This window comes from Streptococcus sp. 596553 (assembly GCF_900411395.1).
GTDB classification, from domain to species: Bacteria; Bacillota; Bacilli; order Lactobacillales; family Streptococcaceae; genus Streptococcus; species Streptococcus mitis_BA.
Map to the genome: position 1 here is coordinate 113385 of NZ_OXCQ01000002.1, position 57671 is coordinate 171055.

Consider the following 57671-nt stretch of genomic DNA (forward strand, 5'->3'; position numbering starts at 1 on the left):
TCAGGGGCAATATATCGCAACCTTTGACCAACAAGCGCCGACAATCGATGAAATCTTTAAACTAGAATCAGGGGTGGAAGTATGAGAAATATGTGGGTTGTAATCAAGGAAACCTATCTTCGACATGTCAAATCGTGGAGTTTCTTCTTTATGGTGATTTCGCCGTTCCTCTTTTTAGGAATCTTTGTAGGAATTGGGCATCTTCAAGGCTCTTCAATGGCTAAAAATAATAAAGTGGCAGTAGTGACAACAGTGCCATCTGTGGCAGAAGGACTGAAGAATGTAAATGGTATTAACTTTGACTATAAAGACGAAGCAAGTGCCAAAGAAGCGATTAAAGATGAAAAATTAAAAGGCTATTTGACTATTGATCAAGAAGATAGTGTTCTAAAGGCAGTTTATCATGGCGAAACATCGCTTGAAAATGGAATTAAATTTGCAGTTACAGGTACACTCAATGAGCTGCAAAATCAGCTTAATCGTTCAACGGCCTCCTTGTCTCAAGAGCAGGAAAAACGCTTAGCGCAGACAGTTCAATTCACAGAAAAGATTGATGAAGCCAAGGAAAATAAAAAGTTTATTCAAACAATTGCAGCAGGCGCCTTAGGATTCTTTCTTTATATGATTCTGATTACCTATGCGGGTGTGACGGCTCAGGAAGTTGCCAGTGAAAAAGGCACCAAAATTATGGAAGTCGTTTTTTCTAGCATAAGGGCAAGTCACTATTTCTATGCGCGGATGATGGCTCTATTTCTAGTGATTTTAACGCATATTGGGATTTATGTTGTAGGTGGTATCGCTGCCATTCTGTTATTTAAAGATTTGCCATTCTTGGCTCAGTCTGGTGTTTTAGATCACTTGGGAGATGCTTTCTCACTGAATACCTTGCTCTTTATTTTGGTTAGTCTCTTTATGTACGTCGTCTTGGCGGCCTTTCTAGGTTCTATGGTTTCTCGTCCGGAGGACGCAGGAAAAGCCTTGTCGCCTTTGATGATTTTGATTATGGGTGGTTTTTTTGGAGTGACAGCTCTGGGTGCAGCTGGTGACAATCTCATCTTGAAGATTGGTTCTTATATTCCCTTTATTTCGACCTTCTTCATGCCATTTAGAACCATTAATGGCTATGCAGGGGGAGCAGAAGCATGGATTTCGCTAGCTATTACAGTGATTTTTGCGGTGGTAGCAACAGGATTTATCGGACGCATGTATGCTAGTCTCGTTCTGCAAACAGATGATTTAGGAATCTGGAAAACCTTTAAACGTGCCTTAGCTTATAAATAGAAGAGCCTCGCGAAAGCGAGGTTTTTTAGAGATGAAAAGAGTGGAATCACGAACCTAATTACTTACACATTATGTAAATAGGTTACTTGAAAACTTGATTGTATAGTGAACTGAATCTGGAATAGGATAATATTGCTTCTAAAACATTCTTATAAATTGATTTGAATTCCAAAATCCCATCGTTTTCCGTTCTTATTTCATTTTGCGATATAGTGAAAGGAAATAAGTCAGCTCACAAAAAACGCATACTACCAGGATTTTTCAAGACCTGATAGTATGCGTTTTTTGATTGTGAAGACTTTTCATCCAGCCTCTTTATGTGATAAAGTATCTTTAATATTCAATGGAAATCAGACTGGGAAGTTAGCGGAAGGATCTTCGAAACTATGTTTTGAGGTTTAGGAACTGACCAAGTCAGTAACATATACACACTAAGGACAAGCTGACGTGGTTTGAAGAGTATAAAAATCTGTTTCGTAAGCATCTAATAATAGGGTATTTTGATAGTGTAATCATTTGGATAAGCATTATAGTATAGTGATATGAAGTGATATGAAATCAACTAAACTAAATAAGAAATATAGATTATCAAAACTCTTTTAAAAGATTGCATTAAATCTAAATAACATAGACGTCTTCAGCGTGTGCTGTCTCATCTTATGCGAAAATCTTATAAGGAGAGTATAGAAAATCTCGATTGTAATCAACTAACTGATTGGAGAAATGTATAAATATGAGAAGTTAGACCCCCATATCACTACCATAATGAGATTGCTCGAATTCCTTGCTTTTTATACTCAATGAAAATCAAAGAGAAAACTAGGAAACTAGCCGCAGGTTGCTCAAAACAGTGTTTTGAGGTTGTGGATAGAACTGACGAAGTCAGTAACCATACCTACGGCGAGGCGACGTTGACGCGGTTTGAAGAGATTTTCGAAGAGTATTAACTCAATATCAAACTGGCTACGATAGGGCTGACAAAGACATAGAGAATACCAGTGACACCGATAGCCAAACCACCCATAGCTCCTGCTACAGAGCCGTATCGGAAGGCTGTCCCTGTTCCGACTGCATGGCCTGTTCCTCCAAGGGAAAGACCAACAGCTACTGGATCGTCAATTTTCAACCACTTCAAAAGGGTTGGTCCGATGACACTGGTTAAAATCCCAGTCGCCACTACAACCACCAAGGTCACGGTCGTCAGACCTTGCAATTTTTCTGTAATTCCTACTGCCATGGCGGTTGTTACTGACTTAGGAAAGAGAGAAATGGCTAGGAAAAAGTCCATGCCAAAAATCTTAGCTACAAGAGCTGTGAAAGAGGTATTAACCACTACCGCTAGCAGACTACCTAAGAGAATACTTCGTGCATGGTGCTTCATCAAATGAAAACTTTTATAAAGGGGAATCCCTAGAGCCACGGTCGATGGAACAATCAAGTTGTTCAGATAAACCCCACCTTGGTAGTAATCTTGGTAAGAAATACCTGTCACCTTAAGAAAAATAATGATAAAAATAGCCGACAAAAGCAGGGGAGTTGTCAATGGATGGGGAAAACGTCTGTAAATCAGCATTCCCACTAGATAAGCTAGGATAGATAGGGCAAGCCCGAACAGGGGATTGGAAACAAATTCACTCATTTGGCATCTCCTTTCTCATAATCTCCCTCAAATCGTCTCTTGATAAACTGAACCACCAAGGCAATAAGGATAATATTGATGACTGCTGCAAAAAAGACAATCAAAACAATGGGCAAAAGATAGGGAGCAATCACATCAAACTTCTCCATGATTCCCACTGCTGGCGGTAAAAAGAGAATGGTCATATTGGCCAGCAAGAAATTCCCAACCATGTTGACATGTCTGGTTCTCAGCCACTTGAACTGCAGGGCTAGAAAGAGAATAATCAAACCGATAATACTGCCTGGTATGGGCAAATGAAAGAAACTAGAGATCCCCTCTCCGATTAGAGAAATCACAAAGAGAATCATTAATTGAACATATAATTTCATCCTAAACTCCACGAAATAGACTTCTTGAATACCAGTTTACTCTTTTTTCAGAAAATTTCAAGGAAATGCACAAGGGATAATGAAAATTAAAGAACAAACTAGAAAGTCAGCTGCATGTTGCTCAAAGCAAAGTGTTGGGTTTGTAGGTCAAACTGACATAGTTTGAAGCGATTTTCGAAGAATACTACTTTTCTTTGCTTAAGTGAATGACTTGGTCATAGTGCTTTAAGTCCTCTTCTGTGTAGTGGTGAATGACTTCAATGACTGTTTGAGGTAGGGAGAAGAGCAAGTCGCTAATTTTTCTGCTATTTTCCGAGTCAAGATTGGCCTTGATTTCATCTGCTAAGATGAGTTGGCTATCATGGTAGAGGGCGCGGGCGATTTCAAGGCGTTGTTTCTCGCCACCAGATAGACTGTCATTGCTAAGTGTTCGATTTTTCAAATGTTCTAATCCTGTTTTTTTGAGGATGTGAGTTAAAATTTCTTCTTTTTTATCCAGTCCTAGAAGGATATTGTCGTCCAGAGATAGCGTGTCAAAGTAATGGCTATCTTGGAGGATATAGGAACTAAAGCTTGTGATTTCTTTACGTGACAGGTTTTGACCAGCAAAGCTAATCTGTCCACTTGTTGGTGTCTCTTCTCTATGAATGATATTGAGCAGGGTTGTTTTACCAGAGCCACTTTCCCCGATAATGGCGATTTTTTCTCCTTGCTTGATGTGCATGGAAATCGGAGACAGGAGGATATTCCCATCTTTTTCTAGGGAGATGGTGTTAAGCTGGATAGGGAAAATATTTTCTATGCTTCTAGGCGAGATGAAGTTAGACTGGCCCAAAAGTTTTTGGTATTTGTTGAGAAGAGTTCGATTCGCTTTTCGGGTGTTGGTAAAGTAGGCTAGCTCTTGAAATTGATAGCCGATATTATGGGAAACTAGATAGATGGCCACAAAACTCGCCGCATCTAAATAATTATAGTAGGTCATAAATCCACCGATGACGATTGGTGTGACAGAACAAAAGGCATCGATGCTATTGATCAAGAGACTGTTTAAAGTGCGTTGTTTTTCATAGTTGATTTCGGCATCTAGACTGGTTTGTAATTGCTTTTGATAGCGAGCAAAAAAGTAGTCTTGCCCATGATAATGGCGAATTTGTTGGCTACCGCCAATAAAATTTGTCAAGCTTGCTAAGTAGCTCTGGTTAACAGTGGACCGCTTTTCAGAAAGTGAATCCAAACGCTTTGATCCGATCGCACTGCAGAGTACAGGAAAGGAGTAGAAGAGGATGAAAATCAAGCCCAAGTAAAAATTGGTCCATAGGGCATAGAGAATGGACACAGTTGTGAAGCCAAGAGAAGAAATGATGATAACCGTTGGCTCAATATAGCTTTCTTCTAGTTGCTTGACGTCGTTTTCTAGGTTGGACAAAATATCCTTTTCATCAATCTCATAACTGTTTAAAAATCGCTTGAAAATAGCACTCTTGATTCCATATTTGAAATCAGTAATCAAACGAGCGTAGTAATAGCGTTTCCCAGCTAAACCCAGTAAGAGGATGAGATTACCAAGGATTCCTAAAATCAAAACTTTCCAAAGAAGGCCTAGTTCTTGATTGGTAAAACTAGCAACAATATTTTGAACAAGGGCTGGTGTGATAATTGCTTCCAGCCAAGTAATGGCAATAGAAAAGAAGTAAAGTAAGAGGTGTTTCTTAGTAACAAATCTTCTCAGCATAAAGACTTAACCTCCTTATCAATATACATGTAATCAGTTTTAAAGTCATTATACTCCTTTTTGTTAAATACTTCATATAAAAATGTAAGTCCTGAGAACGAAAAAAGTCTAGCGAGTTATTGTCGCTAGACTTTAAAACTATTGCAAATTAACCTTGTTTCTCAAGATATAGTAGGTTCCGAGGTAAAAGATAGCTATGAAAATGAGTTCTTCAACAATACTTATACTTGCTCCCATATAGAAATGGTCATTGAGTCCTACAAGTGAATTGACATAGAAATTAGAACTAAGATTGAAGGAAAGTTCAATAAATCCAATGACGATTTGGATACCAATGTAGGCTGCAACAGCGAGTGCTGTACGGTATTCATTGAAAAGCTGTCCAATGGAAATAGCCAAGTAGATGCAGAGTATACTGGAAATGGTATTTAGTAGGAAGGATATACCTGTAAGAAAGATCTGAGGGAGATGTGTTTCTACAAATGTAATCACATAAGAAAGAGGGATCCATTCTGAAGCCGTTATGGTCACAATAATAACAGCACTTAGAGCTAGGACAGCAGTGCTAATCAACGACCAGATAAAGGCACCGATTAGTTTGGTTGTGATGATATGGTGTTCAGAAACTGGCAAGGTCAAAGTCAGATAGCCTTGTCGGTCATAGACACTGCCTTTAAAGCGTTTAATGATTAAGAAAAGAGTTGAAATCCCAAGTGTAATCATCAAGCCACCAAAGACGAGGGCTAGAAAAAGTAGCATAGTAGGTTGACTTTCTTTGACAGGCAGATTGTTATAGGTCTGTGCTTGTATCCCGATAAGGGCAGAAAGGACTAGCACGGCTGCGTAGAGGGCTAAATACCACTTGTTAACATTTTTAAATTCGTAGCGAACTAAATTCCAAAACATAAATAATCTCCTTTGCTTAGGCCTTAAATTCCTGACGGAAGAGTTGGTCAATGGATTCACCCGACTCATAGCGAATATCGTCTACATTGCCTTGACGAACGACTTTTCCGTCTTTGAGGAAGACAATTTCATCCAAGATTGGCTCGATATCTGAAATCAAGTGGGTAGAAATCAAAACGGTAGAAGTTGGTGAGTAGTTGTTGATGATGGTATTGAGGATATAATCACGGGCTGCTGGGTCCACCCCACCAATGGGTTCGTCCAGAACATAGAGGCGAGCATCACGGCTCATAACCAAAATCAGTTGTACCTTTTCCTTGTTTCCTTTTGATAGTTTCTTGAGACGACTATTTTCATCAATGCCTAGGTCTGCAAGCAGATGATGGGCGCGTTCAAGATTAAAATCTTTATAGAAGGTCTTGAAGTAGGTTAGGGCTTCTTTGACCTTCATTTGCTCATTGAGATAGGTTGTATCTGGCAAATAAGCTACGATGGCCTTGGTTGCTGGACTTGGGTCCATGTCGTTGATAAGGACGCGTCCTTGATCTGGTTGCAAGAGGGCATTGATTAGTTTAATCAGGGTTGTTTTTCCTGAGCCGTTTGGGCCAAGGAGACCAACAATTTTTCCAGCTGGGATCTCAAGGGAAACATTTTCAAGGGCTGGTGTTGCTCCATAAGATTTGGATACATTTTCAAATGCTAATAATGACATAGGCTTAAACTCCTTTAATATAATCGCCGACTACGCCTGGTAGTTCTTCTTTTTCATAGCCAAAATGGGTCATGGAGGAAACGAAGTGTTCCAATTCTTCTTCCGATAATTGTTTGCGCGATTGGGCGATTAGCTCCTTATCCTCAGTTACGAATCGTCCAGTTGTGCGCTTGCTGTAGACAAATCCTTCTCGTTCGAGGTCTGACAAGGCTCTTTGGATGGTGTTTGGATTGACCCCTGCCTCGCTAGCTAGCTCTCTCACGGTCGGAAGTTGTTGATTGGGTTCCAGTGTATGGGAAACAATCTGAAGCTTGATTTTCTCCATAATCTGTAAATAGATGGGTTTTTTGTTGTCAAATGTCCAGGACATCTTGGTCTCCTTTCTTTTTATCTATTTGTCTTAATTAAATAATACAACAAAACAAAAAACTTGTCAAGCAAAAAGAAGAATTGTTTTGGGAATCGTTTAAAAAATGGTATAATGAAAAGAAAACGATAAGGAGGGAAAGGATGCGTTGTCCAAAATGTGGGGCTACCAAGTCAAGTGTTATCGATAGTCGCCAAGCAGAAGAAGGGAACACTATTCGTAGAAGACGTGAGTGCGATGAATGCCAGCACCGTTTTACAACCTACGAACGAGTAGAAGAAAGAACCTTAGTGGTTGTTAAAAAAGATGGCACACGGGAACAATTCTCCAGAGATAAAATCTTTAATGGGATTATCCGCTCAGCCCAGAAACGTCCTGTGTCAAGTGATGAAATCAACATGGTAGTCAATCGTATCGAACAGAAACTCCGTGGTCGAAATGAAAACGAAATTCAAAGTGAGGACATTGGTTCACTCGTCATGGAGGAGTTGGCTGAATTGGATGAGATTACCTATGTACGTTTTGCCAGTGTCTATCGTAGTTTTAAGGATGTCAGTGAGTTAGAGAGCTTACTCCAACAAATCACCCAGTCCTCTAAAAAGAAAAAGGAAAGATAAATGAAGCCAATTGACCGTTTTTCTTATCTAAAGAATAATCGGGTGTCGCAAGATACCTCATCTCTGGTACAGTGCTACCTCCCGATTATCGGTCAGGAGGCACTGAGCCTTTATCTTTATACAATCAGTTTTTGGGATAATGGCAGAAAGGAATACCTCTTTTCAAGTATTCTCAACCATCTCAATTTTGGAATGGATAGATTGATAAAAGCCCTGAAAATCCTATCTGCTTTCAATCTCTTGACCCTCTATCAAAAGGGGGAAGTTTATCAGCTAGCCCTCCATGCTCCTCTTTCGAGTCAGGATTTTTTGGAACACCCTGTTTATCGTAGACTCTTGGAAAAAAAGATTGGCGATGCAGCTGTGGAGGATTTGAAAGTTGAGAGTGCTGAGGGAGAAGAAATACCTATCTCGCTCAATCAAGTCTTTCCAGATTTGGAAGAACTGGGAAGTCAAGAAGACCTTAGTCTCAAGAAGAAAGTGGCCAACGATTTTGACTTGGACCATTTTCGTCAGCTTATGGCTAGAGATGGCCTTCGCTTTGCGGATGAGCAGTCCGATGTCTTAAACCTCTTTGCCATTGCCGAGGAGAAGAAATGGACTTGGTTTGAGACCTATCAATTGGCTAAGTCAACAGCTGTTTCCCAGGTCATTTCAACCAAACGCATGCGGGAAAAAATCGCTCAAAAACCGATTTCTTCTGATTTTAGTCCTAAGGAAGCAACCATTATCAAGGAAGCAAAAAGTAAAACTGCCCTGCAGTTCTTGGCAGAAATCAAGCAAACACGTAAGGGAACCATTACCCAAACAGAAAGAGAACTCTTGCAACAGATGGCTGGCTTGGGCTTGCTGGACGAAGTCATCAATATCATTCTCTTATTGACCTTTAATAAGGTGGATTCAGCAAACATCAATGAGAAATATGCCATGAAAGTGGCCAATGACTATGCCTATCAAAAGATACATTCGGCAGAAGAGGCAGTCTTGCGCATCCGTGAGAGAGGGCAGAAGAATCAGGCTCAAAAGGCTAGTAAACCGAGTCCTACCAAGTCCAATGTACCCAAGTGGAGCAATCCAGATTATAAGAATGAAACCAGCGAGGAAACTCGTCTGGAACTAGAACGTAAGAAACAAGAACTATTAGCTCGATTAGAAAAAGGAGGAGATTAGATGGAAAGTGTCGGAGACGTGCTCAAACGTCAACCTAGCCGTTTTCATTATCAAGATTTGGTTCAGAAAATCATGAAGGACCCTGATGTTGCGGCCTTTATCCAGCAAGAATCCTTGACTCCAGAGGAATTGAAACGCAGTATCTCCAAGTTTAATCAGTACATCACCGAGCGTGATAAGTTTCTTCGTGGTGATACGGATTATATTGCCAAAGGCTACAAGCCTATACTAGTCATGAATCATGGCTATGCGGACGTTTCTTATGAAGAAACTCCTGAACTAATTGCGGCGGAAAAAGAAGCGGCTATTAAGAACCGTCTCAAGTTAATCAATCTGCCAGCCAGTCTCAGGAAAGCTAGTTTGGCTCAAGTAGACTTGGATGATTTGGGGCGCTTACCAGTTTTTGAAAAGTTATTAGCATTCGTGGAGCAATATCCAGCTATTCGAAAAGGTCTTTACTTGTATGGAGACTTTGGTGTGGGTAAAAGTTTCATGGTGGCTGCCTTAGCTCATGATTTATCAGAAAAACGTGGTGTTTCCTCCACTCTTCTCCACTATCCTAGCTTTGTCATTGATGTCAAAAATGCTATTAGTGATGGTAATGTCAAGACCTTGGTAGATGAGATTAAACTGTCTGAAGTCCTGATTTTAGATGATATTGGTGCCGAGCAATCAACAGCTTGGGTGCGTGACGAAATCCTGCAGGTCATTCTCCAATATCGGATGCAGGAAAATTTACCGACCTTTTTCACATCCAACTTCAACTTTGAAGATTTGGAGAAGCATTTTGCTAAAGGGAAGAATGGAAATGACGAAACCTGGGAAGCCAGACGGGTCATGGAACGCATCCGTTATTTGGCTGAGGAGACTCGTTTAGAAGGAGTAAACCGTCGATGACAGAAACGATTAAACTGATGAAAGCTCATAAGTCTGTTCGAAGATTTAAGGAGCAAATCCTTCCTCAGGAAGACTTGACTGAAATCCTGACAGCGGCCCAAATGGCCTCGTCTTGGAAGAATTTCCAATCCTACTCTGTGATTGTGGTACGAAGTCAAGAGAAGAAAGATGCCTTGTATGAATTGGTACCTCAAGAAGCCATTCGTCAGTCAGCTGTTTTCCTCCTCTTTGTCGGAGACTTGAACCGAGCAGAAAAGGGAGCCCAACTTCATACTGATACCTTCCAACCTCAAGGTGTAGAAAGTCTCTTGATTAGTTCGGTCGATGCAGCTCTTGCTGGTCAAAATGCCCTGCTGGCAGCTGAAAGCTTGGGCTATGGTGGTGTCATTATTGGCTTGGTGCGTTACAAGTCAGAAGAAGTTGCAGAACTTTTTAACCTGCCTGACTACACCTATCCTGTCTTTGGGATGGCACTAGGTGTGCCAAATCAACATCATGATGTGAAGCCAAGACTACCACTGGAGAATGTTGTCTTTGAGGAAGAATATCAGGAACAAACAGTTGATGTGATTGAGGCTTATGACCGTGTACAGGCTGACTATGCTGGGGCGCGTGCGACCACAAGCTGGAGTCAGCGCCTAGCAGAACAGTTTGGTCAAGCTGAACCAAGCTCAACTAGAAAAAATCTTGAACAGAAGAAGTTATTGTAGAAAGTGAGAAATTATGGCCCTACCAACTATTGCCATTGTAGGACGTCCCAATGTTGGGAAATCAACCCTATTTAATCGGATCGCTGGTGAGCGAATCTCCATTGTAGAAGATGTCGAAGGAGTGACACGTGACCGTATTTATGCAACGGGTGAGTGGCTCAATCGTTCTTTTAGCATGATTGATACAGGAGGAATTGATGATGTCGATGCTCCTTTTATGGAACAAATCAAGCACCAGGCAGAAATTGCCATGGAAGAAGCTGATGTTATCGTCTTTGTGGTGTCTGGTAAGGAAGGAATTACCGATGCGGACGAATACGTAGCCCGTAAGCTTTATAAGACCCACAAACCAGTTATCCTCGCGGTTAACAAGGTGGACAACCCTGAGATGCGAAATGATATCTATGATTTCTATGCCCTCGGTTTGGGTGAACCATTGCCTATCTCATCTGTCCATGGTATCGGTACAGGGGATGTGCTAGATGCTATTGTAGAAAATCTTCCAAATGAATATGAAGAAGAAAACCCAGATGTCATTAAGTTTAGTTTGATTGGTCGTCCTAACGTCGGAAAATCAAGCTTGATCAATGCTATCTTGGGAGAAGACCGTGTTATTGCTAGTCCTGTTGCTGGAACAACACGTGATGCCATTGATACCCACTTTACAGATACAGATGGCCAAGAATTTACTATGATTGATACGGCTGGTATGCGTAAGTCTGGTAAGGTTTATGAAAATACTGAGAAATACTCTGTCATGCGTGCCATGCGAGCTATTGACCGCTCTGATGTGGTCTTGATGGTCATCAATGCGGAAGAAGGCATCCGTGAATACGATAAGCGTATCGCAGGTTTTGCCCATGAAGCTGGTAAAGGGATGATTATCGTGGTCAACAAGTGGGATACACTTGAAAAAGACAACCACACCATGAAAAACTGGGAAGAAGATATCCGTGAGCAGTTCCAATACTTGCCTTACGCCCCGATTATCTTTGTATCCGCTTTGACCAAGCAACGCCTCCACAAACTTCCTGAGATGATCAAGCAAATCAGTGAAAGTCAAAACACACGTATTCCATCAGCTGTCTTGAACGATGTCATCATGGATGCCATTGCCATCAACCCAACACCGACAGACAAAGGAAAACGTCTTAAGATTTTCTACGCGACCCAAGTGGCAACCAAACCACCAACCTTTGTTATCTTTGTCAACGAAGAAGAGCTTATGCACTTTTCTTACCTGCGTTTCTTGGAAAATCAAATCCGCAAGGCCTTTGTCTTTGAGGGAACTCCAATCCATCTCATCGCAAGAAAGCGTAAATAAAAAAGTAGAATCTGGAATGACATTTCCAGATTTTTTTGATATAATAAAATAATAGAAAACGCTATCAAAAAGGAGGTGTCGATGAAACATTTGTTTAAATTTATAATCTTATTTCCCTGGTTTTACTTTTTCAGCTGGATTGAAAAGGATAATAGAGAAAGTAAATTTTTCCCAATTTTTTACTATTTTTACTGGTTTTACATTCCCCTCTATGCTCTTTTTAGCCTTGCTTGGGCAGTTGTTTCAGTTCTGTTTTTCAATATCGTCTTGAGAAATTTGACAGATATCAAGTTATGGGGCATTTGGTTTCTTTTTATTCTGCTAGCTATTGGTCTGAATAGGTTAACTTATTTCTGTTTCAAAAAAATGCTTCGCTTGAGACGAGAACTAGGGAAGTCTAAAGGCGTGAATAAAGGAAGGTGTAGGAACTAAAAAATGACTGTATCTATGATTTGTTTATGGAGCTATAGATACAGTCGTTTTTATTTTAATCGTGAAACCTGAGAGAAGTGTTCGTCTTGTATAGTGGATTGAATATGGAATAATACAATACAACTTATAAAACATTGGTATAAAATGCTTTAGATCCCCTGATTGATTCGTTCACATTCTATTCCAATCTACTACAATAAAACGATAAGAATTATTATAAATTATAGGTTTGAAAAATCATTAATTTCTTTTTCGAGTATTTTAACTAATGACTCTTCTTTGGTTAGTCGTAATAAGGTTATTCCTTTATCAATCAAATCGGAGTTATGTTGTAGTATTCCCAAGCGTACTTGAGAAAATCCAAGAATATCGTATATTTTTAATTCTTCTGCTAATACCAAAAGTTGTAGGGTGATTGTTTCACATTCTTTGAATAAATGATGTTGAAAATATACAGTGGAGAGATTGGCTAAAAAAGATGATAAAAATACTTTTGTTTCTCGGAAGTATTTATATTTCTCGATGGTTTTCATAATTCTATCAATAAGAAGGGGAAGATTTTCAGAAGGAAAGAAAAAGAGAATGGTTCCAAGTAATTTCAAATCACTAATGTACCATGTATCCATAGGTTCAAGATAGTCCCAAATTTCTTCATACAAATCTTTCAAGACGTGGTTGTTTTTGAATCCTTTAGTTCGTAACTCTGTGACAATTTTTGTATGACGATAGATATTTTGAATAGGAACATCGTGATGTGTCTTAAGATATTTTTGACACTTCTCAGTGAGTTCAACCATTTTTCTAGTATCTTGAAAAGTAGACGGATTTTGGCTCTCTACAATAATATCTCGCCTTTCACTAGGATGGTATTCGTTGCATATATACTTGAATTCTGCTAAGCTCATATCAATTTGTTCAAGAAGAAATACCATGTTTTCAAAACTGGGAATAACTTTACCGTGTTCAATATTTGTTAGAGTTGTTCGATGTATGACTTGTCCACATACATCTTGTTGGGTCAATCCTTTTGACTTTCGAATTTCTTTAAAAATTTGTCCATAATCCCATCTCATATTGTTCCTCCTAGGTAAATGTGAATATTTTCTACATTTATAAAAAACGTAGAAAAAGGTGGTATTATTATATCAAAAAGGAGGGAAAAAGTCATGGGCTTTAAAAAATATTTGAAGAATTTACCGAAAAACTCTGGATTTATTATATCTTTGATTTGGAGTTGGATTCAACTTATCTGGTTTGAAACGTGGTTTTGGGGATAAAGAAATTAGAGTCCATACATAATTAAGTAAAGTAGGTATAATTTATGAAGATTCCTCTCTTAACTTTGGCAAGGCATAAATTTGTTTATGTCTTGCTTACTTTGCTTTTTCTTGCTTTAGTCTATCGTGATGTTTTGATGACTTATTTCTTTTTTGATATTCATGCGCCCGATCTAGCTAAATTCGATGGACAAGCAATTAAAAATGACTTATTAAAATCAGCATTAGATTTTCGTATTCTCCAGTTCAATCTAGGTTTTTATCAATCATTTATTATTCCAATCATCATTGTTTTGCTAGGTTTTCAATATATTGAGCTGAAAAATAAAGTTTTACGATTGAGTATTGGAAGAGAAGTGAGTTATCAAGGGTTAAAAAGAAAGTTGACTTTTCAACTTGCAAGTATCCCTTGTGTGATATATTTAGTGACTGTGCTGATAATTGCAATTTTAACTTATTTCTTTGGGACTTTTTCTCCTCTTGAATGGAATTCTCTATTTTCTGATGGGAGTAGTTTACAAAGACTCCTAGATGGAGAGATAACAAGCTATTTGTTCTTTACTTGTGTCCTACTAATCGGTATTTTCATCAATGCAGTCTATTTTTTTAAAATAGTTGATTATTTAGGGAATGTGACTCGTTCGGCAATTGCCTATTTGATGTTTCTTTGGCTTGGTTCTATGATGCTCTATAGTATCTTGCCATACTATATGGTTCCTATGACGAGTTTGATGCAAGCTAGCTATGGGGATGTAAGTTTGATGAGACTCTTTACTCCTTATATCCTTTATATTGTCCCCTATATGGTACTTAAAAAATATGAAGATAATGTTTAAGAACTTTAACAATATTTGGCTAAAGAGAAAGATCGTTTTACTACTTCGTATAGTTCTGATGATGATTTTGATTAACTATCTATTGTCAATAGCGGTTCAAAAGCAGGATGTTTTTCTCTTTTTCAAGAGGGAATTGATTTCAATCTTTTCCTATAATGACTATTCTGAAGCGAATTTAGAAATCCCCAAACTCTTGTTAAATCTTTCGCTTTTCATGGTAGGATGGCTCTCTGTCATTTTACTTGAAACTGATTTGGCAGACCATTACCATCACTTGATCCGCTATCAATCAACCTCCTTTTTCGATTATACAAGGAAACGATTGGTTGTCATTTCTAAATTTTTTACTCAAGATTTATTTGTCTGGTTCCTTGGTTTACTTCCTCTAGGAATTCATTTCAAAACAGTCGCACTTTTCTTTTTACTTGCTCAGTTAATGATCTTGTACTTACTACTGTCTTATCTGATAGCACTTATTAGTGCGGGCGCTGGTTTTTCCTTTTTTCTCTATTTTTTAGCATTTGTGGGACAAGAATGGATGATGGATCATATTGTAACAGTGTATTTAGTACTCTTAAGTTTATTAGTTATCTTGATTGTTAGTCGCTTGGAAGAGAAATTTAAGAAAGGATAAACGATGAGACTTGAAATTATAAATGGACAGAAAATTTATGGGAAAAGACCTATTTTAAATGAGTTAAATCTGGTCTTTCAATCAGGAAATATTTATGGTCTTAAAGGTGATAATGGATCTGGTAAGACAGTTCTTTTAAAGATACTTGCTGGTTATATTAAGCTTGATAAAGGAAAAGTTCTTCAAGACGGGAAAGTCTACGGGATAAAAAATCATTATATTCAGGATGCAGGGATTTTAATTGAAAAGGTAGAGTTTCTATCTCATTTATCCCTTAGAGAAAATTTGGAACTGTTAAGGTATTTTTCATCTAAAGTTACGGAAAAAAGAATTGCCGATTGGATCCAATATTATGATTTACAGGAATTTGAAGACGTTGAGTACCGTCATTTATCCTTAGGAACAAAGCAAAAAATAGCTTTGATTCAAGCCTTTATTGCCGAACCATCTATACTCTTTCTCGATGAACCCATGAATGCTTTGGATGAGAAGAGTGTGAGGTTAACCAAACAGGTCATTTTATCTTACCTGAAAAAAGAAAATGGTCTGGTTATCCTGACGTCACACATATCGGAAGATATTTCAGACCTTTGTACAGATGTATTAGTTGTCGAAAATGGACACATACAATATTTAAAGGATATACAATCCTAGGAGGTGGCTTATGGCACATCTAAAATCATTTATTACACGCTATTCTAAGGTCTATATTGGTTTAGTTCTGTTGATCTGGATTGCTTTCTTCTTTCTTCCTTGGGGCAGTCCGATTCTGGGGGGAAAGATTGACCTCTTCAGCATACAGAAAGTCTTGCTAGTTTTTGGTATTCTGTCTATTTTGATGGCCTTGCTGTCCAAGAAAGTCAGTCTCTTTGTTTTTGGACTCATCTGCTGTTTTTCTCTTTGGATAAATCTATTTATCCTATTTGCGATTTTGCCGATTTTTGTTGGCAATTAAAGCATCATAAAAGTCAGAGAGGTTAGCTTGGAAACTAGCCTCTTTTTCCTTTTCAAAATGGGGATTCTTCCTTGAAAATAATCAGTAATTGTGCTAAAATTAAAAGAACATTCTAAAATATTCGGAATTTAAAGTAAGGAAAAACATGGCTAATATTTTAAAAACAATTATCGAAAATGATAAAGGAGAAATCCGTCGTCTGGAAAAGATGGCTGACAAGGTTTTCAAATACGAAGACCAAATGGCTGCTTTGACTGACGACCAACTAAAAGCAAAAACAGTTGAATTTAAAGAACGTTATCAAAATGGAGAATCACTGGATTCATTACTTTATGAAGCATTTGCGGTTGTCCGTGAAGGTGCCAAACGTGTCCTAGGTCTCTTCCCATATAAGGTTCAGGTTATGGGGGGGATCGTTCTTCACCATGGTGACGTGCCAGAGATGCGTACAGGGGAAGGGAAAACCTTGACTGCGACTATGCCCGTATACCTCAATGCCCTTTCAGGTAAAGGGGTTCACGTAGTTACGGTCAATGAGTACTTGTCAGAACGTGATGCGACTGAGATGGGTGAATTGTACTCATGGCTTGGTTTGTCAGTAGGGATTAACTTGGCTGCCAAATCTCCAATGGAGAAAAAAGAAGCCTATGAGTGTGATATTACCTACTCAACCAACTCAGAAATCGGATTTGACTACCTTCGTGATAACATGGTCGTTCGTGCTGAAAACATGGTACAACGTCCGCTCAACTATGCCTTGGTCGATGAGGTTGACTCTATCTTGATTGACGAGGCCCGTACACCTTTAATCGTATCAGGTGCTAACGCAGTTGAAACCAGTCAGCTCTACCACATGGCAGACCACTATGTAAAATCTTTGGACAAAGACGACTACATCATCGATGTGCAGTCTAAGACTATTGGTTTGTCTGATTCAGGGATTGACAAGGCTGAAAGCTACTTCAAGCTTGAAAACCTCTATGACATCGAAAATGTAGCTCTGACTCACTTTATCGATAACGCCCTTCGTGCTAACTACATCATGCTTCTCGATATTGACTATGTGGTGAGCGAAGAGCAAGAAATTTTGATTGTCGACCAATTTACAGGTCGTACCATGGAAGGTCGTCGTTATTCTGATGGCTTGCACCAAGCTATTGAAGCCAAAGAAGGTGTGCCAATCCAGGATGAAACCAAGACATCTGCCTCAATCACTTACCAAAACCTTTTCCGTATGTACAAGAAATTGTCTGGTATGACGGGTACAGGTAAGACTGAGGAAGAAGAATTCCGTGAAATCTACAACATTCGTGTTATTCCAATCCCAACCAACCGTCCTGTTCAACGTATTGACCACTCAGACCTTCTTTATGCAAGTATCGAGGCTAAGTTTAAGGCGGTTGTCGAAGACGTTAAGGCTCGTTACCAAAAAGGTCAGCCTGTCTTGGTTGGTACAGTAGCGGTTGAAACCAGTGATTACATTTCTAAGAAATTGGTTGCAGCTGGCGTTCCTCACGAAGTCTTGAATGCCAAAAATCACTATAGAGAAGCCCAAATCATCATGAATGCTGGTCAACGTGGTGCTGTTACTATCGCAACCAACATGGCCGGTCGTGGTACCGACATCAAGCTTGGTGAAGGGGTTCGTGAATTGGGTGGACTTTGTGTGATTGGTACAGAACGTCATGAAAGTCGTCGTATCGATAACCAGCTTCGTGGACGTTCAGGTCGTCAAGGAGACCCAGGTGAGTCACAATTCTACCTCTCTCTTGAAGATGACTTGATGAAACGTTTTGGTTCTGAACGCTTGAAGGGAATCTTTGAACGTCTCAACATGTCTGAAGAGGCGATTGAGTCTCGTATGTTGACGCGTCAGGTTGAAGCAGCGCAAAAACGTGTTGAAGGAAATAACTACGATACCCGTAAACAAGTCCTTCAATACGATGACGTCATGCGTGAACAACGTGAGATTATCTATGCTCAACGTTACGATGTCATTACTGCAGACCGTGACTTGGCACCTGAAATTCAGTCTATGATCAAACGCACGATTGAACGTGTCGTTGATGGTCATGCGCGTGCCAAACAAGATGAAAAACTAGAAGCGATTTTGAACTTTGCTAAGTACAACTTGCTTCCAGAAGATTCTATTACGATGGAAGACTTGTCAGGTTTGTCTGATAAGGCTATTAAGGAAGAGCTTTTCCAACGTGCCTTGAAGGTTTACGATAGTCAGGTTTCAAAACTACGCGATGAAGAAGCAGTTAAAGAATTCCAAAAAGTTTTGATTCTACGAGTGGTGGATAACAAGTGGACAGATCATATCGATGCCCTTGATCAATTGCGTAACGCGGTTGGACTTCGTGGCTATGCTCAGAACAACCCTGTTGTTGAGTATCAGGCAGAAGGTTTCCGTATGTTTAATGACATGATTGGTTCGATTGAGTTTGATGTGACACGTTTGATGATGAAAGCACAAATTCATGAGCAAGAAAGACCACAGTCAGAACGCCATATCAGTACAACAGCGACTCGCAATATCGCTGCTCACCAAGCAAGTATGCCAGAAGATTTGGATTTGAGCCAGATTGGACGCAATGAACTTTGCCCATGTGGTTCTGGTAAGAAGTTTAAAAACTGTCACGGTAAAAGACAATAAAATGAGATAGTTTAGAGGCGGATACCTTGTGAAAAGTAAATTTTTACTTGGTATCCGTTTGCTTTATAAGGAGATGAGTTATGGTATTTACAGCAAAAAGTCCCAAAATAAACATTGAAGAAGTTCGTGCCTTATCAAAATTAGAAGGCCAAGCTTTGGAGAGAAAATCACAGCGCGATCAAGAGCTAGAAGCCATTATACGTGGAGAAGACCAACGGATTCTCTTGGTAATCGGGCCATGCTCATCTGACAATGAAGAAGCTGTTCTTGAGTACGCTAAGCGTTTGGCAGCTTTGCAAGAAGAAGTAGCAGACCGTATCTTTATGGTTATGCGTGTTTATACAGCCAAACCCCGTACCAACGGAGATGGCTACAAGGGCTTGATTCACCAGCCTAACGCGACAGAAGCACCAAGCCTCATCAACGGAATCAAAGCTGTTCGCCATCTTCATTATCGTGTTATCACAGAAACAGGTATGACGACTGCTGATGAAATGCTTTATCCTGAAAATCTTCCGCTTGTGGATGATTTGATTTCTTACATGGCAGTTGGTGCTCGTTCGGTTGAAGACCAGCAACATCGCTTTGTGGCAAGTGGAGCAGATTTCGCGACTGGGTTTAAAAATCCAACTTCTGGAAATCTCAATGTTATGTTTAATGGGATTTATGCTGCTCAAAACAAACAGAGTTTCCTTTTCCTAGGAAAAGAAGTGGAAACAACTGGGAACCCGCTTTCACACGCCATTCTTCGTGGTGCTCTTAATGAGTATGGAAAAAATATTCCCAACTACTATTATGACAATTTAATTGACACCATTGCCCAGTATGAGAAAATGGGCTTGGAAAATCCTTTTATCATCATTGATACCAATCATGACAATTCTGGCAAACAGTATATGGAACAAATCCGAATTGTCCGCCAGACCTTGATTAACCGTGCTTGGAATGAAAAAATTAAGCAGTTCGTTCGTGGTTTTATGATTGAGTCTTATCTGGAAGATGGTCGACAAAATGAGCCAGAAGTATTTGGCAAGTCTATCACAGACCCTTGCCTAGGTTGGGATAACACAGAAGCTCTTGTCAGAGAAATTTACAAAACGTTAGGAGAATAAGATGGCATTTATTGAAAAAGGTCAAGAAATCGATATGGAAGTCATCAAGGCTGAAACCCAATTGTCTGCGGAAGCCTTGAGACTCAAGGAAAGCCGTGACAGGGAATTGGCAGACATTATTTCAGGGGAAGATGACCGTATCCTCTTGGTGATTGGTCCTTGCTCTTCTGATAATGAAGAGGCGGTCTTGGAATATGCTCGCCGTTTATCCGCCTTGCAAAAGAAGGTAGCGGACAAGATTTTCATGGTTATGCGCGTGTATACTGCTAAGCCTCGTACCAATGGAGACGGCTATAAGGGCTTGGTGCACCAGCCAGATACTTCTAAGGCTCCAAGCCTGATTAACGGTTTGCAGGCTGTGCGCCAGTTGCACTACCGCGTGATTACAGAGACTGGTTTGACGACGGCAGATGAGATGCTTTATCCGTCAAATCTAATCTTGGTGGATGACTTGGTCAGCTATCATGCCGTTGGAGCTCGTTCTGTGGAAGACCAAGAGCACCGCTTTGTGGCTTCTGGGATTGATGCACCAGTGGGGATGAAAAATCCAACTTCTGGAAATTTGGGTGTTATGTTTAACGCCATCTATGCTGCTCAAAACAAGCAAACCTTCCTTTATCATGGGCAGGAAGTTGAGACTTCAGGAAATCCTTTGTCCCATGTTATCCTCCGTGGAGCAGTCAACGAATATGGCAATTATATGCCGAATTACTACTATGAAAACCTACTCCAAGCCATTGAACGCTATGAAACCATGGGACTTGAAAATCCTTTTATCCTCATTGATACCAACCATGATAACTCAGGCAAGCAATATATGGAGCAGATTCGAATTGTTCGCCAGACCTTGCAAAATCGTGATTGGAATGAGAAAATCAAAAAGACGGTTCGAGGCTTTATGATTGAATCTTACCTAGCAGATGGTCGCCAAAACCAACCAGAGGTCTTTGGTTGCTCTATTACTGACCCTTGCCTAGGTTGGGAAAATACAGAGGCCTTGGTAGAAGAGATTTATGCTACCTTGACAAAATAAGTGAAAAGGATGGAGTTGGGGAATCTCAACTCCTTTTGATGAGAATGATAGTTGGACACGGAATTGACATCGAAGAATTGGCTTCGATAGAAAGCGCAGTTACACGACATGAAGGATTTGCCAAGCGCGTGCTGACAGCTAAGGAAATGGAGCGATTTAACAGTCTTAAAGGGCGCAGACAAATCGAATATTTGGCAGGTCGCTGGTCGGCTAAGGAGGCCTTTTCCAAGGCTATGGGAACGGGTATTGGCAAGCTCGGTTTTCAGGATTTGGAAGTCTTAAACAATGAACGCGGGGCGCCTTATTTTAGTCAGTCACCATTTTCAGGAAAGATTTGGCTGTCTATCAGCCATACAGATCAGTTTGTGACAGCCAGTGTCATTTTGGAGGAAAATCATGAAAACTAGTCCACATAGACCAACCAAGGCTCTGATTCATCTGGGAGCTATTCGACAAAATATTCAGCAAATGGGGGCTCATATCCCTGAAGGAACGCTCAAATTTGCAGTAGTCAAGGCTAATGCCTATGGTCATGGGGCTGTTGCCGTTGCCAAGGCAATTCAAGATGATGTTGATGGCTTTTGCGTTTCCAATATTGATGAGGCCATTGAACTCAGACAGTCTGGACTCAGCAAGCCAATCCTTATTTTAGGAGTGTCTGAAATCGAAGCTGTTACTCTTGCTAAAGAATATGACATCACCTTGACAGTGGCTGGACTGGAGTGGATTCAAGCACTCTTAGATAAGGAAGTAGATTTATCTGGTTTGACAGTTCACCTCAAGATTGATTCAGGAATGGGACGGATTGGTTTTAGAGAGGGTCGTGAGGCTGAGCAGGCTCAAGACTTACTCCAACAACACGGCGCTCGTGTTGAAGGGATCTTTACCCACTTTGCTACTGCAGACGAGAAATCAGATGACTACTTTAATGCCCAGTTAGAACGGTTTAAAGATATTTTGGCCAGTATGAAAGGTCTTCCAGACTTGGTTCATGCTAGCAATTCTGCAACGACTCTATGGCATGCAGATACCATTTTCAATGCCGTCCGTATGGGAGATGCTATGTATGGTTTAAACCCAAGCGGAGAGGTCTTGGACTTGCCTTATGACTTGACTCCAGCCTTGGCCTTGGAGTCTGCTCTGGTTCATGTTAAGACAGTTCCAGCTGGAGCTTGCATGGGCTATGGAGCAACTTATCAAGCGAATAGCGAGCAAGTCATCGCGACGGTGCCAATCGGCTATGCAGATGGTTGGACACGAGATATGCAAAATTTCGCTGTCTTGGTAGATGGCCAAGCTTGCCCAATTGTTGGACGAGTTTCTATGGACCAAATCACTATTCGTCTGCCTAAGGTTTACCCGCTAGGAACAAAAGTTACCCTGATTGGCACCAACGGGGACAAGGAAATCACAGCTACTCAGGTAGCGACCTACCGCGGCACTATTAACTACGAGGTGGTTTGTCTTCTCAGCGACCGCATTCCGAGAGAATATTATTAGAAAAGAAAGGAGTGGAGCATGAATCTACATCAACCCTTGCATGTCTTACCTGGTGTGGGACCAAAGTCAGCAGAAAAATACGCCAAACTAGGAATTGAAAATTTGCAAGACCTCTTGCTCTACTTTCCTTTCCGTTATGAAGACTTCAAAACCAAGCAGGTGCTGGAGCTAGAAGACGGGGAGAAGGCTGTCCTATCTGGTCAAGTCGTGACTCCTGCTAGTGTCCAGTATTATGGTTTCAAGCGTAATCGCCTGCGTTTTAGCCTCAAGCAGGGAGAAGTTGTTTTTGCGGTGAATTTCTTTAACCAGCCCTATCTAGCAGATAAGATAGAGTTGGGAGCAACCCTTGCTGTCTTTGGAAAATGGGACCGAGCCAAGGCTAGTCTGACTGGGATGAAGGTTCTGGCTCAGGTAGAAGATGACCTCCAGCCTGTCTATCGTTTGGCTCAGGGAATCAGTCAGGCCAGTCTGGTCAAGGTTATCAAGACAGCTTTTGATCAGGGACTGGACCTCTTGATAGAAGAAAATCTTCCCCAGTCCTTGCTGGACAAATACAAACTCATGTCCCGTTGTCAGGCCGTTCGTGCCATGCATTTCCCCAAGGATTTGGCAGAATACAAGCAGGCTCTTCGCCGTATCAAGTTTGAGGAACTTTTTTATTTCCAAATGCAGTTGCAGACGCTCAAGTCTGAAAATAGAGTTCAGGGAAGCGGTCTGGTTCTGAATTGGTCTCAGGAAAAGGTGACAGCAGTTAAAGAAAATCTACCTTTTGCCCTGACCCCAGCTCAAGAAAAAAGTTTGCTGGAAATTTTAACCGATATGAAGTCGGACCACCACATGAATCGTCTCCTGCAAGGAGATGTGGGGAGCGGGAAAACAGTAGTTGCTGGCTTGGCTATGTTTGCAGCAGTGACAGCTGGTTATCAGGCTGCCCTCATGGTACCAACAGAAATCCTTGCAGAGCAACACTTTGATAGTTTGAAGAGTCTCTTCCCAGACCTAAAACTCGCTCTTTTGATAGGTTCCTTGAAAGCTGCAGAAAAGAGAGAAGTCTTGGAGACTATTGCCAAGGGTGAGGCTGATTTGATTATCGGAACCCACGCTCTGATACAGGATGGGGTGGATTATGCTCGTCTGGGCTTGATTATCATCGATGAGCAGCACCGCTTTGGTGTGGGGCAAAGGCGTATTTTACGAGAAAAAGGCGACAATCCTGATGTCCTCATGATGACGGCGACTCCCATTCCACGGACCTTGGCTATCACAGCCTTTGGCGATATGGATGTTTCCATTATCGACCAGATGCCTGCGGGTCGGAAGCCTATTGTGACGCGCTGGATCAAACATGAGCAACTACCTCAGGTCTTGACTTGGTTAGAGGGGGAAATTCAAAAAGGTTCACAAGCCTATGTCATCTCTCCCTTGATTGAAGAATCTGAAGCTCTGGATTTGAAAAATGCTATCGCTTTGTCAGAGGAGTTGACAGCTCACTTTGCAGGCAAGGCAGAGGTGGCTCTTCTACATGGTAAGATGAAGAGTGATGAAAAAGATCAAATCATGCAGGATTTCAAAGAGAGAAAGACGGATATTCTGGTTTCGACGACAGTTATCGAGGTCGGGGTTAACGTTCCAAATGCGACAGTTATGATCATCATGGATGCCGATCGCTTCGGGCTCAGCCAGCTTCACCAGCTTAGAGGTCGAGTTGGTCGGGGGGACAAGCAGTCCTATGCTGTTCTTGTTGCCAATCCTAAGACGGATTCTGGGAAAGACCGCATGCGCATCATGACAGAAACTACCAATGGTTTTGTTCTTGCGGAGGAAGATTTGAAAATGCGTGGTTCTGGTGAGATTTTTGGAACCAGACAATCAGGACTTCCAGAATTCCAAGTGGCTGATATTATCGAAGATTTTCCGATTTTAGAAGAAGCCAGGAAGGTTGCTAGCTACATTAGTTCGATAGAAGGTTGGCAAGAGGATCCAGAGTGGCGCATGATTGCCCTTCATATGGAAAAGAAAGAACATTTAGATTAAGCTTTCTCTAAGGAAATCTTAAGCTAGCTTTCAGGTTAGCCCCTTATACTAGAGTCATCAAAAAGAAACGAGGACTCTCATATGACAGTAACGATTAAAGTAAATTACCAAACCACTTTCCAAAAGAAGGAAGCAAAAAACTAGTATAAACAGAAGAGAGAGCGAAATGCTCTTTTTTCGTTAGCCATACTATGTACATAGAAGCTTGGCAAGAAGATCCAGAGTGGCGCATGATTGCCCTTCATCTGGAAAAGAAAGAACATCTGGATTAAGCTTTCTCTAAGGAAAACTTAAGCTAGCTTTCAGGTTTGGCCTTTATACTAGAGTCATCAAAAAGAAACGAGGACTCTCACATGACAGTAACGATTAAAGTAAATTACCAAACCACTTTCCAAAAGAAAGAAGCAAAAAACTAGTATAAACAGAAGAGAGAGCGAAGTGCTCTTTTTTCGTTTCTAAAACTACTTTCAGCCCATCATCCTAAAAGTAAAGAATCTAAATTCATTTTCTATTTACCCTTCTTTCTTGCATTGATTACATAGATATGCTACAGTTGTGGTAACGATTACAAAATAAAAGGAGCATGCTATGAAAAATCCAGCTTTGTTAGAAGAAATGAAGACCTATCTAGGAAGGGATGAGGTTCCAGAAGACTTTGATGCTTTCTGGGATGGGGAAGTGAAAAAAGTTTCAACTCTACCAGCCTACCAGTTGGAGGAAAGAAATTTCCACATTCCTCAAGTCAAGTGCTATGAGTTAACCTTTGAAGGAAGCAAGGAAGGCAAGGTCTATGCACGCGTCGTTCTTCCAAAGAGTGAGAAGAAGGTTCCGATAATCTTCCATTTCCATGGTTATATGGGACGTGGTTGGGACTGGGCCGACATGCTGGCCTTCACCGTGGCTGGTTACGGTGTTGTCTCAATGGATGTGCGGGGTCAGTCAGGTTACTCACAAGACGGCTTGCGTTCTCCTCTAGGAAATACGGTTAAGGGGCATATCATCCGTGGGGCTGTGGAAGGTCGGGATCACCTCTTTTATAAGGATGTTTATCTGGATATTTACCAGTTGATTGAAATGGTTGCTAGTCTGCCTGAGGTTGATGAGAAGCGTCTTTCTAGCTATGGTGCCTCTCAAGGTGGGGCTCTAGCCTTGGTTGCGGCAGCGCTCAATCCTCGGATTCAGAAAACAGTTGCCATCTATCCCTTCTTGTCAGACTTTAGACGAGTGCTTGAGATTGGGAACACTAGCGAGGCTTACGACGAACTTTTCCGTTATTTCAAGTTTCACGATCCTTTTCATGAAACAGAGGAGGAAATCATGGCTACCCTTGCCTATATCGATGTGAAAAATCTTGCCCATCGTATCAAGGGTGAGGTTAAGATGATTACGGGCTTGGACGACGATGTTTGCTATCCTATTACCCAGTTTGCGATTTACAATCGTTTGACCTGTGATAAGGCTTATCGCATCATGCCCGAGTATGCTCATGAAGCCATGAATGTTTTTGTCAACGACCAAGTCTACAACTGGCTCTGTGGGAGTGAGATTTCTTTTAAATATCTAAAATAAGGAGTCGACTCTAAGCACAAAATCTTAAAAAATACAAACACGCATAGTATCAGGGGATTAAGAAAACTTGATACTATGCGTTTTATAGTGCATTGATACTCTTCGAAAATCTTTTCAAACTACGTCAGCTTCGCCTTGCCGCACTCAAGTACAGTATGCGGCTAGCTTCCTAGCTTGGTCTTTGATTTTCATTGAGTATAAAAACAGATGAATCTCTGTTTTCTTTTTATGGACTATAAATGTTCAGCTGAAACTACTTTCAAGGAGATTATTATATAAAAGAGTTTCTTGAAACTAAAATCTATTATATCACACTGTATTGAAAGCGTTTTAGAAATGAGGTATAATAAATTTGCTAACACTTATAAAAAGTGATAGAATCTTATCTTTATGTATATTTAAAGATAGATTGCTGTAAAAATAGTAGCAGCTATGCGAAATGACAGATAGAGAGAAGGGATTGAAGCTTAGAAAAGGGGAATAATATGATATTTAAGGCATTCAAGACAAAAAAGCAGAGAAAAAGACAAATTGAACTACTTTTGACAGTTTTTTTCGACAGTTTTCTGATTGATTTATTTCTTCACTTATTTGGGATTGTCCCCTTTAAGCTGGATAAGATTCTGATTGTGAGCTTGATTATATTTCCCATTATTTCTACAAGTATTTATGCTTATGAAAAGCTATTTGAAAAAGTGTTCGATAAGGATTGAGCAGGAAGTATGGTGTAAATAGCATAAGCTGATGTCCAATAATTTGCTTATAAAGAGATATTTTAGTTTAATTGCAGCGGTGTCCTGGTAGATAAACTAGATTGGTAGGAGTCTGATTGGAGAAAGGAGAGGGGAAATTTGGCACCAATTTGAGATAGTTTGTTTAGTTCATTTTTGTCATTTAAATGAACTGTAGTAAAAGAAAGTTAAGAAAAGACAAACTAAGTGCATTTTCTGGAGTAAATGTCTTATTTCAGAAATCGGGATATAGATATAGAGAGGAACAGTATGAATCGGAATGTTCAAGAACGTAAGTGTCGTTATAGCATTAGGAAACTATCGGTAGGAGCGGTTTCTATGATTGTGGGAGCAGTGGTGTTTGGAACGTCTCCTGTTTTAGCTCAAGAAGGGGCGAGTGAGCAACCTCTGGCAAATGAAACTCAACTTTCGGGGGGGGGGGGAGCTCAACCCTAACTGATACAGAAAAGAGCCAGCCTTCTGAGGAAGGAGAAAATATAACTCTTCCTGCAGAGCATGTAGAGTCTGTTTCAGAGACTGAACTTTCTGGCAATGAGCAAGAACAAGAAAGGGAAGATAAGCAAGAAGAAAAAATTCCAAGAGATTACTATGCACGAGATTTGGAAAATGTCGAAACAGTGATAGAAAAAGATGACTTAGAGACGAATGATTCAAACGAAAAAAGAGTAGACTTGTCTGATGAATTAGAGAAAGTAAAGGGACTCCAAAATGCAACTGTTCATGTGGAGTTCAAACCGGCTGCTGATGGTCCTAGTTTTTACAATCTCTTTTCTGCTTCCAGTACAACTAAAGTAAATGAGTACTTTACAATGGCAATCAATAATGGGACAGCTTTGATAGAGGGACGTGGAGCTGATGGTAGCCAATTTTATGGAAGTTATACAGATGCGCCTTTGAAGATTAGACCAGGCAAGTATAATTCGGTTACTTTTACTGTTGAAAGACCAAGAAAGGATAGTCCAAATGGTCAGGTTCGTCTTTATGTGAATGGTGTATTATCTCGTACGAATAAAAAGTCAGGGAAATTCCTGGCAGACATGCCAGATGTGGATAAACTTCAGTTAGGTGCAACTAATAGAGCAGGAGAACTGAAGTGGGGCTCAAATCTCTCTATTCGTAATCTGACTGTATACAATCGTGCTCTAACTCCAGAGGAAGTCAAAAAACGTAGCCAGTTATTTGATGTGACAGATATTGAGCCGTCACTTCCTGAAGGGGCAGTCTTGACAGAGAAGCAAGAGTTGTTTATGAGCGGTGTCAATGGTAAGCCAAATAGTGAAGGAATTAAGAGTTATCGGATTCCAGCTTTGCTACGTACGGATAAAGGAACATTACTGGCAGGGGCAGATCAGCGTCGTCTCCACCATTCTGATTGGGGAGATATTGCTATGGTCGTTAGGAGAAGTGAGGATGGGGGAACTACTTGGCAGCCAACCTTAACCTTGACCAACTTGCGAGACAATCCAGAAGCAAAAGATCCGCAGGCACCATCTCCACTTAATATCGATATGGTCTTGGTTCAAGATCCTACCACAAAGAGAATTTTTTCAATCTACGATATGTTTCCAGAAGGTCGAGCTGTCTTTGGAATGCCAAACAAACCTCAAAAAGCTTATCAACAAGTTGGAGATAAGCACTATCAATTACTATATAAACAAGGGGAAAATCAAGCATATACTGTCCGAGAAAACGGAGAAGTATATGATGCAAATAATCAAAAAACAGATTATCGCGTTGTAGTGGATCCAAAAGAAGAAGCCTACAGAGATAAGGGTGACCTCTATAAAGGAGAAGAGCTTCTTGGGAATATCTACTTTGCTCCATCTGCTAAAAATCCATTTCGTGTAGCCTATACGAGCTATTTGTGGCTTTCTTATAGTGATGATGATGGGAAAACATGGTCGCAACCAAGAGATATTACACCATCAATTCGCCAAGATTGGATGAAATTTTTAGGAACAGGTCCAGGTACAGGAATTGTGCTTAGAACAGGAGAGCACAAGGGTCGTATCTTAGTTCCTACTTATACCACCAATGCTATCTCCCATCTAAGCGGATCCCAGTCTTCTCGTTTGATTTATTCAGATGATCATGGAGAAACATGGCAGGCTGGAGCTGCTGTCAATGATGATAGGACAGTAGGCGGAAGGAAAATTCATTCCTCAACTATGAATAATAGGAATGCCCAAAATACTGAGTCAGTTGCTGTGCAGTTAAATAATGGTGATGTGAAACTCTTTATGAGAGGGTTAACGGGTGATTTACAGGTTGCCACAAGTAAAGATGGTGGGCAAACTTGGGACAAGGAAATCAAGAGATATAATCAGGTTAAAGATGTTTATGTCCAAATGGCTGCTATTCACACCATGCACGAAGGAAAAGAATATATCATTTTAACCAATTCAGGAGGACCTAAACGGACGAATGGAATGGCTCATTTGGCTCGTGTAGAGGACAACGGAGACTTGACTTGGTTACATCATAGACCAATTCAAAAAGGAGAGTTTGCCTATAATTCGCTCCAAGAATTAGGAAATGGGGAGTATGGTATCTTGTATGAACACACTGAAAAAGGACAAAATGACTATATCCTATCATTTAGAAAATTTAATTGGGAATTTTTAACAAAAGATCCGGTATATCCAACAAGTGTAACTATCAGGGAAGTTCGTAAATTGGAAACAGAAGAAGAGGATGCAGAACAAGGCATCTTAGCTATGCAATTTGATTCTGAGGTACTAGTGAATTCTATTCCGACTTTGACTTTAGCGAATGGACACAAAGCTACCTTCTTGACACAAGCAGATCAAAAAACTCTACTTTTCACCTTTAATAAAGAAGATGCAGGTCAAGAAATTACAGGTCTACTGGCCGGTAGAATTGACAGTATGCATGATTTACCAGTTACACTAGCTGGTAGTAGAATTCCTGAAGATGCGAAAGAAAATCCTGTCGAGACCATGAATACAGTAAGAGAAAATGTATCTGAGGAGATGACAGAAAGGAAGTCAGAGAAGAATCAAGTGTCTATGGAGCCTTCAGGCAGAATGGTAGCAAACTCTCCTCTTACTTCTCTTGCTTCTCGTTATCTCCAATCTTATGTAGGAGATGTTACTTTAACTCCTCTTAAAACTGAGACCAAAGTTCCAGTAACGACTGGTTGGAAGCAAGAAAATGGTGCATGGTATTTTTATACATCTGCTGGTGAAGTGGTGAAAGGATGGCATCAGGAAGCGGGTAAATGGTACTACTTGAGTTCTACTGGTGCGATGGCAACTGGTTGGGTGAAAGATGGTAACCAATGGTATTATTTGAGTGAGAGTGGAGCAATGTCTACTGGCTGGGTTGAATCCAGCGGTGTGTGGTACTATCTCAATGCTAACGGTTCAATGGCAACTGGTTGGATAAAAGATGGAGACCATTGGTACTATCAGGAATCATCTGGTGCAATGAAGGTAAATCAATGGTTCCAAGTTGGAGACAAATGGTACTATGTTAATGAAAACGGAAGGTTAGCGGTTAATACTATAGTAGATGGTTATAAAGTTAACTCCAATGGGGAATGGGTCAACTACTAGAACCTTGGATGTTGATGAATAACTGAGACACGTTTTGTCCGTCATAGAGATTAAAAGTTTATTTAGATAGTTTTCGTAGAAATTTCTACTCTAAGAAAAAATCAATTTAGATGAGCTCCTATTGCCGAGTCAATGACTTGCTAGTCGTAAATAAACTGTATATTTCTGACTTACTTAGGACTGGATACTGCTAGTCGCAACGTAACAGTTCGCTTTAAGTGTTAAAATGCATATAGCTAGTTATTGGTTATATGCGTTTTTGTTTTTAATTATTTTATTTCTTGTCTTGGAATATAGGTAAAGTTATAGTAAAATAAAATTCTGTAAATCATATTGGTAGATATACAAGAAGAGTGTATTGTTGACAGTACAGCACATAGAATCCAACATGTCCTTATACTCAAAAAATCAAAGAGCAAATTAGGAAGCTAGCCGTAGCCTGCCCAAAACACTGTTTTGAGGTTGTAGATGAAACTGACGAAGTCAGCCCAAAACACTGTTTTGAGGTTGTAGATGAAACTGACGAAGTCAGCTCAAGACACCGTTTTGAGGTTGCAGATAGAACTGACGAAGTCAGCTCAAAATACCGTTTTGAGGTTGCAGATAGAACTGACGAAGTCAGCTCAAAATACCGTTTTGAGGTTGTAGATGAAACTGACGAAGTCAGCTCAAGACACCGTTTTGAGGTTGCAGATAGAACTGACGAAGTCAGTAACATATACATACGGCAAGACGAAGATGACATGGTTTGAAGAGTATGGAACAATCATAACTTATTTGAAGATTTTAAAAGATTGTAAGCTATTATATCTGGATAAATAAGTATTAGAAACTAAAGTGAGGAAAAAGATGTTTTTATATTTAAAAGGTTTAGGAAAATTTCGTATCGCTAACACCAGACGGCTATAGAGTGAACGAGTACGGGGAATGGATCAACTGAACTTGCTTTATGGCATATTGACGAGAAAGCTAGGAGTATAAAAACACTAGAATTCATAGTCTAGAAAGTGGTAAGGATTTTCTAAAATGGTTGATTTTGTAATCTTTTTTGTAAAATATAGCTTTTAATAAATAATGTGAGCAATATATATATCTTTGCAAGTGATTAGGGTCAATAGTTTTTAACTTTCTCACTTCTTTTCCGAATAAATAGATAGAACCATAGAATCTAGCAAAATTAGATTTAAAACTATGGTATAATAGAAGGAGGAAAAGGATGATTCTAAGACATCTGGGCATTAGCCCGACCAATGACTTGGTTGCTAAGAAAATTTTCAGCAACCCAGAAATCACTTGTCAATTTATTCGCGATATGCTGGACTTGCCAGCCAAAAATGTAACCATTTTAGAGGGAAGCAATATTCATGTACTACCTTCTCTGCCTTATTCAGCCCAAGATTTCTATACTAGCATAGATGTCTTGGCTGAACTAGATAATGGAACCCAGGTTATTATTGAAATCCAAGTCCACCATCAGAATTTTTTCATCAATCGCCTGTGGGCATATCTGTGTAGTCAGGTCAATCAAAATCTTGAAAAAATCCGCCAGCAAGAAGGAAATACTCACCAGAGTTACAAACATATCGCACCAGTATACGCTATCGCAATCGTGGATAGTAACTACTTCTCAGATGACTTGGCTTTTCATAGTTTTAGCATGCGAGAGGATACGACGGGAGAGGCTTTAACAATTACAAACAATGGACAAGAAAATCATCTGGTTAAGATGGCGTTCTTGGAATTAAAAAAATATAGAGAAACCAGCAAAGATAGTATTCGCAAACCATGGTTAGAGTTTTTCGGTAATAAACCCTTTACTCAACAACCCGAGCGAGCCATCAGCCAAGCAGATCAACTGCTGGACTACAAGAGCTGGTCCGAGGAGGACAGGAAAATGTTTAGTCAACTACGTATGCGAGAAGAACAAGCTTTGTTAGCACAGGACTATGCCTTGGAACAAGCTGAAGAAAAAGGGTTGGAGAGAGGTCGGGCAGAAGGACTTGAACGTGGAAAACTTTTTGCCTTTCTGGATATGGTTCGCCAAGGACTTCTGACTTCCGAGGTTGCCAGTCAGCAGTTGGGTATGTCAGTATCTGAGTTTGAGGCGTTGTTGTAAGATCAGCAATAATAGACAAGAAAACCATCTGGTTAAGATGGCATTCTTGGAATTAAAAAACTCTAGGCACAAAATCTTAAAAAACACAAACACGCATAGTATCAGGTATTGAACAACCTTGATACTATGCGTTTTATAGTGCATTGAATCTACATTAGTACACTATAGTTGATTGAAAACAGAATAGTATACCGCAGCTTCTAAATCCTTGTTATAAATTTGATTTTACTTTCCCAATCGATTTATTCTCATCTTATTTCAATCTGCTATATTTCCTTCATTTTCTCCTAAAATTGACTTTCTTGTTTTTTATCTTGTCCACTCAAAACAAGTCTTGCAAGAAACCTACTTATTTTTGAAAGTACTTTTAATGTAGTTGCTATAGTTAAAAAGATTTGAAACTAAATTCCAAATTAGAAAAAGACTTGAAATGCTAAAAAAAAAAAGTATACTCTAATTGAAAACGGTAACAAAACTAATTTAGAGTATTTCTCTCTTAAAAGTTCTTGGTGAAACGAGATGTAGAAAGGAGATTTAGCCAAAGAGTCTATTAGTGCTAGAATAATAGATTAGAATTATTTTAGAAAAACTAATACTCAATGAAAATCAAAGAGCAAACTAGGAAACTAGCCGCAGGCTGTACTTGAGTACGGCAAGGCGACGTTGACGCAGTTTGAATTTGATTTTCGAAGAGTATAAGTGAGCAGCTTATAAATTCAATTTCCCAAATAGATTCATACTAGTATCTTTTGCAAAAAATAAAGGGCGACTTCCTTCATGAATATCAATTTCATCTATAAGGAAGGTAGCTAATTGAACTAACTCATTTATTCTGTTTGTCGCTAGAAAAATCAGATCTCCTTGTGAAGGTTGAGGAGATACTGAATGAAAATCAAAGAAGAAACTAGCAAGCTAGTAGCAGATTGCCCAAAACACCGCTTTGAGATTGTAGATAAGACTGACCTATATAATCCAAGGTGAAGCGACTGTGGTTTGAGGAGATTTTCAAAGAGTATAGGCTAGAGAGTGTTGTGTTTTTATGTCCTTCTAGTAGAAAATGCTAGACAGAAGAATGGGGAACTTGGATAGGAAAAAGAGATTGAGAAAGGAGGTTAGAAGAGATGATTATTACAAAAATTAGCCGTTTAGGAACTTATGTGGGAGTAAATCCACATTTTGCAACATTGATAGATTTTCTAGAAAAAACAGGACTAGAAAATTTAACAGAAGGTCCGATTGCTATCGATGGAGATCGATTGTTTGGGAATTGCTTTACTTATCTAGCAGATGGTCAAGCAGGGGCTTTCTTTGAAACACACCAAAAATATTTGGATATTCATTTAGTTTTGGAAAACGAAGAAGCCATGGCTGTTACGTCGCCGGAAAATGTAAGCGTTACCCAAGAGTATGATGAAGAGAAGGATATTGAATTATACACAGGGAAAGTGGAACAGTTGGTTCATTTGAGAGCTGGCGAATGTCTCATCACTTTTCCAGAAGATTTACATCAACCCAAGGTTCGTATAAATGATGAACCTGTGAAAAAAGTTGTCTTTAAAGTTGCGATTTCTTAATGTAGAAAGGGAAGAACGATGAAAAAAATGAGAAAGTTTTTATGTCTAGCTGGAGTTGCGCTAGCAGCCGTTGCCTTGGTAGCTTGTTCAGGAAAAAAAGAAGCTACAACTAGTACTGAACCACCGACAGAATTATCTGGTGAGATTACAATGTGGCACTCCTTTACTCAAGGACCCCGTTTAGAAAGTATTCAAAAATCAGCAGATGCCTTCATGCAAAAGCATCCGAAAACGAAAATTAAGATTGAAACATTCTCTTGGAATGACTTCTATACTAAATGGACTACAGGTTTAGCAAATGGGAATGTGCCAGATATCAGTACGGCTCTTCCTAACCAAGTAATGGAAATGGTCAACTCAGATGCTTTGGTTCCGTTAAACGATTCTATCAAGCGTATTGGACAGGATAAATTTAACGAAACTGCCTTAAATGAGGCAAAAATCGGAGATGATTACTATTCTGTTCCTCTTTATTCACATGCACAAGTCATGTGGGTTAGAACAGATTTGTTAAAAGAACATAATATTGAGGTTCCTAAAACTTGGGATCAACTCTATGAAGCTTCTAAAAAATTGAAAGAAGCTGGAGTTTATGGCTTGTCTGTTCCGTTCGGAACAAATGACTTAATGGCAACACGCTTCTTGAACTTCTACGTACGTAGTGGTGGAGGAAGCCTCTTAACAAAAGATCTTAAAGCAGATTTGACAAGTCAACTTGCTCAAGATGGTATTAAATACTGGGTTAAAATGTATAAAGAAATTTCACCTCAAGATTCTTTGAACTTTAATGTCCTTCAACAAGCTACCTTGTTCTATCAAGGAAAAACAGCATTTGACTTTAACTCTGGCTTCCATATTGGAGGCATCAATGCCAACAGTCCTCAACTGATTGATTCGATTGATGCTTATCCTATTCCAAAAATCAAAGAATCTGATAAAGACCAAGGAATTGAGACCTCAAACATTCCAATGGTTGTTTGGAAAAATTCAAAACATCCAGAAGTTGCTAAAGCATTCTTAGAATCACTTTATAATGAAGAAGACTATGTTAAATTCCTTGATTCAACTCCAGTAGGTATGTTGCCAACTATTAAGGGGATTAGCGATTCTGCAGCCTATAAAGAAAATGAAACTCGTAAGAAATTTAAACATGCTGAAGAAGTAATTACTGAAGCTGTTAAAAAAGGTACTGCTATTGGTTATGAAAATGGACCAAGTGTACAAGCTGGTATGTTGACTAACCAACACATTATTGAACAAATGTTCCAAGATATCATTACAAATGGAACAGATCCTATGAAAGCAGCAAAAGAAGCAGAAAAACAATTAAACGATTTATTTGAGGCTGTTCAGTAGATGTAAAAGACTAGAAAATAGGTGGGCTAGTGAGCTGAAAAGCCCTAGCCCAATCTTGTAAAAGAAGGGAGAAGGAGAATGGTTAAAGAACGTAATTTAACTCGCTGGATATTTGTTTTGCCAGCTATGATTATCGTAGGATTACTCTTTGTTTATCCGTTTTTCTCGAGTATTTTTTATAGCTTTACCAATAAGCATTTGATTATGCCCAATTACAAATTTGTTGGTTTAGCTAACTATAAAGCTGTGCTATCAGATCCCAACTTCTTTAATGCGTTCTTTAATTCAATTAAGTGGACCATTTTCTCATTAGTTGGTCAAGTTTTAGTAGGGTTTGTATTGGCTTTAGCTCTTCACAGAGTACGCCACTTCAAGAAATTATATAGGACCTTATTGATTGTTCCTTGGGCATTTCCTACAATCGTTATTGCCTTCTCTTGGCAATGGATTCTAAACGGGGTTTATGGCTACTTACCGAATCTAATCGTAAAATTAGGTTTAATGGAACATACACCTGCATTTTTGACAGATAGTACATGGGCATTCCTATGTTTGGTGTTTATCAACATTTGGTTTGGAGCGCCGATGATTATGGTCAATGTGCTTTCAGCTTTGCAAACAGTACCCGAAGAACAATTTGAGGCTGCTAAGATAGATGGTGCTTCAAGTTGGCAAGTCTTCAAGTTTATCGTCTTTCCACATATTAAAGTGGTTGTAGGACTTCTAGTTGTTTTGAGAACTGTATGGATCTTTAATAACTTTGACATTATCTACCTAATTACTGGTGGTGGACCAGCCAATGCTACAACGACGCTTCCAATTTTTGCATATAACCTGGGTTGGGGAACTAAATTGTTGGGTCGTGCTTCAGCAGTTACAGTATTGCTCTTCATCTTCTTGGTGGCGATTTGCTTTATCTACTTTGCTATCATCAGTAAGTGGGAAAAGGAGGGTAGAAAATAATGAAGAAGAAATCCAGTATTTATTTAGATATTCTCTCACATGTACTCTTGATTGGTGCGACCATCGTTGCAATTTTCCCATTGGTATGGATTATCATATCTTCTGTCAAGGGTAAAGGGGAATTAACTCAGTATCCAACACGATTTTGGCCTGAACAATTTACATTAGATTATTTCACTCATGTTATCAATGATTTGCACTTTATTGATAACATTCGAAACAGTTTAATCATTGCCTTAGCTACAACTGTTATTGCGATTATTATTTCTGCTATGGCAGCCTATGGTATTGTTCGATTCTTCCCTAAATTGGGAGCAATCATGTCGAGACTACTCGTCATTACCTACATTTTCCCACCAATTTTGTTAGCAATTCCCTATTCAATTGCCATTGCTAAAGTTGGGTTAACAAATAGTTTATTTGGCTTGATGATGGTTTATCTATCTTTTAGTGTTCCATATGCAGTTTGGCTCTTAGTTGGATTTTTCCAAACAGTTCCAATTGGAATTGAAGAAGCAGCTCGAATTGATGGTGCAAATAAATTTGTGACGTTTTATAAAGTTGTGCTACCGATTGTAGCACCAGGTATTGTAGCAACAGCTATTTATACATTTATCAATGCTTGGAATGAATTCCTGTATGCTTTGATTTTGATTAACAATACAGGAAAGATGACAGTAGCAGTAGCCCTTCGTTCACTTAACGGTTCAGAAATCCTAGACTGGGGAGATATGATGGCAGCATCTGTTATTGTAGTTCTTCCATCAATCATTTTCTTCTCTATCATCCAAAATAAGATTGCCAGTGGATTATCAGAAGGATCTGTGAAGTAATACTCAATGAAAATCAAAGAGCAAACTAGAAAACTAGCCGCAGGTTGCTCAAAGTACAGCTTTGAGGTTGCAGATAAAACTGACGAAGTCAGCTCAAAACACGTTTTTGAGGCTGTAGATGAAGCGACGTTGACGCGGTTTGAAGAGATTTTCGAAGAGTATAAGTTAAAATTAGAAAGTTTATTCAATAATAAAGGAGAAAAAACATGGTTAAATACGGTGTTGTTGGAACAGGATATTTTGGGGCTGAGTTAGCTCGTTATATGCAAAAGAATGATGGAGCAGAGATTACTCTTCTCTATGATCCAGATAATGCAGAGGCAATTGCAGAAGAATTGGGAGCGAAAGTAGCAAGCTCCTTAGATGAGTTGGTTTCTAGCGATGAAGTAGATTGTGTTATCGTTGCAACTCCAAATAATCTTCATAAGGAACCGGTTATTAAGGCTGCACAATATGGTAAAAATGTTTTCTGTGAAAAACCAATTGCGCTTTCTTATCAAGATTGTCGCGAGATGGTAGATGCATGCAAAGAAAACAATGTAACCTTTATGGCAGGACATATTATGAATTTCTTTAATGGTGTTCATCATGCAAAAGAACTCATTAATCAAGGAGTCATCGGAGACGTTCTATATTGTCACACAGCTCGTAATGGTTGGGAAGAACAACAACCGTCAGTATCATGGAAAAAAATTCGTGAAAAATCAGGTGGTCACTTGTATCACCACATCCATGAGTTGGATTGTGTTCAATTCCTTATGGGTGGCATGCCTGAAACTGTAACCATGACAGGTGGAAATGTAGCCCATGAAGGTGAACATTTCGGTGATGAAGATGATATGATTTTTGTCAATATGGAATTTTCTAATAAGCGTTTTGCCTTGTTAGAATGGGGGTCAGCTTATCGTTGGGGTGAACATTATGTCTTAATCCAAGGAACCAAAGGTGCCATCCGCTTAGACTTATTCAACTGTAAAGGAACTCTTAAGCTAGATGGACAAGAAAGCTATTTCTTGATTCACGAATCGCAAGAAGAAGATGATGATCGGACTCGTATCTATCATAGTACAGAAATGGACGGAGCAATTGCTTATGGTAAACCAGGTAAACGTACTCCATTATGGTTATCATCAGTCATTGATAAAGAAATGCGCTATCTGCATGAGATTATGCAAGGAGCACCAGTATCAGAAGAATTCGCAAAACTATTGACAGGTGAAGCTGCCCTAGAAGCAATTGCTACTGCAGATGCTTGTACCCAGTCTATGTTTGAAGATCGCAAAGTAAAATTGTCAGAAATTGTAAACTAAATTTTGGTATTCTCCTATTATAGGTCGACTTGCTCCTCTGAAAGTACTTTTAGAGGAGCTGTTTGACTTGGCTAGTTTTTGAAACTGAAATCTATTATACTACAAACTCTTGAAAGCGTTTTATTTTTAAGGTATAATAATCTCATAGAAACAAAGAAAAAGGAAAAGGAGGAAAGAGGATGCCACAGATTAGCAAAGAAGCCTTGATTGAGCAAATCAAAGATGGAATCATCGTTTCTTGTCAGGCTCTTCCTCATGAACCGCTTTATACAGAAGCGGGAGGGGTGATTCCCTTGCTGGTCAAAGCGGCTGAGCAAGGTGGAGCAGTCGGTATCCGAGCAAATAGTGTTCGCGATATCAAGGAAATCAAGGAGGTTACAAACCTTCCAATCATTGGGATAATAAAACGAGATTATCCACCGCAAGAACCCTTCATCACTGCTACTATGAAAGAAGTTGATGAACTGGCAGAACTGGACATCGAGGTCATTGCTCTGGATTGTACCAAGCGTGAACGCTATGATGGTTTGGAGATTCAAGAGTTCATTCGTCAGGTTAAGGAGAAATATCCTAACCAGCTTTTGATGGCAGATACTAGTATCTTCGAAGAAGGACTAGCAGCTGTAGAAGCAGGAATTGACTTTGTCGGAACAACCTTGTCAGGATACACATCCTACAGTCCAAAAGTAGACGGTCCAGATTTTGAACTCATCAAAAAACTCTGCGATGCCGGTGTAGATGTCATTGCAGAAGGGAAAATTCATACACCAGAACAAGCCAAACAAATCCTTGAATATGGAGTGCGAGGCATCGTTGTTGGTGGCGCTATTACTAGACCAAAAGAGATTACAGAACGCTTTGTTGCTGGTCTCAAATAACACAATCTTAAAAAAGAGGAGAGTGGTGGATGAGTAGGATGAAATGAAATCGCATACAAGAAATAAAGAACTCATTATCCAAGTTGGATACGCTTATAAAATAGGAGAATACAAATGAAATTTAGAAAATTAGCTTGTACAGTACTTGCGAGTGCTGCGGTTCTTGGTCTTGCTGCTTGTGGCAATTCTGGCGGAAGTAAAGATGCTGGCAAATCAGGTGGTGACAGTGCCAAAACAGAAATCACTTGGTGGGCATTCCCAGTATTTACTCAAGAAAAAACTGGTGACGGTGTTGGAACTTATGAAAAATCAATCATCGAAGCGTTTGAAAAAGCCAATCCAGATGTAAAAGTGAAATTGGAAACCATCGACTTCAAGTCAGGTCCTGAAAAAATCACAACAGCTATCGAAGCTGGAACAGCTCCAGACGTACTCTTTGATGCACCGGGACGTATCATCCAATACGGTAAAAACGGTAAATTGGCTGAGTTGAACGACCTCTTCACAGATGACTTTGTTAAAGATGTCAACAATGAAAACATCGTACAAGCAAGTAAAGCTGGAGACAAGGCTTACATGTATCCAATTAGTTCTGCCCCATTCTACATGGCAATGAACAAGAAAATGCTAGAAGATGCTGGAGTTGCAAACCTTGTAAAAGAAGGTTGGACAACTGATGATTTTGAAAAAGTATTGAAAGCACTCAAAGACAAGGGTTACACACCAGGTTCATTGTTCAGTTCTGGTCAAGGGGGAGACCAAGGAACACGTGCCTTTATCTCTAACCTTTATAGTGGTTCTGTAACAGATGAAAAAGTTAGCAAATATACAACTGATGATCCTAAATTCGTCAAAGGTCTTGAAAAAGCAACTGGCTGGATTAAAGACAATTTGCTCAATAATGGTTCACAATTTGACGGTGGAGCAGATATCCAAAACTTTGCCAACGGTCAAACATCTTACACAATCCTTTGGGCACCAGCTCAAAATGGTATCCAAGCTAAACTTTTAGAAGCAAGTAAGGTAGAAGTGGTAGAAGTACCATTCCCATCAGACGAAGGTAAACCAGCTCTTGAATATCTTGTAAACGGATTTGCAGTATTCAACAATAAAGACGACAAGAAAGTCGCTGCATCTAAGAAATTCGTTCAATTTATCGCGGATGACAAAGAATGGGGTCCAAAAGACGTTGTTCGTACAGGTGCTTTCCCAGTCCGTACTTCATTTGGCAAACTTTATGATGACAAACGCATGGAAACAATCAGCGGCTGGACTCAATACTACTCACCATACTACAACACTATTGATGGATTTGCTGAAATGAGAACACTTTGGTTCCCAATGTTGCAATCTGTATCAAATGGTGACGAAAAACCAGCGGACGCTTTGAAAGCCTTCACTGAAAAAGCGAACGAAACAATCAAAAAAGCTATGAAACAATAGTCCTTAGTTATTCTATAAAAAGTAGTTTTTTAAAGAACCTAAGAGTGTATACCCCCTTTTCCCTCTACACAGATAGTGTAAGAAAAGGGGGGCTTTTGTTTAAAATGTAAGAAATTGTCACGAAATTAAAATGAAGTTCTTACATAAGCGAATCATAAAAAATTTCATTTTGATTTTAAAACAGTTCAAGAAAGTCAAAAAATTATTCTATTTGAAAGAGAGGTGCCGACTGTGAAAGTCAATAAAATCCGTATGCGGGAAACAGTGATTTCCTATGCTTTCCTAGCACCAGTGTTGTTCTTCTTTATTATCTTTGTTTTAGTACCAATGATTATGGGCTTCATCACAAGTTTCTTTAACTATTCTATGACTAGTTTTGAATTTGTGGGCTTAGATAACTATGTCCGTATGTTTAAAGATCCTGTCTTTACAAAATCTCTGATTAACACAGTTATTTTGGTTGTTGGCTCTGTACCGATTGTTGTTCTCTTCTCGCTCTTTGTAGCGTCACAGACCTACCATCAAAATGCTATTGCTAGATCTTTCTACCGTTTTGTCTTCTTCCTTCCAGTTGTAACAGGTAGTGTTGCCGTAACAGTTGTTTGGAAATGGATTTATGATCCGCTATCAGGTATCTTAAACTTTGTTTTGAAATCTAGTCATATCATTACTCAAAACATTTCATGGCTGGGCGATAAGCACTGGGCATTGCTGGCGATTATGATTATCCTCTTGACAACGTCTGTTGGTCAACCGATTATCCTCTACATCGCAGCTATGGGGAATATTGACAATTCATTGGTTGAAGCAGCTCGTGTTGACGGTGCAACTGAATTTCAAGTTTTCTGGAAGATTAAATGGCCAAGCCTTCTTCCAACAACTCTTTATATCGCAATCATCACGACAATCAACTCCTTCCAAGTTTTCGCCTTGATTCAATTGTTGACATCTGGTGGGCCAAACTACTCTACAAGTACCTTGATGTACTACCTGTACGAAAAAGCCTTCCAATTGACAGAATATGGTTATGCAAACACAATTGGTGTCTTCTTGGCAGTCATGATTGCGATCGTAAGTTTTGTTCAATTTAAGGCGCTCGGAAACGACGTAGAATACTAAAGAAAGGAGACAGCTATGCAATCTACAGAAAAAAAACCATTAACAGCCTTTACTGTTATTTCAACAATCATTTTGCTCTTGTTGACTGTGCTGTTCATCTTTCCATTCTACTGGATTTTGACAGGGGCATTCAAATCACAGCCTGATACCATTATGATTCCGCCACAATGGTTCCCTAAAATGCCAACCATGGAAAACTTCCAACAACTCATGGTGCAGAACCCTGCCTTACAATGGATGTGGAACTCAGTATTTATCTCATTGGTAACCATGTTCTTAGTCTGTGCAACCTCATCTCTAGCAGGTTATGTATTGGCTAAAAAACGTTTCTATGGTCAACGCATTCTATTTGCAATCTTTATTGCTGCCATGGCTCTTCCGAAACAAGTTGTCCTTGTACCATTGGTACGTATTGTCAACTTCATGGGAATTCATGATACTCTTTGGGCAGTTATCTTGCCTTTGATTGGATGGCCATTTGGGGTCTTCCTCATGAAACAATTTAGTGAAAATATCCCTACAGAGTTGCTTGAATCAGCTAAAATTGACGGTTGTGGTGAGATTCGTACCTTCTGGAGCGTAGCCTTCCCGATTGTGAAACCAGGGTTTGCGGCTCTTGCAATCTTTACCTTCATCAATACTTGGAACGACTACTTCATGCAGTTGGTAATGTTGACTTCACGTAACAACTTGACCATCTCACTTGGGGTTGCGACCATGCAGGCTGAAATGGCAACCAACTATGGTTTGATTATGGCAGGAGCTGCCCTTGCTGCTGTTCCAATCGTAACAGTCTTCCTAGTCTTCCAAAAATCCTTCACACAAGGTATTACTATGGGAGCGGTCAAAGGATAATACTCTGCGAAAATCGAATTCAAACTAGGTCAGCGTCGCCTTGCCATACTTAAGTATTTCCTGCGGTTAGCTTCCTAGTTTGTTCTTCAATTTTCATTGAGTATAGGAAAATCAATCTATCAGAATACAGAAGTATATTTTATAGATTAAAAGAATATAGAGTTATAAGTGTCTACAAAATGGAGGGTATGCAGTTACTTTATGAAGTTTTGTCAGACACTTATCAACTTAAGAATGGTTTTAGTTAACTATCAGAAACGAAGGAAACAGTATGATTTTTGACGATTTGAAAAACATTACCTTTTACAAAGGAATTCATCCCAATCTAGACAAGGCTATCGACTATCTCTACCAGCACCGTAAGGATTCTTTCGAATTAGGTAAGTATGAGATTGACGGGGGCAAGGTCTTTCTAGTTGTTCAGGAAAATGTCCTCAATCAAGCTGAAAATGATCAATTTGAGCATCATCAGAACTATGCAGACTTGCATTTGCTGGTAGAAGGACATGAATATTCGAGTTACGGTTCACGTATCAAAGACGGGGCAGTAGCATTTGACGAAGCAAGTGATATTGGCTTTGTTCATTGTCATGAACACTACCCACTCTTGTTGGGTTATCACAATTTTGCGATTTTCTTCCCAGGTGAGCCACATCAACCAAATGGTTATGCAGGTATGGAATACAAGGTTCGCAAGTATTTGTTTAAAATTTTAATTGATTAGAATGATCAGCAGAGATAGCTGATGACTATCTTACTAAGCACTTTTGAAAATTGAGTTTAAGAGTTGAATCTTATCAATTGATAAATCGGAATGATTTAGCAAGTGATATAAATTAAATTATAGGGGGAGCAAACATGTCACAAAAAGGAAGAAGTCTCATCAAGGCTGCATTTGATACAGATAATTTTCTAATGCGAATTAGTGAGAAGGTTTTAGATATTGTAACAGTCAATCTTCTCTTTGTAGTAACTTGTTTGCCAATCGTAACGATTGGAGTGGCTAAAATCAGCCTCTACGAGACCATGTTCGAAGTTAAGAAGAGCAGACGGGTGCCAGTTTTTAGAACCTATCTAAGAGTTTTCAGGCAAAATCTGAAACTAGGTTTTCAGTTGGGGTTGTTGGAGTTAAGAATTGTATTTCTTGCTCTTTTAGATCTTTATCTTTTCTGGGGTCAAACAGCTCTGCCCTTCCAATTGCTGAAAGCTATTTGTCTAGGCATTTTGATTTTCCTTACTATCGTGATGTTGGCTAGCTATCCCATCGCTGCACGTTATGACCTATCTTGGAAAGAAATTCTTCAAAAAGGATTGATGTTGGCTAGTTTTAATGCTCCTTGGTTTATCTTAATGATTGTAATTATCTTTTTGATTTTGATGATTCTATATCTATCAGCCTTTACCCTGCTATTGGGAGGATCAGCTTTTATTCTCTTTGGTTTTGGATTTCTTGCTTTTTTACAAGTGGGAGTGATGGAAAAGCTATTTGCTAAGTATGAGTAAGGGGTGCAATTATTTCTGAAACTACTTTCAAACGCTCCAAACGCTATTCTATAAGCGAGAAACTAAAATCTAAGTGTCTATAAGATATTGAAAGCCTTTTCGGTAAAGTGTATACTAAAGAAGTACAGAAAGAATCTGCTTTAGCAGAAAATAAAAATAATAGGAGAAAATCTATGTCAGATTTGAAAAAATACGAAGGTGTCATTCCAGCCTTCTACGCATGTTATGATGATCAAGGAGAAGTAAGTCCAGAGCGTACGCGTGCCTTGGTTCAATACTTCATTGATAAAGGTGTTCAAGGTCTCTATGTCAATGGTTCTTCTGGTGAATGTATCTACCAAAGCGTTGAAGACCGCAAATTGATCTTGGAAGAAGTCATGGCAGTTGCCAAGGGTAAATTGACCATCATTGCTCACGTAGCTTGCAACAATACCAAGGATAGTATGGAACTTGCTCGCCATGCAGAAAGTTTGGGAGTAGATGCTATTGCAACGATTCCGCCAATTTACTTCCGCTTGCCAGAATACTCAGTTGCCAAATATTGGAACGATATTAGTTCTGCAGCTCCAAATACAGACTATGTCATCTACAACATTCCTCAATTGGCAGGGGTTGCTTTGACTCCAAGCCTTTACACTGAAATGTTGAAAAATCCTCGTGTTATTGGTGTTAAAAATTCTTCAATGCCAGTTCAAGATATCCAAACCTTTGTGAGCCTTGGTGGGGAAGACCATATCGTCTTTAACGGTCCAGATGAACAGTTCCTAGGTGGTCGCCTCATGGGTGCCAAAGCTGGTATCGGTGGTACATATGGTGCTATGCCAGAACTCTTCTTGAAACTCAATCAGTTGATTGCAGATAAAGATTTGGAAACAGCGCGTGAATTGCAGTATGCTATCAACGCTATCATTGGTAAATTGACTGCTGCACATGGAAATATGTACGGTGTCATCAAAGAAGTCTTGAAGATCAATGAAGGCTTGAATATTGGTTCTGTTCGTTCACCATTGACACCAGTGACTGAAGAAGATCGTCCAGTTGTAGAAGCAGCTGCAGCCTTGATTCGCGAAACCAAGGAGCGCTTCCTCTAATCCATAAGGAGGTATTTATGACACACTACGTTGCAATTGATATTGGTGGAACCAACATCAAATATGGTTTAATCGACCAAGAAGGCCAACTTGTTGAATCACATGAAATGCCAACAGAGGCGCATAAGGGTGGACCTCATATCTTACAAAAAACCAAAGATATTGTAGCTAGCTATTTAGAAAAAGGCCCAGTAGCAGGTGTTGCCATTTCTTCTGCAGGAATGGTGGATCCAGATAAGGGTGAGATTTTCTATGCTGGGCCTCAGATTCCAAATTATGCAGGAACCCAGTTCAAGAAGGAAATCGAGACTAGCTTTACTATTCCTTGTGAAATTGAGAATGACGTCAACTGTGCAGGTCTGGCTGAAGCGGTATCTGGTTCAGGCAAGGGAGCGAGTGTCACCCTTTGCTTGACCATTGGAACAGGTATCGGTGGTTGCTTGATTATGGATGGGAAAGTCTTCCATGGATTTAGCAATTCAGCCTGTGAAGTTGGGTATATGCATATGCAGGATGGAGCTTTCCAAGACTTGGCTTCTACGACAGCTTTAGTGAAATATGTAGCTGAAGCACATGGAGATCCAGTTGACCAGTGGAATGGCCGACGCATTTTCAAGGAAGCCACTGAGGGCAATAAACTCTGCATGGAAGGTATTGACCGCATGGTAGACTATCTAGGAAAAGGTCTGGCAAATATTTGCTACGTTGCCAATCCAGAGGTGGTCATTCTCGGTGGCGGTATCATGGGACAAGAGGCAATTCTCAAACCCAAAATCCGTACAGCCTTGAAAGAAGCCTTGGTGCCAAGCCTAGCTGAAAAAACACGATTAGAATTTGCCCATCACCAAAATACAGCAGGTATGTTGGGTGCTTATTATCATTTTATACTCAATGAAAATCAAAGAGCAAACTAGGAAGTTAGCCGTAGGCAGTACTTGAGTACGACAAGGCGAAGCTGACGTGGTTTGAATTTGATTTTCGAAGAGTATTAAGACAAAACAATCCTAGTTTGGCTGAGCCAAACTAGGATTTTCTGACACGTTTTTGTCTACGATAGCCGTTGAGTTTCTTATTTTCCCAGTAGCTATTAAAGATTTTTTCCTTGCTTTCGCGATTGATTTCCAAAAAGTAGGCGTAAATCAAATCGATAAAGAAGAGCATAGGAAGTTGAGCGGATATTCGTTGGATATAGGAAGGCTGGCTGTGGGTGGCTACAAGAACAGTCTCTGTGTAGGTCTGACTATCTTTATTTGGGACACTTGAAAAGAGTACAGTCTTTGCCCCCATCTCCTTGGCATCTAATAGACTATCTAAAATAGAAGGTGTTGTGCCAGAAAGTGAGAAACCAAGTACGAGACAATTTTCATCCATGATGCTGGTTGTCCAGGCAAAGCCGTCTTGGTCTGTCAAAGCTTCGCAGACCACACCCAGACGCATGAACCGCAATTTCATTTCACGAGCGACGAGGCCAGAACTCCCTGTTCCGAAGAAGTAGACACGCTCAGCATCTTCGATTAACTGGGCAATTCGTTCTAGTTGGATTTCGTCAATCAAGTCTTGTGTTTGTTCCCTCATATTGCTATAGCTTCTGAGGACTCGTTTGGTCAGTGGACTGTGCTTGGAGACTTGGTTGACTTGATTTTCTGTCTGATGTTGGTATTGGAAAATAAATTCTCGGTAGCCAGTAAAGCCACACTTTTTAGCAAAGCGAGTTAGTGCAGCCTGAGAGATATGTAATTTTTGAGTGACCTGTTGGGAGGAAAGGTCATCTTGAATGGTTTCTGCTTGTAAAAAATAGCGAGCGATTTCTTGCTCTAGGTCTGTCATTTCTTCAAAATGTGAATCAATGACAGTTGCGATATCTGGTTTGTCCATAGGGAAGGCTCCTTTAAATGAGTCGTGTTGGAAAAAGACTAGATTATTGAACTTTTACATTCATTATAACATATAATATAGGGATGGATAAATAAAAACGTATCTTACTGTAAAAACGAAAAAAAGCTTCTTTCTTTTCCATAATTTTCTGCTCAAATTGTGGTACAATTAAGAGTAAGATTTTAAGTTAGAAATGAGACTGATTTGTATGAGAAAATTTAACAGCCATTCGATTCCGATTCGGCTTAATTTATTGTTTTCAATCGTCATTTTACTCTTTATGACCATTATTGGTCGTTTGTTGTATATGCAGATTTTGAACAAGGATTTTTACGAAAAAAAGCTAGCCTCAGCTAGTCAGACCAAGGTCACAACCAGTTCTGCCCGTGGGGAAATCTATGATGCTAGTGGAAAACCTTTGGTAGAAAATACGTTAAAGCAGGTTGTTTCCTTTACGCGTAGCAATAAAATGACGGCTACAGACTTAAAAGAAATAGCTAAAAAGTTACTGACTTATGTGAGTATTAGCTCGCCAAATTTGACAGAACGCCAGCTGGCTGATTACTATTTGGCTGATCCTGAAATCTATAAAAAAACAGTGGAAGCTCTCCCGAGTGAGAAACGATTGGATTCAGATGGCAATCGCCTATCCGAATCAGAACTGTATAACAATGCGGTCGATAGTGTCCCAACAAGTCAACTAAACTATACAGAGGATGAAAAGAAAGAAATCTATCTTTTTAGTCAGTTAAATGCTGTTGGAAACTTTGCGACAGGAACCATTGCGACAGATCCTCTAAATGATTCTCAGGTGGCTGTTATTGCCTCTATTTCAAAGGAGATGCCTGGCATTAGTATTTCTACTTCTTGGGATCGAAAGATTTTGGAAACTTCCCTTTCTTCTATAGTAGGGAGTGTATCCAGTGAAAAAGCTGGTCTCCCAGCGGAAGAAGCAGAAGCCTATCTTAAAAAAGGCTATTCTCTAAATGACCGTGTTGGAACCTCCTATTTGGAAAAGCAATATGAAGAGACCTTACAAGGAAAACGCTCGGTAAAAGAAATCCATCTGGATAAATATGGCAATATGGAAAGCGTGGACACAATTGAGGAAGGTAGTAAGGGAAACAATATCAAACTGACCATTGATTTGGCCTTCCAAGATAGCGTGGATGCTTTGCTGAAAAGTTATTTCAATTCCGAGCTAGGAAATGGTGGAGCCAAGTATTCTGAGGGTGTGTATGCAGTCGCCCTTAACCCCAAAACAGGTGCTGTTTTGTCTATGTCAGGACTCAAACATGACCTGAAAACGGGAGAGTTGACTCCTGATTCCTTGGGAACGGTAACCAATGTCTTTGTCCCAGGTTCGGTTGTTAAGGCCGCTACCATCAGCTCAGGTTGGGAAAATGGTGTTTTATCAGGAAACCAAACCTTAACAGATCAGCCTATTGTTTTCCAAGGTTCAGCTCCAATTTATTCTTGGTATAAATTGGCATATGGATCTTTTCCTATTACAGCTGTGGAAGCCTTGGAGTATTCATCCAATGCTTACATGGTTCAAACCGCTCTTGGAATCATGGGCCAGACCTATCAACCAAATATGTTTGTTGGAACCAGCAATTTGGAAACAGCTATGGGAAAACTTCGTGCGACCTTTGGCGAATATGGCTTGGGGGCTGCGACCGGAATTGACCTACCAGATGAATCTACTGGATTTGTTCCCAAAGAGTATAGCTTTGCTAATTACATCACCAATGCCTTTGGGCAGTTTGATAACTATACGCCCATGCAGTTGGCTCAGTATGTAGCAACTATTGCAAATGATGGTGTTCGTGTGGCTCCTCGTATTGTTGAAGGCATTTATGGTAATAATGATAAGGGAGGACTGGGTGACTTGATTCAGCAACTGCAACCGACAGAGATGAATAAGGTCAATATATCCGACTCCGATATGAGTATCTTGCACCAAGGTTTTTATCAGGTTGCTCATGGGACTAGTGGATTGACAACTGGACGTGCCTTTTCAAATGGTGCCTTGGTATCTATTAGCGGAAAAACGGGTACAGCCGAAAGCTATGTGGCAGATGGTCAGGAAGCAACCAATACCAATGCGGTGGCCTATGCCCCATCTGATAATCCCCAAATCGCTGTTGCAGTGGTCTTTCCTCATAATACCAATCTAACAAATGGTGTAGGACCTTCCATTGCGCGTGACATTATCAATCTGTATCAAAAATACCATCCAATGAACTAGAAAGGAAATTATGCTTTATCCAACACCCATTGCCAAGCTGATTGACAGTTATTCCAAGTTACCAGGTATCGGGATTAAGACGGCCACGCGTCTGGCCTTTTATACGATTGGGATGTCTGATGACGATGTCAATGAATTTGCCAAAAATCTCCTTTCTGCTAAGAGAGAATTGACCTACTGTTCCGTTTGTGGACGTTTGACAGATGATGATCCTTGCTCCATTTGTACCGATCCGAGTCGTGACCAGACAACGATTTTGGTGCTAGAGGATAGTCGTGATGTGGCAGCCATGGAGAACATCCAAGAATACCATGGTCTCTATCATGTCCTGCATGGCCTCATTTCTCCTATGAATGGTATCAGTCCAGATGATATCAATCTCAAGAGTCTCATGACTCGTCTGATGGATAGTGAGGTTTCAGAAGTAATCGTAGCAACCAATGCCACAGCAGATGGGGAAGCGACTTCCATGTATCTTTCGCGTTTGCTCAAGCCAGCTGGCATCAAGGTTACGCGCCTGGCAAGAGGTCTTGCTGTGGGAGCAGATATCGAGTATGCAGATGAAGTCACACTCTTACGGGCTATTGAAAATCGGACAGAGTTGTAAGTGTGGACAAATTTACGAAGTCCATTCATTTATAAAAAATCAAGGAGGCTGAAAATCGTTCATATTGGCCTCTTTTTGTGTAGTGTGATGAGTAGGATCAGGTTCAAGTTTTAAAAAACCAAGCAAATATGATATACTAAAGAGCGAGTATTCTAGTAGAATTAGGACAAGTAATATGAAACAAACGATTATTCTTTTATATGGTGGACGGAGTGCGGAACGCGAAGTCTCTGTCCTTTCAGCTGAGAGTGTCATGCGTGCGGTCAATTACGACCGTTTCACAGTTAAGACTTTCTTTATCAGTCAGTCAGGTGACTTTATCAAAACGCAAGAGTTTAGTCAGACTCCAGGCCAAGAGGATCGTCTCATGACCAATGCGACCATTGATTGGGATAAGAAAGTTGTACCAAGTGCTATATACGAAGAGGGAGCAGTGGTATTCCCAGTTCTTCACGGTCCGATGGGAGAAGATGGCTCTGTCCAAGGTTTCCTTGAAGTTTTGAAAATGCCTTATGTCGGCTGTAATATCTTGTCATCTAGTCTTGCCATGGACAAAATCACGACCAAGCGTGTGTTAGAATCTGCTGGCATTGCCCAAGTTCCTTATGTGGCTATTGTTGAAGGGGACGATGTGACTGCTAAAATTGCTGAAGTGGAAGAAAAATTGACTTATCCAGTCTTCACTAAGCCGTCAAACATGGGTTCTAGTGTCGGTATTTCCAAGTCTGAAAATCAAGAAGAACTCCGTCAAGCTTTGAAACTTGCCTTCCAATATGACAGCCGTGTCTTGGTAGAGCAAGGAGTGAATGCCCGGGAAATCGAGGTTGGTCTACTAGGCAACTACGATGTCAAAAGCACGCTACCAGGAGAAGTAGTCAAGGATGTTGCCTTTTATGATTACGATGCCAAGTATATTGATAACAAGATTACTATGGATATCCCAGCTAAAATCAGTGATGATGTGGTAGCTGTCATGCGTCGAAATGCAGAAACGGCCTTCCGTGCCATTGGTGGCCTCGGTCTCTCTCGTTGCGATTTCTTCTATACAGATAAGGGAGAGATCTTCCTAAATGAGCTTAATACCATGCCAGGTTTCACCCAGTGGTCTATGTACCCACTACTTTGGGATAATATGGGAATCAGCTATCCAGACTTAATCGAGCGATTGGTTGATCTTGCCAAGGAAAGTTTTGACAAGCGCGAAGCGCATTTGCTATAAGAATGAAAGAGAGGGTAGGAGCCAGAACCATCACTGCAAGGTGACTAGAGTTCTCGAGCTTCGACCTTTTTTAAAGGAGTAGAAATGAAATTAACAATTCATGAAGTGGCTCAAGTTGTAGGAGCTAAAAATGATATCAGCATCTTTGAGGATACCCAGTTAGAGAAAGCTGAGTTTGACAGTCGTTTGATTGGGACAGGGGACTTGTTTGTGCCACTTAAAGGTGCGCGTGATGGCCATGACTTTATCGAAACAGCTTTTGAAAATGGCGCTGCTGCAACCCTGTCTGAGAAAGAGGTCGCAAATCATCCCTACATTCTAGTAGATGACGTTTTGGCTGCCTTTCAATCCCTAGCTGCCTATTATCTTGAAAAAACAGCTGTTGATGTCTTTGCGGTCACAGGTTCAAATGGTAAGACAACGACCAAAGACATGTTGGCGCACTTGCTATCAACAAGATACAAGACCTACAAAACGCAAGGCAACTACAATAACGAGATTGGCCTTCCCTACACAGTTCTCCACATGCCTGAAGGAACAGAAAAGTTGGTTTTGGAGATGGGACAGGATCACTTGGGAGATATTCATCTCTTGTCAGAATTGGCTCGTCCAAAAACAGCCATCGTGACCTTGGTTGGAGAAGCACATTTGGCCTTTTTCAAAGACCGTTCAGAGATTGCTAAAGGGAAAATGCAAATTGCAGATGGCATGGCTTCGAATTCCTTGCTCTTGGCGCCAGCTGACCCGATTGTAGAGGACTACTTGCCAACTGATAAAAAGGTGGTCCGTTTTGGGCAAGGAGCAGAGCTGGAAATCACAGACTTGGTTGAGCGTAAGGACAGTCTGACCTTTAAGGCTAATTTCTTGGAACAAGCCCTTGATTTGCCAGTGACTGGTAAGTACAATGCCACTAATGCTATGATTGCATCCTATGTTGCCCTGCAAGAAGGAGTTTCAGAGGAGCAAATCCGTTTGGCCTTCCAAAATCTTGAATTGACGCGTAACCGTACCGAGTGGAAGAAAGCAGCCAATGGAGCAGATATCCTATCAGATGTGTATAATGCCAATCCAACTGCTATGAAGTTAATTTTGGAGACTTTTTCTGCCATTCCAGCCAATGAAGGGGGCAAGAAAATTGCGGTTTTAGCGGACATGAAGGAACTGGGTAACCAGTCAGTTCAACTCCATAACCAGATGATTTTGAGCCTCTCGCCAGATGTGCTTGATACCGTGATTTTCTATGGAGAAGATATTGCTGAATTAGCCCAATTGGCTAGTCAAATGTTCCCAATCGGCCACGTTTACTACTTCAAAAAAACAGAAGATCAAGACCAATTTGAAGACCTAGTTAAGCAGGTCAAAGAAAGCCTTGGAGCCCACGACCAAATCCTACTCAAAGGCTCCAATTCTATGAATCTAGCCAAACTGGTAGAAAGTTTAGAAACTGAAGACAAGTGATTTTGTCAAACATTTACGTATTTATAAATCCATTTTTGACAAATAGCATGGTATAATAAAATGCAGGAAAATTTTGAATCATGAGGAAGACTAGATGAATTTATGGGATATTTTCTTTACGACCCAAGCAACAGAACCACCCAAGTTTGATCTTTTTTGGTATATCAGTATATTTACACTCTTGGGTTTGACCTTTTATACAGCCTATCGCTATCGTGAAACGAGAGTTTACCAACGATTTTTCCAGATTTTACAGGCCGTTCAGTTAATCCTACTTTATGGTTGGTATGGGGTCAACCATATGCCACTATCAGAAAGCTTACCCTTTTACCATTGCCGTATGGCTATGTTTGTGGTGCTTTTGCTTCCTGGTCAGTCTAAATATAGGCAATATTTTGCATTACTAGGAACATTTGGGACATTAGCAGCCTTTGTTTATCCAGTGTCAGATGCCTATCCTTTCCCCCATATCACCATTTTATCCTTTATTTTTGGGCATTTAGCACTCTTGGGGAACTCTCTAGTTTATCTCTTGAGACAGTATAATGCGCGATTGCTGGATGTGAAGGGAATTTTTCTCATGACCTTTGGACTAAATGCCTTGATTTTTGTAGTCAATTTGGTAACAGGTGGGGATTACGGATTCTTGACAAAACCGCCATTGGTTGGAGATCACGGCTTAGTGGCTAATTATTTAATCGTTTCTCTGACCTTGTCAGTAGCGATTACGTTGACAAAGAAAATCTTGGAACTATTTTTAGAACAAGAAGCAGAAAAAATGATTGCAAAGAAAGCTTAGAAATGAGCTTTCTTTTTTTGGTCTTAGAGAATTTTTACAAGCAGCTTATAAAATAAGAATTTCTGAACATAGAAACTCAAAAAATGGCTGGGAAATTTAGGAAAAAAGCAAGCACGATTAAATTTTTTGTGTTATAATATTCTGTGAATAGCTATGCCTAGGTTTAGCTATGGAATAATACGAAGTGCGAAACTTGGAAGATAGAGAGGATGCGATGTAATGGCTAGAGAAGGCTTTTTTACAGGTCTAGATATTGGAACAAGCTCTGTCAAGGTGCTTGTAGCCGAGAAGAGAAATGGTGAATTAAATGTAATTGGCGTGAGTAATGCCAAAAGTAAAGGTGTAAAGGATGGAATTATTGTTGATATTGATGCAGCAGCAACTGCTATCAAATCAGCTATTTCCCAAGCAGAAGAAAAGGCAGGCATTTCGATTAAATCAGTGAATGTCGGCTTGCCTGGTAATCTTTTGCAGGTCGAACCAACTCAAGGGATGATTCCAGTAACATCTGATACCAAGGAAATTACGGGTCAAGATGTTGAAAATGTTGTCAAATCAGCTTTGACAAAAAGTATGACACCTGACCGTGAAGTCATTACCTTTATTCCTGAAGAATTTATTGTGGATGGCTTCCAAGGGATTCGTGACCCACGTGGCATGATGGGGGTTCGCCTTGAAATGCGTGGCTTGCTTTATACAGGCCCTCGTACTATCTTGCACAATTTGCGTAAGACAGTTGAACGTGCAGGTGTCCAGGTTGAAAATGTTATCATTTCACCACTAGCAATGGTTCAATCAGTTTTGAACGAAGGGGAACGTGAATTTGGTGCTACAGTGATTGATATGGGGGCAGGTCAAACGACTGTCGCTACAATCCGTAACCAAGAACTCCAATTCACACATATTCTCCAAGAAGGTGGAGATTATGTAACTAAAGATATCTCCAAGGTTTTGAAAACCTCTCGCAAATTAGCAGAAGGCTTGAAACTGAATTACGGGGAAGCCTATCCGCCTCTTGCAAGCAAAGAAACCTTCCAAGTAGAAGTTATTGGAGAAGTAGAAGCAGTCGAAGTGACGGAAGCCTACTTGTCAGAAATTATTTCTGCACGAATCAAGCACATCCTTGAGCAAATCAAGCAAGAATTAGACAGAAGACGTCTATTGGAGCTCCCTGGTGGTATTGTCTTGATCGGTGGGAATGCCATTTTACCAGGTATGGTTGAGCTTGCTCAGGAAGTATTTGGCGTCCGTGTCAAACTCTATGTTCCAAACCAAGTTGGTATTCGTAATCCGGCCTTTGCGCATGTGATTAGTTTATCAGAATTTGCTGGACAATTGACAGAAGTCAATCTTTTGGCTCAAAGAGCAGTCAAGGGTGAAGTTGCTCTGACTCATCAACCGATTAGTTTTGGGGGAATGATTCAGAAAACAGCTCAGTTTGTACAATCAACGCCTGTTCAACCAGCTCCTGCTCCAGAAGTAGAGCCGGTGGCGCCTACAGAACCAATGGCGGATTTCCAACAAGCTTCACAAAATAAACCGAAATTAGCAGATCGTTTCCGTGGCTTGATCGGAAGCATGTTTGACGAATAAAGAGGAAAAATAAATTATGACATTTTCATTTGATACAGCTGCTGCTCAAGGTGCAGTGATTAAGGTAATTGGTGTCGGTGGAGGTGGTGGCAATGCCATCAACCGTATGGTCGACGAAGGTGTTACAGGCGTAGAATTTATCGCAGCAAACACAGATGTACAAGCATTGAGCAGTACAAAAGCTGAGACTGTTATTCAGTTAGGTCCTAAATTGACTCGCGGTTTGGGTGCAGGAGGTCAACCTGAGGTTGGTCGTAAAGCTGCTGAAGAAAGCGAAGAAACACTGACGGAAGCTATCAGTGGTGCAGATATGGTCTTCATCACTGCTGGTATGGGAGGAGGCTCTGGAACTGGAGCTGCTCCTGTTATTGCTCGTATCGCTAAAGATTTAGGTGCTCTTACAGTTGGTGTTGTAACACGTCCTTTCGGTTTTGAAGGAAGCAAGCGTGGACAATTTGCTGTTGAAGGAATCAACCAACTTCGTGAGCATGTAGATACTCTATTGATTATTTCAAACAACAACTTGCTTGAAATTGTTGATAAGAAAACACCGCTCTTGGAGGCTCTTAGCGAAGCGGATAATGTTCTTCGTCAAGGTGTTCAAGGAATTACCGATTTGATTACCAATCCAGGATTGATTAACCTTGACTTTGCCGATGTAAAAACAGTTATGGCAAATAAAGGGAATGCTCTTATGGGTATTGGTATCGGTAGTGGAGAAGAGCGTGTGGTAGAAGCAGCTCGTAAGGCAATCTATTCACCACTTCTTGAAACAACAATTGACGGTGCAGAAGATGTGATTGTCAACGTAACTGGTGGTCTTGACTTAACCTTGATTGAGGCAGAAGAGGCTTCACAAATTGTGAATCAGGCAGCAGGTCAAGGAGTGAACATCTGGCTCGGTACTTCAATTGATGAAAGTATGCGTGATGAAATTCGTGTAACAGTTGTCGCAACAGGTGTTCGTCAAGACCGCGTAGAAAAGGTTGTGGCTCCACAAGCTAGACCTGCTACTAACTACCGTGAGAGAGTAAAACCAGCTCATTCACATGGCTTTGATCGTCATTTTGATATGGCAGAAACAGCTGAATTGCCAAAACAAAATCCACGTCGTTTGGAACCAACTCAGGCATCTGCTTTTGGTGATTGGGATCTTCGCCGTGAATCGATTGTTCGTACAACAGATTCAGTCGTTTCTCCAGTCGAACGCTTTGAAGCCCCAATTTCACAAGATGAAGATGAATTGGATACACCTCCATTTTTCAAAAATCGTTAAGTAAATGAATGTAAAAGAAAATACAGAACTTGTTTTTCGAGAAGTTGCAGAGGCTAGTCTGAATGCTCATCGAGAGAGTGGTTCAGTCTCTGTCATTGCAGTTACCAAGTATGTAGATGTACCGACAGCGGAAGCTTTGCTTCCGCTAGGTGTTCATCATATAGGTGAAAATCGTGTCGATAAGTTTCTGGAAAAATATGAAGCTTTAAAAGATCGAGATGTGACTTGGCATTTGATTGGTACCTTACAAAGACGTAAGGTGAAAGATGTCATTCAATACGTTGATTATTTCCATGCCTTGGATTCAGTCAAGCTAGCAGAGGAAATTCAAAAAAGAAGTGACCGAGTCATCAAGTGTTTCCTTCAAGTAAATATTTCTAAAGAAGAAAGCAAACACGGTTTTTCGAGAGAGGAACTGCTGGAAATCTTGCCAGAGTTAGCCAGACTAGATAAGATTGAATATGTTGGTTTAATGACGATGGCACCTTTTGAGGCTAGCAGTGAGCAGTTGAAAGAAATTTTCAAGGCGACCCAAGATTTGCAAAGAGAAATTCAAGAAAAACAAATTCCAAATATGCCTATGACCGAGTTAAGTATAGGAATGAGTCGTGATTATAAAGAAGCGATTCAATTCGGTTCCACCTTTGTTCGTATAGGTACAGCATTTTTTAAGTAGGAGAGAACCATGTCTTTAAAAGATAGATTCGATAGATTTATAGATTATTTTACGGAGGATGAGGATTCAAGTCTCCCTTATGAAAAAAGAGATGAGCCTGTGTTAACTCCAGTAAATTCTTCACAGGAACCGGCTCTCCCAATGCATCAACCTTCACAGTCTGCTGGTGCAAAAGATAGCAATATCACCAGACTTCATGCAAGACAACAGGAATTGGCAAATCAGAGTCAGCGTGCAACGGATAAGGTCATTATAGATGTTCGTTATCCTAGAAAATATGAAGATGCAACAGAAATTGTTGATTTATTAGCAGGAAACGAAAGTATTTTGATTGATTTTCAATATATGACTGAAGTGCAAGCTCGTCGTTGTTTAGATTATCTGGATGGAGCTTGCCATGTTCTAGCTGGAAATTTGAAAAAGGTAGCTTCTACCATGTACCTGTTGACACCAGTGAATGTTATTGTAAATGTTGAAGATATTCGTTTACCAGATGAAGATCAACAGGGTGAGTTTGATTTTGATATGAGACGAAATAGAGGACGATAATGATTTTTTTAATTCGTCTGATTTATAATGCAGTGGATATTTACTCCCTGATTTTGGTAGCCTTTGCTGTCATGTCTTGGTTTCCAGGTGCCTACGAATCCAGTTTAGGTCGTTGGATTGTAGCGTTGGTAAAACCAGTACTTGCTCCTTTGCAACGCCTGCCTTTACAGATAGCAGGTCTTGATTTATCTGTTTGGGTTGCGATTGTTTTGATTCGATTTTTAGGAGAA

The 57671-nt window shown here is 40.0% G+C and carries 57 protein-coding genes (2 of these 57 cut by a window edge); 49 read left to right on the forward strand and 8 right to left on the reverse strand.

The features are described from left to right. The 3 genes from DSY56_RS03450 to DSY56_RS12255 form a co-directional block, all read left to right on the forward strand. On the forward strand, positions 1-85 hold the end of the coding sequence (locus DSY56_RS03450; protein WP_112443875.1) for an ABC transporter ATP-binding protein. Its footprint begins 809 nt before the window's first position; the window shows 85 of its 894 coding nt (coding positions 810-894); its start codon lies off the left edge, out of view; the stop codon is at positions 83-85. After that, positions 82-1281 (forward strand): ABC transporter permease, encoded by a 1200-nt coding sequence (locus DSY56_RS03455; protein ID WP_112443876.1) that lies wholly within the window; start codon positions 82-84, stop codon positions 1279-1281. The genes DSY56_RS03450 and DSY56_RS03455 overlap by 4 nt, the downstream gene beginning before the upstream one ends. 800 nt (positions 1282-2081) lie before the next feature. Further along, on the forward strand, positions 2082-2228 hold the full coding sequence (locus tag DSY56_RS12255; protein ID WP_225904800.1) for a hypothetical protein: 147 nt from the start codon (positions 2082-2084) through the stop codon (positions 2226-2228). On the opposite strand, the gene DSY56_RS03460 is transcribed toward DSY56_RS12255, so the two are convergent. The 6 genes from DSY56_RS03460 to DSY56_RS03485 all read right to left on the reverse strand — a co-directional run bounded on the left by DSY56_RS03460 (position 2225) and on the right by DSY56_RS03485 (position 7011). After that, entirely contained in the window at positions 2225-2920 is a 696-nt protein-coding gene (locus DSY56_RS03460; RefSeq protein ID WP_112443877.1) for an LrgB family protein, read from the reverse strand. The genes DSY56_RS12255 and DSY56_RS03460 overlap by 4 nt on opposite strands. Next, positions 2917-3291, reverse strand: coding sequence for a CidA/LrgA family protein (locus tag DSY56_RS03465; protein WP_000781325.1), 375 nt, complete (start codon positions 3289-3291; stop codon positions 2917-2919). The genes DSY56_RS03460 and DSY56_RS03465 overlap by 4 nt, the downstream gene beginning before the upstream one ends. Positions 3292-3475: 184 nt before the next feature. Next, the gene (gene gggC, locus DSY56_RS03470) at positions 3476-5023 is read right to left on the reverse strand and encodes a streptosactin export ABC transporter GggC (RefSeq protein WP_112443878.1); all 1548 of its coding nucleotides are present in this window, start codon (positions 5021-5023) and stop codon (positions 3476-3478) included. Between the two features lie 138 nt (positions 5024-5161). After that, positions 5162-5929, reverse strand: a complete 768-nt coding sequence (locus tag DSY56_RS03475; protein WP_112443879.1) for a hypothetical protein — start codon at positions 5927-5929, stop codon at positions 5162-5164. 16 nt (positions 5930-5945) lie between these two features. Continuing rightward, positions 5946-6641: an ABC transporter ATP-binding protein gene (locus DSY56_RS03480; RefSeq protein WP_112443880.1), complete on the reverse strand. Its 696-nt coding sequence runs from the start codon at positions 6639-6641 to the stop codon at positions 5946-5948. Positions 6642-6645: 4 nt separating this feature from the next. Next, complete coding sequence (locus DSY56_RS03485; protein ID WP_000119149.1) at positions 6646-7011, reverse strand: GntR family transcriptional regulator; 366 nt, start codon at positions 7009-7011, stop codon at positions 6646-6648. 140 nt (positions 7012-7151) lie between these two features. On the opposite strand from DSY56_RS03485, the gene nrdR reads away from it, so the two are divergent. From nrdR to DSY56_RS03515, 6 genes are all read left to right on the forward strand, one after another. Continuing rightward, entirely contained in the window at positions 7152-7625 is a 474-nt protein-coding gene (nrdR, locus tag DSY56_RS03490) for a transcriptional regulator NrdR (RefSeq protein ID WP_001203672.1), read from the forward strand. Next, entirely contained in the window at positions 7626-8795 is a 1170-nt protein-coding gene (locus tag DSY56_RS03495; RefSeq protein ID WP_112443881.1) for a DnaD domain protein, read from the forward strand. It begins immediately after the preceding gene. Then, positions 8796-9692, forward strand: coding sequence for a primosomal protein DnaI (gene dnaI / locus DSY56_RS03500; protein ID WP_112443882.1), 897 nt, complete (start codon positions 8796-8798; stop codon positions 9690-9692). After that, entirely contained in the window at positions 9689-10402 is a 714-nt protein-coding gene (locus DSY56_RS03505; RefSeq protein WP_112443883.1) for an NADPH-dependent oxidoreductase, read from the forward strand. The genes dnaI and DSY56_RS03505 overlap by 4 nt, the downstream gene beginning before the upstream one ends. A gap of 13 nt (positions 10403-10415) precedes the next feature. Beyond that, positions 10416-11726 carry a ribosome biogenesis GTPase Der gene (gene der / locus DSY56_RS03510; RefSeq protein WP_001207696.1) on the forward strand — a complete coding sequence of 437 codons (1311 nt, stop codon included), beginning with the start codon at positions 10416-10418 and terminating at the stop codon, positions 11724-11726. Between the two features lie 81 nt (positions 11727-11807). Next, positions 11808-12158 (forward strand): hypothetical protein, encoded by a 351-nt coding sequence (locus DSY56_RS03515; RefSeq protein WP_054367326.1) that lies wholly within the window; start codon positions 11808-11810, stop codon positions 12156-12158. 221 nt (positions 12159-12379) lie between these two features. Here the strand turns inward: DSY56_RS03515 and rgg1518 are convergent, their stop codons facing one another. After that, complete coding sequence (gene rgg1518 / locus DSY56_RS03520) at positions 12380-13231, reverse strand: Rgg/GadR/MutR family transcriptional regulator Rgg1518 (RefSeq protein WP_050973728.1); 852 nt, start codon at positions 13229-13231, stop codon at positions 12380-12382. 248 nt (positions 13232-13479) lie between these two features. On the opposite strand from rgg1518, the gene DSY56_RS03525 reads away from it, so the two are divergent. From DSY56_RS03525 to DSY56_RS03680, 30 genes are all read left to right on the forward strand, one after another. Further along, the gene (locus tag DSY56_RS03525) at positions 13480-14271 is read left to right on the forward strand and encodes a hypothetical protein (protein WP_000701267.1); all 792 of its coding nucleotides are present in this window, start codon (positions 13480-13482) and stop codon (positions 14269-14271) included. After that, on the forward strand, positions 14264-14905 hold the full coding sequence (locus DSY56_RS03530) for a hypothetical protein (protein ID WP_050252790.1): 642 nt from the start codon (positions 14264-14266) through the stop codon (positions 14903-14905). The genes DSY56_RS03525 and DSY56_RS03530 overlap by 8 nt, the downstream gene beginning before the upstream one ends. A 3-nt stretch (positions 14906-14908) precedes the next feature. Then, complete coding sequence (locus DSY56_RS03535; RefSeq protein ID WP_112443884.1) at positions 14909-15559, forward strand: ABC transporter ATP-binding protein; 651 nt, start codon at positions 14909-14911, stop codon at positions 15557-15559. A 10-nt stretch (positions 15560-15569) separates the two neighbouring features. Beyond that, the gene (locus tag DSY56_RS03540) at positions 15570-15860 is read left to right on the forward strand and encodes a hypothetical protein (protein ID WP_000940698.1); all 291 of its coding nucleotides are present in this window, start codon (positions 15570-15572) and stop codon (positions 15858-15860) included. 145 nt (positions 15861-16005) lie between these two features. Next, entirely contained in the window at positions 16006-18519 is a 2514-nt protein-coding gene (gene secA, locus DSY56_RS03545; RefSeq protein ID WP_112443885.1) for a preprotein translocase subunit SecA, read from the forward strand. Between the two features lie 80 nt (positions 18520-18599). Continuing rightward, positions 18600-19631, forward strand: coding sequence for a 3-deoxy-7-phosphoheptulonate synthase (locus DSY56_RS03550; RefSeq protein WP_112443886.1), 1032 nt, complete (start codon positions 18600-18602; stop codon positions 19629-19631). A gap of 1 nt (position 19632) precedes the next feature. Continuing rightward, positions 19633-20664 carry a 3-deoxy-7-phosphoheptulonate synthase gene (locus DSY56_RS03555; RefSeq protein ID WP_050091698.1) on the forward strand — a complete coding sequence of 344 codons (1032 nt, stop codon included), beginning with the start codon at positions 19633-19635 and terminating at the stop codon, positions 20662-20664. A gap of 44 nt (positions 20665-20708) precedes the next feature. Further along, entirely contained in the window at positions 20709-21071 is a 363-nt protein-coding gene (acpS, locus tag DSY56_RS03560) for a holo-ACP synthase (RefSeq protein WP_234990546.1), read from the forward strand. Further along, positions 21061-22164 carry an alanine racemase gene (gene alr / locus DSY56_RS03565; protein ID WP_112443888.1) on the forward strand — a complete coding sequence of 368 codons (1104 nt, stop codon included), beginning with the start codon at positions 21061-21063 and terminating at the stop codon, positions 22162-22164. The genes acpS and alr overlap by 11 nt, the downstream gene beginning before the upstream one ends. A gap of 18 nt (positions 22165-22182) precedes the next feature. Then, positions 22183-24198 (forward strand): ATP-dependent DNA helicase RecG, encoded by a 2016-nt coding sequence (gene recG, locus DSY56_RS03570; RefSeq protein ID WP_112443889.1) that lies wholly within the window; start codon positions 22183-22185, stop codon positions 24196-24198. A 588-nt stretch (positions 24199-24786) separates the two neighbouring features. After that, complete coding sequence (locus tag DSY56_RS03585; protein WP_112443891.1) at positions 24787-25767, forward strand: acetylxylan esterase; 981 nt, start codon at positions 24787-24789, stop codon at positions 25765-25767. 485 nt (positions 25768-26252) lie between these two features. Further along, positions 26253-26480, forward strand: coding sequence for a hypothetical protein (locus tag DSY56_RS03595; protein ID WP_000576348.1), 228 nt, complete (start codon positions 26253-26255; stop codon positions 26478-26480). 288 nt (positions 26481-26768) lie between these two features. Next, entirely contained in the window at positions 26769-26954 is a 186-nt protein-coding gene (locus DSY56_RS03600) for a YSIRK-type signal peptide-containing protein (protein ID WP_112444003.1), read from the forward strand. Positions 26955-27118: 164 nt separating this feature from the next. Further along, positions 27119-30097, forward strand: coding sequence for a sialidase domain-containing protein (locus DSY56_RS12705; protein ID WP_373455502.1), 2979 nt, complete (start codon positions 27119-27121; stop codon positions 30095-30097). A gap of 648 nt (positions 30098-30745) precedes the next feature. After that, a complete protein-coding gene (locus DSY56_RS12000) occupies positions 30746-30919 on the forward strand; it encodes a hypothetical protein (RefSeq protein WP_200832355.1) in 174 nt (57 codons plus the stop codon). A 394-nt stretch (positions 30920-31313) separates the two neighbouring features. After that, a complete protein-coding gene (locus DSY56_RS03610; protein WP_112443892.1) occupies positions 31314-32213 on the forward strand; it encodes an Rpn family recombination-promoting nuclease/putative transposase in 900 nt (299 codons plus the stop codon). Between the two features lie 1121 nt (positions 32214-33334). After that, positions 33335-33787 (forward strand): YhcH/YjgK/YiaL family protein, encoded by a 453-nt coding sequence (locus tag DSY56_RS03615; protein ID WP_049512399.1) that lies wholly within the window; start codon positions 33335-33337, stop codon positions 33785-33787. An 18-nt stretch (positions 33788-33805) separates the two neighbouring features. Beyond that, the gene (locus tag DSY56_RS03620; protein ID WP_000738775.1) at positions 33806-35143 is read left to right on the forward strand and encodes an ABC transporter substrate-binding protein; all 1338 of its coding nucleotides are present in this window, start codon (positions 33806-33808) and stop codon (positions 35141-35143) included. A 78-nt stretch (positions 35144-35221) separates the two neighbouring features. After that, positions 35222-36106: a carbohydrate ABC transporter permease gene (locus DSY56_RS03625; RefSeq protein WP_000237985.1), complete on the forward strand. Its 885-nt coding sequence runs from the start codon at positions 35222-35224 to the stop codon at positions 36104-36106. Further along, entirely contained in the window at positions 36106-36939 is an 834-nt protein-coding gene (locus tag DSY56_RS03630) for a carbohydrate ABC transporter permease (protein ID WP_000730468.1), read from the forward strand. Before DSY56_RS03625 ends, DSY56_RS03630 begins: the two co-directional genes overlap by 1 nt. A 6-nt stretch (positions 36940-36945) precedes the next feature. Then, positions 36946-37194, forward strand: a complete 249-nt coding sequence (locus DSY56_RS12260) for a hypothetical protein (RefSeq protein WP_112443893.1) — start codon at positions 36946-36948, stop codon at positions 37192-37194. Beyond that, complete coding sequence (locus tag DSY56_RS03640; protein ID WP_112443894.1) at positions 37146-38249, forward strand: Gfo/Idh/MocA family protein; 1104 nt, start codon at positions 37146-37148, stop codon at positions 38247-38249. The genes DSY56_RS12260 and DSY56_RS03640 overlap by 49 nt, the downstream gene beginning before the upstream one ends. 179 nt (positions 38250-38428) lie before the next feature. Then, positions 38429-39127 (forward strand): N-acetylmannosamine-6-phosphate 2-epimerase, encoded by a 699-nt coding sequence (locus DSY56_RS03645; RefSeq protein WP_112443895.1) that lies wholly within the window; start codon positions 38429-38431, stop codon positions 39125-39127. Between the two features lie 114 nt (positions 39128-39241). Continuing rightward, positions 39242-40570: an ABC transporter substrate-binding protein gene (locus DSY56_RS03650; RefSeq protein WP_112443896.1), complete on the forward strand. Its 1329-nt coding sequence runs from the start codon at positions 39242-39244 to the stop codon at positions 40568-40570. Positions 40571-40822: 252 nt separating this feature from the next. After that, entirely contained in the window at positions 40823-41689 is an 867-nt protein-coding gene (locus DSY56_RS03655; RefSeq protein ID WP_162278974.1) for a carbohydrate ABC transporter permease, read from the forward strand. A 15-nt stretch (positions 41690-41704) separates the two neighbouring features. Then, on the forward strand, positions 41705-42544 hold the full coding sequence (locus tag DSY56_RS03660) for a carbohydrate ABC transporter permease (protein ID WP_001192006.1): 840 nt from the start codon (positions 41705-41707) through the stop codon (positions 42542-42544). A 271-nt stretch (positions 42545-42815) separates the two neighbouring features. After that, positions 42816-43268: a YhcH/YjgK/YiaL family protein gene (locus tag DSY56_RS03665; protein ID WP_112443897.1), complete on the forward strand. Its 453-nt coding sequence runs from the start codon at positions 42816-42818 to the stop codon at positions 43266-43268. Between the two features lie 134 nt (positions 43269-43402). Then, the gene (locus DSY56_RS03670) at positions 43403-44047 is read left to right on the forward strand and encodes a YesL family protein (RefSeq protein WP_112443898.1); all 645 of its coding nucleotides are present in this window, start codon (positions 43403-43405) and stop codon (positions 44045-44047) included. Positions 44048-44220: 173 nt separating this feature from the next. Further along, positions 44221-45138 (forward strand): dihydrodipicolinate synthase family protein, encoded by a 918-nt coding sequence (locus DSY56_RS03675; RefSeq protein WP_001281495.1) that lies wholly within the window; start codon positions 44221-44223, stop codon positions 45136-45138. 17 nt (positions 45139-45155) lie between these two features. Beyond that, entirely contained in the window at positions 45156-46052 is an 897-nt protein-coding gene (locus DSY56_RS03680; protein ID WP_112443899.1) for an ROK family protein, read from the forward strand. A 109-nt stretch (positions 46053-46161) separates the two neighbouring features. Here DSY56_RS03680 and DSY56_RS03690 read toward each other — a convergent pair whose 3' ends face one another. Then, positions 46162-47013 carry a MurR/RpiR family transcriptional regulator gene (locus DSY56_RS03690; protein WP_112443900.1) on the reverse strand — a complete coding sequence of 284 codons (852 nt, stop codon included), beginning with the start codon at positions 47011-47013 and terminating at the stop codon, positions 46162-46164. A 193-nt stretch (positions 47014-47206) separates the two neighbouring features. On the opposite strand from DSY56_RS03690, the gene pbp2b reads away from it, so the two are divergent. The 10 genes from pbp2b to DSY56_RS03740 all read left to right on the forward strand — a co-directional run. Beyond that, positions 47207-49264: a penicillin-binding protein 2B gene (gene pbp2b / locus DSY56_RS03695; RefSeq protein ID WP_080564682.1), complete on the forward strand. Its 2058-nt coding sequence runs from the start codon at positions 47207-47209 to the stop codon at positions 49262-49264. Between the two features lie 10 nt (positions 49265-49274). After that, on the forward strand, positions 49275-49871 hold the full coding sequence (gene recR / locus DSY56_RS03700) for a recombination mediator RecR (RefSeq protein ID WP_000966760.1): 597 nt from the start codon (positions 49275-49277) through the stop codon (positions 49869-49871). 175 nt (positions 49872-50046) lie between these two features. After that, the gene (locus tag DSY56_RS03705) at positions 50047-51090 is read left to right on the forward strand and encodes a D-alanine--D-alanine ligase (RefSeq protein ID WP_112443901.1); all 1044 of its coding nucleotides are present in this window, start codon (positions 50047-50049) and stop codon (positions 51088-51090) included. Positions 51091-51174: 84 nt separating this feature from the next. Then, positions 51175-52548 (forward strand): UDP-N-acetylmuramoyl-tripeptide--D-alanyl-D-alanine ligase, encoded by a 1374-nt coding sequence (locus DSY56_RS03710; protein ID WP_112443902.1) that lies wholly within the window; start codon positions 51175-51177, stop codon positions 52546-52548. 94 nt (positions 52549-52642) lie between these two features. Further along, positions 52643-53347 (forward strand): YwaF family protein, encoded by a 705-nt coding sequence (locus tag DSY56_RS03715; protein WP_112443903.1) that lies wholly within the window; start codon positions 52643-52645, stop codon positions 53345-53347. 219 nt (positions 53348-53566) lie between these two features. Continuing rightward, positions 53567-54940 (forward strand): cell division protein FtsA, encoded by a 1374-nt coding sequence (gene ftsA, locus DSY56_RS03720; RefSeq protein WP_112443904.1) that lies wholly within the window; start codon positions 53567-53569, stop codon positions 54938-54940. Between the two features lie 16 nt (positions 54941-54956). Further along, positions 54957-56216 carry a cell division protein FtsZ gene (gene ftsZ / locus DSY56_RS03725; RefSeq protein ID WP_112443905.1) on the forward strand — a complete coding sequence of 420 codons (1260 nt, stop codon included), beginning with the start codon at positions 54957-54959 and terminating at the stop codon, positions 56214-56216. Positions 56217-56220: 4 nt separating this feature from the next. Next, the gene (locus tag DSY56_RS03730; RefSeq protein WP_112443906.1) at positions 56221-56892 is read left to right on the forward strand and encodes a YggS family pyridoxal phosphate-dependent enzyme; all 672 of its coding nucleotides are present in this window, start codon (positions 56221-56223) and stop codon (positions 56890-56892) included. Between the two features lie 9 nt (positions 56893-56901). After that, the gene (locus DSY56_RS03735) at positions 56902-57441 is read left to right on the forward strand and encodes a cell division protein SepF (protein WP_112443907.1); all 540 of its coding nucleotides are present in this window, start codon (positions 56902-56904) and stop codon (positions 57439-57441) included. Then, positions 57441-57671: the 5' portion of a YggT family protein gene (locus DSY56_RS03740; RefSeq protein WP_101776779.1), read on the forward strand. 33 nt of this gene lie beyond the right edge of the window; only the first 231 of its 264 coding nucleotides appear in the window; it begins with the start codon at positions 57441-57443; its stop codon lies beyond the right edge, outside the window. The genes DSY56_RS03735 and DSY56_RS03740 overlap by 1 nt, the downstream gene beginning before the upstream one ends.

Excerpts from the sequence above, each read along its gene's own strand:
- recR (WP_000966760.1), top strand. The coding sequence starts at position 49,275 with ATGCTTTATCCAACACCCATTGCCAAGCTGATTGACAGTTATTCCAAG.
- DSY56_RS03690 (WP_112443900.1), bottom strand. The coding sequence starts at position 47,013 with ATGGACAAACCAGATATCGCAACTGTCATTGATTCACATTTTGAAGAA.
- DSY56_RS12260 (WP_112443893.1), top strand. The coding sequence starts at position 36,946 with ATGAAAATCAAAGAGCAAACTAGAAAACTAGCCGCAGGTTGCTCAAAG.
- DSY56_RS03660 (WP_001192006.1), top strand. The coding sequence starts at position 41,705 with ATGCAATCTACAGAAAAAAAACCATTAACAGCCTTTACTGTTATTTCA.
- ftsA (WP_112443904.1), top strand. The coding sequence starts at position 53,567 with ATGGCTAGAGAAGGCTTTTTTACAGGTCTAGATATTGGAACAAGCTCT.
- DSY56_RS12255 (WP_225904800.1), top strand. The coding sequence starts at position 2,082 with ATGAAAATCAAAGAGAAAACTAGGAAACTAGCCGCAGGTTGCTCAAAA.
- DSY56_RS03665 (WP_112443897.1), top strand. The coding sequence starts at position 42,816 with ATGATTTTTGACGATTTGAAAAACATTACCTTTTACAAAGGAATTCAT.
- DSY56_RS03535 (WP_112443884.1), top strand. The coding sequence starts at position 14,909 with ATGAGACTTGAAATTATAAATGGACAGAAAATTTATGGGAAAAGACCT.
- DSY56_RS03615 (WP_049512399.1), top strand. The coding sequence starts at position 33,335 with ATGATTATTACAAAAATTAGCCGTTTAGGAACTTATGTGGGAGTAAAT.
- DSY56_RS03525 (WP_000701267.1), top strand. The coding sequence starts at position 13,480 with ATGAAGATTCCTCTCTTAACTTTGGCAAGGCATAAATTTGTTTATGTC.
- DSY56_RS03620 (WP_000738775.1), top strand. The coding sequence starts at position 33,806 with ATGAAAAAAATGAGAAAGTTTTTATGTCTAGCTGGAGTTGCGCTAGCA.
- nrdR (WP_001203672.1), top strand. The coding sequence starts at position 7,152 with ATGCGTTGTCCAAAATGTGGGGCTACCAAGTCAAGTGTTATCGATAGT.
- DSY56_RS03455 (WP_112443876.1), top strand. The coding sequence starts at position 82 with ATGAGAAATATGTGGGTTGTAATCAAGGAAACCTATCTTCGACATGTC.
- DSY56_RS03730 (WP_112443906.1), top strand. The coding sequence starts at position 56,221 with ATGAATGTAAAAGAAAATACAGAACTTGTTTTTCGAGAAGTTGCAGAG.
- DSY56_RS03480 (WP_112443880.1), bottom strand. The coding sequence starts at position 6,641 with ATGTCATTATTAGCATTTGAAAATGTATCCAAATCTTATGGAGCAACA.
- DSY56_RS03540 (WP_000940698.1), top strand. The coding sequence starts at position 15,570 with ATGGCACATCTAAAATCATTTATTACACGCTATTCTAAGGTCTATATT.
- der (WP_001207696.1), top strand. The coding sequence starts at position 10,416 with ATGGCCCTACCAACTATTGCCATTGTAGGACGTCCCAATGTTGGGAAA.
- DSY56_RS03715 (WP_112443903.1), top strand. The coding sequence starts at position 52,643 with ATGAATTTATGGGATATTTTCTTTACGACCCAAGCAACAGAACCACCC.
- secA (WP_112443885.1), top strand. The coding sequence starts at position 16,006 with ATGGCTAATATTTTAAAAACAATTATCGAAAATGATAAAGGAGAAATC.
- DSY56_RS03710 (WP_112443902.1), top strand. The coding sequence starts at position 51,175 with ATGAAATTAACAATTCATGAAGTGGCTCAAGTTGTAGGAGCTAAAAAT.
- rgg1518 (WP_050973728.1), bottom strand. The coding sequence starts at position 13,231 with ATGAGATGGGATTATGGACAAATTTTTAAAGAAATTCGAAAGTCAAAA.
- acpS (WP_234990546.1), top strand. The coding sequence starts at position 20,709 with ATGATAGTTGGACACGGAATTGACATCGAAGAATTGGCTTCGATAGAA.
- DSY56_RS03640 (WP_112443894.1), top strand. The coding sequence starts at position 37,146 with ATGGTTAAATACGGTGTTGTTGGAACAGGATATTTTGGGGCTGAGTTA.
- gggC (WP_112443878.1), bottom strand. The coding sequence starts at position 5,023 with ATGCTGAGAAGATTTGTTACTAAGAAACACCTCTTACTTTACTTCTTT.
- DSY56_RS03625 (WP_000237985.1), top strand. The coding sequence starts at position 35,222 with ATGGTTAAAGAACGTAATTTAACTCGCTGGATATTTGTTTTGCCAGCT.
- alr (WP_112443888.1), top strand. The coding sequence starts at position 21,061 with ATGAAAACTAGTCCACATAGACCAACCAAGGCTCTGATTCATCTGGGA.
- DSY56_RS03630 (WP_000730468.1), top strand. The coding sequence starts at position 36,106 with ATGAAGAAGAAATCCAGTATTTATTTAGATATTCTCTCACATGTACTC.
- pbp2b (WP_080564682.1), top strand. The coding sequence starts at position 47,207 with ATGAGACTGATTTGTATGAGAAAATTTAACAGCCATTCGATTCCGATT.
- DSY56_RS03675 (WP_001281495.1), top strand. The coding sequence starts at position 44,221 with ATGTCAGATTTGAAAAAATACGAAGGTGTCATTCCAGCCTTCTACGCA.
- DSY56_RS03515 (WP_054367326.1), top strand. The coding sequence starts at position 11,808 with ATGAAACATTTGTTTAAATTTATAATCTTATTTCCCTGGTTTTACTTT.
- DSY56_RS03530 (WP_050252790.1), top strand. The coding sequence starts at position 14,264 with ATGTTTAAGAACTTTAACAATATTTGGCTAAAGAGAAAGATCGTTTTA.
- DSY56_RS03650 (WP_112443896.1), top strand. The coding sequence starts at position 39,242 with ATGAAATTTAGAAAATTAGCTTGTACAGTACTTGCGAGTGCTGCGGTT.
- DSY56_RS03610 (WP_112443892.1), top strand. The coding sequence starts at position 31,314 with ATGATTCTAAGACATCTGGGCATTAGCCCGACCAATGACTTGGTTGCT.
- DSY56_RS03555 (WP_050091698.1), top strand. The coding sequence starts at position 19,633 with ATGGCATTTATTGAAAAAGGTCAAGAAATCGATATGGAAGTCATCAAG.
- DSY56_RS03505 (WP_112443883.1), top strand. The coding sequence starts at position 9,689 with ATGACAGAAACGATTAAACTGATGAAAGCTCATAAGTCTGTTCGAAGA.
- dnaI (WP_112443882.1), top strand. The coding sequence starts at position 8,796 with ATGGAAAGTGTCGGAGACGTGCTCAAACGTCAACCTAGCCGTTTTCAT.
- DSY56_RS03600 (WP_112444003.1), top strand. The coding sequence starts at position 26,769 with ATGAATCGGAATGTTCAAGAACGTAAGTGTCGTTATAGCATTAGGAAA.
- DSY56_RS03485 (WP_000119149.1), bottom strand. The coding sequence starts at position 7,011 with ATGTCCTGGACATTTGACAACAAAAAACCCATCTATTTACAGATTATG.
- DSY56_RS03680 (WP_112443899.1), top strand. The coding sequence starts at position 45,156 with ATGACACACTACGTTGCAATTGATATTGGTGGAACCAACATCAAATAT.
- DSY56_RS03585 (WP_112443891.1), top strand. The coding sequence starts at position 24,787 with ATGAAAAATCCAGCTTTGTTAGAAGAAATGAAGACCTATCTAGGAAGG.
- DSY56_RS03595 (WP_000576348.1), top strand. The coding sequence starts at position 26,253 with ATGATATTTAAGGCATTCAAGACAAAAAAGCAGAGAAAAAGACAAATT.
- ftsZ (WP_112443905.1), top strand. The coding sequence starts at position 54,957 with ATGACATTTTCATTTGATACAGCTGCTGCTCAAGGTGCAGTGATTAAG.
- DSY56_RS03655 (WP_162278974.1), top strand. The coding sequence starts at position 40,823 with ATGCGGGAAACAGTGATTTCCTATGCTTTCCTAGCACCAGTGTTGTTC.
- DSY56_RS03495 (WP_112443881.1), top strand. The coding sequence starts at position 7,626 with ATGAAGCCAATTGACCGTTTTTCTTATCTAAAGAATAATCGGGTGTCG.
- DSY56_RS03460 (WP_112443877.1), bottom strand. The coding sequence starts at position 2,920 with ATGAGTGAATTTGTTTCCAATCCCCTGTTCGGGCTTGCCCTATCTATC.
- DSY56_RS03670 (WP_112443898.1), top strand. The coding sequence starts at position 43,403 with ATGTCACAAAAAGGAAGAAGTCTCATCAAGGCTGCATTTGATACAGAT.
- DSY56_RS03550 (WP_112443886.1), top strand. The coding sequence starts at position 18,600 with ATGGTATTTACAGCAAAAAGTCCCAAAATAAACATTGAAGAAGTTCGT.
- DSY56_RS12000 (WP_200832355.1), top strand. The coding sequence starts at position 30,746 with ATGAAACTGACGAAGTCAGCTCAAGACACCGTTTTGAGGTTGCAGATA.
- DSY56_RS03735 (WP_112443907.1), top strand. The coding sequence starts at position 56,902 with ATGTCTTTAAAAGATAGATTCGATAGATTTATAGATTATTTTACGGAG.
- DSY56_RS03475 (WP_112443879.1), bottom strand. The coding sequence starts at position 5,929 with ATGTTTTGGAATTTAGTTCGCTACGAATTTAAAAATGTTAACAAGTGG.
- recG (WP_112443889.1), top strand. The coding sequence starts at position 22,183 with ATGAATCTACATCAACCCTTGCATGTCTTACCTGGTGTGGGACCAAAG.
- DSY56_RS03705 (WP_112443901.1), top strand. The coding sequence starts at position 50,047 with ATGAAACAAACGATTATTCTTTTATATGGTGGACGGAGTGCGGAACGC.
- DSY56_RS03465 (WP_000781325.1), bottom strand. The coding sequence starts at position 3,291 with ATGAAATTATATGTTCAATTAATGATTCTCTTTGTGATTTCTCTAATC.
- DSY56_RS03645 (WP_112443895.1), top strand. The coding sequence starts at position 38,429 with ATGCCACAGATTAGCAAAGAAGCCTTGATTGAGCAAATCAAAGATGGA.